At 71.7% G+C, this 55,839-nt stretch carries 50 protein-coding genes and 1 pseudogene (2 of these 51 running past the window's edge); 20 read left to right on the top strand and 31 right to left on the bottom strand.

The annotated features are described in order from the left end of the window. Window positions 1-1,628, bottom strand: partial view of a malto-oligosyltrehalose trehalohydrolase gene (gene treZ, locus ACIRD8_RS12525; protein ID WP_403989490.1) — the 5' portion only. It extends 133 nt beyond the left edge of the window; the window shows 1,628 of its 1,761 coding nt (coding positions 1-1,628); it begins with the start codon at window positions 1,626-1,628; its stop codon lies beyond the left edge, outside the window. Between the two features lie 191 nt (window positions 1,629-1,819). Here treZ and ACIRD8_RS12520 point away from each other — a divergent pair, with 191 nt between their 5' ends. Continuing rightward, window positions 1,820-3,199, top strand: coding sequence for a GH1 family beta-glucosidase (locus ACIRD8_RS12520; RefSeq protein ID WP_403989488.1), 1,380 nt, complete (start codon window positions 1,820-1,822; stop codon window positions 3,197-3,199). On the opposite strand, the gene ACIRD8_RS12515 is transcribed toward ACIRD8_RS12520, so the two are convergent. Then, entirely contained in the window at window positions 3,187-4,095 is a 909-nt protein-coding gene (locus tag ACIRD8_RS12515) for a GNAT family N-acetyltransferase (RefSeq protein ID WP_403989487.1), read from the bottom strand. The genes ACIRD8_RS12520 and ACIRD8_RS12515 overlap by 13 nt on opposite strands. Before the next feature lie 202 nt (window positions 4,096-4,297). Further along, the gene (locus ACIRD8_RS12510; RefSeq protein ID WP_403989486.1) at window positions 4,298-5,257 is read right to left on the bottom strand and encodes a GNAT family N-acetyltransferase; all 960 of its coding nucleotides are present in this window, start codon (window positions 5,255-5,257) and stop codon (window positions 4,298-4,300) included. A 164-nt stretch (window positions 5,258-5,421) separates the two neighbouring features. Here ACIRD8_RS12510 and ACIRD8_RS12505 point away from each other — a divergent pair, with 164 nt between their 5' ends. After that, window positions 5,422-5,988 (top strand): FHA domain-containing protein, encoded by a 567-nt coding sequence (locus tag ACIRD8_RS12505; protein ID WP_403989484.1) that lies wholly within the window; start codon window positions 5,422-5,424, stop codon window positions 5,986-5,988. A gap of 133 nt (window positions 5,989-6,121) precedes the next feature. On the opposite strand, the gene treY is transcribed toward ACIRD8_RS12505, so the two are convergent. Together treY and glgX are read right to left on the bottom strand one after the other, a co-directional pair. After that, on the bottom strand, window positions 6,122-8,515 hold the full coding sequence (gene treY, locus ACIRD8_RS12500) for a malto-oligosyltrehalose synthase (RefSeq protein ID WP_403989482.1): 2,394 nt from the start codon (window positions 8,513-8,515) through the stop codon (window positions 6,122-6,124). 97 nt (window positions 8,516-8,612) lie between these two features. Then, on the bottom strand, window positions 8,613-10,769 hold the full coding sequence (glgX, locus tag ACIRD8_RS12495) for a glycogen debranching protein GlgX (protein WP_403989480.1): 2,157 nt from the start codon (window positions 10,767-10,769) through the stop codon (window positions 8,613-8,615). 379 nt (window positions 10,770-11,148) lie between these two features. Between glgX and ACIRD8_RS12490 the strand changes: the two genes are divergently transcribed. After that, on the top strand, window positions 11,149-12,381 hold the full coding sequence (locus ACIRD8_RS12490) for an SAV2148 family HEPN domain-containing protein (RefSeq protein WP_129266171.1): 1,233 nt from the start codon (window positions 11,149-11,151) through the stop codon (window positions 12,379-12,381). A gap of 78 nt (window positions 12,382-12,459) precedes the next feature. Next, window positions 12,460-13,173, top strand: a complete 714-nt coding sequence (locus ACIRD8_RS12485; protein WP_403989478.1) for an exonuclease domain-containing protein — start codon at window positions 12,460-12,462, stop codon at window positions 13,171-13,173. Window positions 13,174-13,254: 81 nt separating this feature from the next. Here ACIRD8_RS12485 and ACIRD8_RS12480 read toward each other — a convergent pair whose 3' ends face one another. Together ACIRD8_RS12480 and ACIRD8_RS12475 are read right to left on the bottom strand one after the other, a co-directional pair. Continuing rightward, complete coding sequence (locus ACIRD8_RS12480) at window positions 13,255-13,662, bottom strand: DUF4333 domain-containing protein (RefSeq protein WP_403989476.1); 408 nt, start codon at window positions 13,660-13,662, stop codon at window positions 13,255-13,257. A gap of 110 nt (window positions 13,663-13,772) precedes the next feature. After that, the gene (locus ACIRD8_RS12475; RefSeq protein ID WP_403989474.1) at window positions 13,773-14,639 is read right to left on the bottom strand and encodes a phosphotransferase; all 867 of its coding nucleotides are present in this window, start codon (window positions 14,637-14,639) and stop codon (window positions 13,773-13,775) included. Window positions 14,640-14,765: 126 nt separating this feature from the next. On the opposite strand from ACIRD8_RS12475, the gene ACIRD8_RS12470 reads away from it, so the two are divergent. The 10 genes and pseudogenes from ACIRD8_RS12470 (at window position 14,766) to ACIRD8_RS12425 (ending at window position 25,004) form a co-directional block, all read left to right on the top strand. Beyond that, entirely contained in the window at window positions 14,766-15,704 is a 939-nt protein-coding gene (locus ACIRD8_RS12470; protein ID WP_403989471.1) for a carbohydrate ABC transporter permease, read from the top strand. Next, window positions 15,701-16,539 (top strand): annotated as a pseudogene (locus tag ACIRD8_RS12465) (carbohydrate ABC transporter permease). The gene ACIRD8_RS12470 and the pseudogene ACIRD8_RS12465 overlap by 4 nt, the downstream one beginning before the upstream one ends. Continuing rightward, a complete protein-coding gene (locus ACIRD8_RS12460; protein ID WP_403989468.1) occupies window positions 16,539-17,831 on the top strand; it encodes an ABC transporter substrate-binding protein in 1,293 nt (430 codons plus the stop codon). The pseudogene ACIRD8_RS12465 and the gene ACIRD8_RS12460 overlap by 1 nt, the downstream one beginning before the upstream one ends. 65 nt (window positions 17,832-17,896) lie before the next feature. After that, the gene (gene mgt / locus ACIRD8_RS12455) at window positions 17,897-19,111 is read left to right on the top strand and encodes a macrolide-inactivating glycosyltransferase (protein WP_403989466.1); all 1,215 of its coding nucleotides are present in this window, start codon (window positions 17,897-17,899) and stop codon (window positions 19,109-19,111) included. A 300-nt stretch (window positions 19,112-19,411) separates the two neighbouring features. Beyond that, entirely contained in the window at window positions 19,412-20,614 is a 1,203-nt protein-coding gene (locus ACIRD8_RS12450) for a S8 family peptidase (RefSeq protein ID WP_403989464.1), read from the top strand. Between the two features lie 104 nt (window positions 20,615-20,718). After that, window positions 20,719-21,267 (top strand): DUF1697 domain-containing protein, encoded by a 549-nt coding sequence (locus ACIRD8_RS12445; protein WP_403989462.1) that lies wholly within the window; start codon window positions 20,719-20,721, stop codon window positions 21,265-21,267. Continuing rightward, window positions 21,260-21,643, top strand: a complete 384-nt coding sequence (locus ACIRD8_RS12440) for a DUF4440 domain-containing protein (RefSeq protein WP_403989460.1) — start codon at window positions 21,260-21,262, stop codon at window positions 21,641-21,643. Before ACIRD8_RS12445 ends, ACIRD8_RS12440 begins: the two co-directional genes overlap by 8 nt. A 550-nt stretch (window positions 21,644-22,193) precedes the next feature. Then, window positions 22,194-23,111, top strand: coding sequence for a S1 family peptidase (locus ACIRD8_RS12435; RefSeq protein ID WP_403989458.1), 918 nt, complete (start codon window positions 22,194-22,196; stop codon window positions 23,109-23,111). Window positions 23,112-23,241: 130 nt separating this feature from the next. Then, the gene (locus ACIRD8_RS12430) at window positions 23,242-24,243 is read left to right on the top strand and encodes a ketopantoate reductase family protein (protein WP_403989456.1); all 1,002 of its coding nucleotides are present in this window, start codon (window positions 23,242-23,244) and stop codon (window positions 24,241-24,243) included. A gap of 77 nt (window positions 24,244-24,320) precedes the next feature. Then, window positions 24,321-25,004: a DsbA family protein gene (locus ACIRD8_RS12425; RefSeq protein WP_403989454.1), complete on the top strand. Its 684-nt coding sequence runs from the start codon at window positions 24,321-24,323 to the stop codon at window positions 25,002-25,004. Here the strand turns inward: ACIRD8_RS12425 and ACIRD8_RS12420 are convergent. From ACIRD8_RS12420 to ACIRD8_RS12355, 14 genes are all read right to left on the bottom strand, one after another. Continuing rightward, window positions 24,959-25,711 (bottom strand): sirohydrochlorin chelatase, encoded by a 753-nt coding sequence (locus tag ACIRD8_RS12420; RefSeq protein WP_403989452.1) that lies wholly within the window; start codon window positions 25,709-25,711, stop codon window positions 24,959-24,961. The genes ACIRD8_RS12425 and ACIRD8_RS12420 overlap by 46 nt on opposite strands. Before the next feature lie 6 nt (window positions 25,712-25,717). Further along, window positions 25,718-26,596 (bottom strand): ABC transporter permease, encoded by an 879-nt coding sequence (locus ACIRD8_RS12415; protein ID WP_403989450.1) that lies wholly within the window; start codon window positions 26,594-26,596, stop codon window positions 25,718-25,720. Continuing rightward, window positions 26,583-27,374 carry an ABC transporter ATP-binding protein gene (locus ACIRD8_RS12410; RefSeq protein WP_403989448.1) on the bottom strand — a complete coding sequence of 264 codons (792 nt, stop codon included), beginning with the start codon at window positions 27,372-27,374 and terminating at the stop codon, window positions 26,583-26,585. The genes ACIRD8_RS12415 and ACIRD8_RS12410 overlap by 14 nt, the downstream gene beginning before the upstream one ends. Window positions 27,375-27,422: 48 nt before the next feature. Next, entirely contained in the window at window positions 27,423-28,538 is a 1,116-nt protein-coding gene (locus ACIRD8_RS12405) for an aliphatic sulfonate ABC transporter substrate-binding protein (protein ID WP_403989446.1), read from the bottom strand. 234 nt (window positions 28,539-28,772) lie between these two features. Further along, window positions 28,773-30,122 carry a sulfate adenylyltransferase subunit 1 gene (locus ACIRD8_RS12400; RefSeq protein ID WP_403989444.1) on the bottom strand — a complete coding sequence of 450 codons (1,350 nt, stop codon included), beginning with the start codon at window positions 30,120-30,122 and terminating at the stop codon, window positions 28,773-28,775. Window positions 30,123-30,286: 164 nt separating this feature from the next. Then, window positions 30,287-31,222: a sulfate adenylyltransferase subunit CysD gene (cysD, locus tag ACIRD8_RS12395; RefSeq protein WP_403989442.1), complete on the bottom strand. Its 936-nt coding sequence runs from the start codon at window positions 31,220-31,222 to the stop codon at window positions 30,287-30,289. Beyond that, a complete protein-coding gene (gene cysC, locus ACIRD8_RS12390) occupies window positions 31,219-31,788 on the bottom strand; it encodes an adenylyl-sulfate kinase (protein WP_099174957.1) in 570 nt (189 codons plus the stop codon). Before cysC ends, cysD begins: the two co-directional genes overlap by 4 nt. Next, window positions 31,788-32,504, bottom strand: coding sequence for a phosphoadenylyl-sulfate reductase (locus ACIRD8_RS12385; protein ID WP_403989440.1), 717 nt, complete (start codon window positions 32,502-32,504; stop codon window positions 31,788-31,790). Before ACIRD8_RS12385 ends, cysC begins: the two co-directional genes overlap by 1 nt. Beyond that, complete coding sequence (locus ACIRD8_RS12380) at window positions 32,501-32,680, bottom strand: hypothetical protein (protein ID WP_104784589.1); 180 nt, start codon at window positions 32,678-32,680, stop codon at window positions 32,501-32,503. Before ACIRD8_RS12380 ends, ACIRD8_RS12385 begins: the two co-directional genes overlap by 4 nt. After that, window positions 32,677-34,374 carry a nitrite/sulfite reductase gene (locus ACIRD8_RS12375; RefSeq protein WP_403989438.1) on the bottom strand — a complete coding sequence of 566 codons (1,698 nt, stop codon included), beginning with the start codon at window positions 34,372-34,374 and terminating at the stop codon, window positions 32,677-32,679. Before ACIRD8_RS12375 ends, ACIRD8_RS12380 begins: the two co-directional genes overlap by 4 nt. 113 nt (window positions 34,375-34,487) lie before the next feature. After that, window positions 34,488-34,571 (bottom strand): putative leader peptide, encoded by an 84-nt coding sequence (locus tag ACIRD8_RS12370; protein ID WP_349817346.1) that lies wholly within the window; start codon window positions 34,569-34,571, stop codon window positions 34,488-34,490. Between the two features lie 155 nt (window positions 34,572-34,726). Then, on the bottom strand, window positions 34,727-35,320 hold the full coding sequence (locus ACIRD8_RS12365) for a GNAT family N-acetyltransferase (protein ID WP_403989436.1): 594 nt from the start codon (window positions 35,318-35,320) through the stop codon (window positions 34,727-34,729). A gap of 51 nt (window positions 35,321-35,371) precedes the next feature. Next, window positions 35,372-36,670: a GAF domain-containing protein gene (locus tag ACIRD8_RS12360; RefSeq protein WP_403989434.1), complete on the bottom strand. Its 1,299-nt coding sequence runs from the start codon at window positions 36,668-36,670 to the stop codon at window positions 35,372-35,374. Between the two features lie 266 nt (window positions 36,671-36,936). Next, window positions 36,937-38,574 (bottom strand): acyl-CoA dehydrogenase family protein, encoded by a 1,638-nt coding sequence (locus ACIRD8_RS12355; protein ID WP_403989432.1) that lies wholly within the window; start codon window positions 38,572-38,574, stop codon window positions 36,937-36,939. A gap of 17 nt (window positions 38,575-38,591) precedes the next feature. On the opposite strand from ACIRD8_RS12355, the gene ACIRD8_RS12350 reads away from it, so the two are divergent. Beyond that, window positions 38,592-39,731, top strand: a complete 1,140-nt coding sequence (locus tag ACIRD8_RS12350) for a YihY/virulence factor BrkB family protein (protein WP_403989431.1) — start codon at window positions 38,592-38,594, stop codon at window positions 39,729-39,731. A gap of 81 nt (window positions 39,732-39,812) precedes the next feature. Here the strand turns inward: ACIRD8_RS12350 and ACIRD8_RS12345 are convergent, their stop codons facing one another. From ACIRD8_RS12345 to ACIRD8_RS12335, 3 genes are all read right to left on the bottom strand, one after another. Continuing rightward, the gene (locus tag ACIRD8_RS12345; RefSeq protein WP_403989430.1) at window positions 39,813-41,369 is read right to left on the bottom strand and encodes a 3-hydroxyacyl-CoA dehydrogenase; all 1,557 of its coding nucleotides are present in this window, start codon (window positions 41,367-41,369) and stop codon (window positions 39,813-39,815) included. Between the two features lie 61 nt (window positions 41,370-41,430). Then, entirely contained in the window at window positions 41,431-42,207 is a 777-nt protein-coding gene (locus ACIRD8_RS12340) for a CoA-transferase subunit beta (protein ID WP_403989428.1), read from the bottom strand. Between the two features lie 26 nt (window positions 42,208-42,233). After that, entirely contained in the window at window positions 42,234-43,151 is a 918-nt protein-coding gene (locus ACIRD8_RS12335; RefSeq protein ID WP_403989672.1) for a CoA transferase subunit A, read from the bottom strand. A gap of 153 nt (window positions 43,152-43,304) precedes the next feature. Between ACIRD8_RS12335 and ACIRD8_RS12330 the strand changes: the two genes are divergently transcribed. The 4 genes from ACIRD8_RS12330 to ACIRD8_RS12315 all read left to right on the top strand — a co-directional run bounded on the left by ACIRD8_RS12330 (window position 43,305) and on the right by ACIRD8_RS12315 (window position 47,511). Further along, complete coding sequence (locus ACIRD8_RS12330; RefSeq protein WP_403989427.1) at window positions 43,305-44,195, top strand: LysR family transcriptional regulator; 891 nt, start codon at window positions 43,305-43,307, stop codon at window positions 44,193-44,195. Window positions 44,196-44,321: 126 nt separating this feature from the next. Beyond that, on the top strand, window positions 44,322-45,548 hold the full coding sequence (locus ACIRD8_RS12325; protein WP_403989426.1) for an acetyl-CoA C-acetyltransferase: 1,227 nt from the start codon (window positions 44,322-44,324) through the stop codon (window positions 45,546-45,548). A 114-nt stretch (window positions 45,549-45,662) separates the two neighbouring features. Continuing rightward, the gene (locus tag ACIRD8_RS12320) at window positions 45,663-47,006 is read left to right on the top strand and encodes an MFS transporter (protein WP_403989424.1); all 1,344 of its coding nucleotides are present in this window, start codon (window positions 45,663-45,665) and stop codon (window positions 47,004-47,006) included. A gap of 46 nt (window positions 47,007-47,052) precedes the next feature. After that, entirely contained in the window at window positions 47,053-47,511 is a 459-nt protein-coding gene (locus ACIRD8_RS12315) for a MaoC family dehydratase (RefSeq protein WP_403989423.1), read from the top strand. Between the two features lie 65 nt (window positions 47,512-47,576). Here ACIRD8_RS12315 and ACIRD8_RS12310 read toward each other — a convergent pair whose 3' ends face one another. Genes ACIRD8_RS12310 through ACIRD8_RS12295 form a run of 4 tightly spaced genes read right to left on the bottom strand, consistent with a single transcriptional unit; the run spans window position 47,577 to window position 51,683 of the window. After that, window positions 47,577-49,052 (bottom strand): sialate:H+ symport family MFS transporter, encoded by a 1,476-nt coding sequence (locus ACIRD8_RS12310; RefSeq protein WP_403989421.1) that lies wholly within the window; start codon window positions 49,050-49,052, stop codon window positions 47,577-47,579. Between the two features lie 53 nt (window positions 49,053-49,105). Further along, window positions 49,106-49,786: an N-acetylmannosamine-6-phosphate 2-epimerase gene (locus ACIRD8_RS12305; protein ID WP_403989419.1), complete on the bottom strand. Its 681-nt coding sequence runs from the start codon at window positions 49,784-49,786 to the stop codon at window positions 49,106-49,108. After that, on the bottom strand, window positions 49,783-50,727 hold the full coding sequence (locus ACIRD8_RS12300) for an ROK family protein (protein WP_403989417.1): 945 nt from the start codon (window positions 50,725-50,727) through the stop codon (window positions 49,783-49,785). Before ACIRD8_RS12300 ends, ACIRD8_RS12305 begins: the two co-directional genes overlap by 4 nt. Continuing rightward, window positions 50,724-51,683, bottom strand: a complete 960-nt coding sequence (locus ACIRD8_RS12295) for a dihydrodipicolinate synthase family protein (RefSeq protein WP_403989416.1) — start codon at window positions 51,681-51,683, stop codon at window positions 50,724-50,726. Before ACIRD8_RS12295 ends, ACIRD8_RS12300 begins: the two co-directional genes overlap by 4 nt. Before the next feature lie 163 nt (window positions 51,684-51,846). On the opposite strand from ACIRD8_RS12295, the gene ACIRD8_RS12290 reads away from it, so the two are divergent. Beyond that, the gene (locus ACIRD8_RS12290) at window positions 51,847-52,575 is read left to right on the top strand and encodes a FadR/GntR family transcriptional regulator (protein WP_403989414.1); all 729 of its coding nucleotides are present in this window, start codon (window positions 51,847-51,849) and stop codon (window positions 52,573-52,575) included. On the opposite strand, the gene ACIRD8_RS12285 is transcribed toward ACIRD8_RS12290, so the two are convergent. From ACIRD8_RS12285 to ACIRD8_RS12275, 3 genes are all read right to left on the bottom strand, one after another. After that, entirely contained in the window at window positions 52,545-53,729 is a 1,185-nt protein-coding gene (locus ACIRD8_RS12285) for an FAD-dependent monooxygenase (protein WP_403989412.1), read from the bottom strand. The genes ACIRD8_RS12290 and ACIRD8_RS12285 overlap by 31 nt on opposite strands. 110 nt (window positions 53,730-53,839) lie before the next feature. Further along, a complete protein-coding gene (locus ACIRD8_RS12280) occupies window positions 53,840-55,288 on the bottom strand; it encodes an exo-alpha-sialidase (RefSeq protein WP_403989410.1) in 1,449 nt (482 codons plus the stop codon). A 71-nt stretch (window positions 55,289-55,359) separates the two neighbouring features. Beyond that, a protein-coding gene (locus ACIRD8_RS12275) for a GDSL-type esterase/lipase family protein (protein ID WP_403989408.1) crosses the window boundary here: on the bottom strand, window positions 55,360-55,839 show its 3' portion. 813 nt of this gene lie beyond the right edge of the window; the window shows 480 of its 1,293 coding nt (coding positions 814-1,293); its start codon lies off the right edge, out of view; it ends in the stop codon at window positions 55,360-55,362.

Below are 55,839 nucleotides of genomic sequence, written 5' to 3'. Positions count from 1 at the left end.
ATGGCGGCGGGCTTCCCGGAGAGGTTGACCGCGACCCGCAGATCGCCCCGCCGGTAGGCGATCCAGCGGGCCTCCTCGTCGTACGCCGTCCGCACCGACGCCAGGTCGGGGTCGGAGAGGTCCGGCAGGGCGTGGCGCAGGGCGATCAGCTCGCGGTACCAGGCGAGCAGCCGGGTGTGCGGCTCCCGCTCCGGTTCGCTCCAGTCGAGACAGGAGCGGGCCCGGGTGTCCGGGTCCTGCGGATCGGGGATGTCCTCCTCGGCCCAGCCGTGCGCCGCGAACTCCCGTCGTCTGCCGTTGCGCACGGCCTCCGCGAGACCGGGGTCGGTGTGGTCGGTGAAGAACTGCCAGGGCGTGCGGGCGCCCCACTCCTCGCCCATGAAGAGCATCGGGGTGAACGGCCCGGTGAGCACGAGCGCCGCGGCGCACGCCTGGAGCCCCGGGGAGAGCCCGGCGGCGAGCCGGTCGCCGAGGGCGCGGTTGCCGATCTGGTCGTGGGTCTGGGCGTAGCCGACGAAGCGGTGGGCGGGCGTCCGGGTGACGTCCACCGGGCGGCCGTGCGCGCGGTCGCGGAAGCTGGAGTACGTACCGTTGTGGAAGAAAGCCCTGGTCACGGTCTTGGCGAGGGCGGCCAGCGGGGCGGTCGCGAAGTCGGCGTAATACCCCTGGGACTCGCCGGTGAGCGCGGTGTGCAGGGCGTGGTGGAAGTCGTCGTTCCACTGGCCGTGCAGCCCGACGCCGCCCTCCGAGCGCGGGGTGGTCGTCCTCGGGTCGCAGAGATCGGACTCCGCGATCAGCCCGAGCGGTCTGCCGAGCTCCGAGGCCAGCGCGTCGACGGAGGTGGACAGCTCCTCCAGGAAGGTGAGCGCCCTGCCGTCGGCCAGCGCGTGGACGGCGTCCAGGCGCAGGCCGTCCAGGCGGTAGTCCCGCAGCCAGGCGAGCGCGCTGCCCAGGAGGTAGGCGCGCACCTCGTCCGATCCTGGGGCGTCGAGATTGACGGCCGAACCCCAGGGGGTGTGGTGCGTGTCCGTGAAGTACGGGCCGAACGCCGGGAGGTAGTTGCCCGAGGGGCCCAGATGGTTGTGGACCACGTCCAGGACGACCGCGAGACCCAGCCCGTGCGCCGTGTCGACGAAGTGCTTCAGTCCTTCCGGGCCGCCGTACGGCTCGTGCACCGCCCAGAGCGACACTCCCTCGTACCCCCAGCCGTGGGTTCCGGGGAACGGGCAGACGGGCATCAGCTCCACATGGGTGATGCCGAGGTCCACGAGATGCCCGAGCCGCTCCGCCGCGGCGCCGAAGGTCCCCTCCTCCGTGAACGTGCCGACGTGTAGCTCGTACAGGACGGCGCCCGGCAGCCCCCGCCCGGCCCAGACGGTGTGCCAGGTGTGGGCGTCATGGTCGACGACCGCGCTCTCACCGTCCGGTCCGTCCGGCTGGCGCCGGGAGCGCGGATCGGGCAGCACGGGGCCGTTGTCGAGCGAGAAGCCGTAGCGGTCACCGTCCGCCGCCTCGGCCTCCGCCGTCCACCAGCCCGCGCGCAGCGGGTCGCGCTCCATCGGCAGCCGGCCGCCCGCCGTGCACAGCGCGACCGACCCGGCCTCGGGGGCCCACACCTCGAACCGCATTCACCACTCCTCGTCCAGGACCTGATGCCTCGCCGGAGGCCCCATGATCGGCGGAATCCGCACGCACGGCCCCGGGACACCGGAGCGAGCCCCTAGGGTCTGGTCCTGATCATTGCCCTACCGGGTTCTGCTCATACGCGGCGAGCCCGGGCAGTAATTCAAGGTCCCTCTTACGGCTGCTGGAGGCCGAGATGACCGTGCCGACGTTCCCACCCAACTTCCTGTGGGGCGCATCCGCCTCCGCTTTCCAGACGGAGGGGGCCTTCGACACCGACGGCAAGGGGCCCTCCGGCTGGGACGCCTTCGCCGCACAGCCCGGCAGGATCAAGGACGGCACCGACACCACCCGCGGCACCGGCTTCCACGAGCACTACCGCGAGGACGTCGCCCTGCTCGCCGGACTCGGTGCGGACGCGTTCCGCTTCTCCATCAGCTGGCCCCGGGTCGTCCCCGGCGGCAGCGGCGCGCTCAACCCCGCCGGGCTGGACTTCTACGACCGGCTCGTCGACGAACTCTGTGCCCACGGCATCACCCCGGCCCCGACCCTCTACCACTGGGACACCCCGCTCCCGCTGGACGAGGCGGGCGGCTGGCTCAACCGGGACACCGCCTACCGCTTCGCCGAGTACGCGGGGATCGTCGCCGAGCGGCTCGCCGACCGCGTCCCCATGTGGATCACCATCAACGAGCCGGCCGAGGTCACGATGCTCGGCTACGCCCTGGGCGAGCACGCCCCCGGCCGCACCCTCCTCTTCGACGCCCTGCCGGCCGCCCACCACCAGCTGCTGGCGCACGGACTGGCGGTACGGGCGCTGCGCGCCGCCGGCGCGGGCAACATCGGCATCGCGCTCTCGCACACCCCCGTCTGGACGGCGGGGGACTCCGACGAGGACCGCGCGGGAGCGGAGATCTACGACACCCTGACCAACTGGCTGTTCGCCGACCCGGTCCTCACCGGCCGCTACCCCGACGAGGGCTTCGCCGCACTGATGCCGGGCCCGGTCGAGGACGACCTCAAGGTCACCTCCACACCCCTCGACTGGTACGGCGTCAACTACTACAACCCGACCCTCGTCGGCGCCCCCAGGGCCGAGGCGCTCGACTCCTTCTCCGGGTACGAGATGCCCGCCGGGCTCCCCTTCGGGATCCGGGAGATCGAGGGCTACGACACCACCGACTTCGGCTGGCCCGTCGTCCCCGAGGGCCTGGCCGAGACGCTCGGCCAGCTGCGGGACCGCTTCGGTGACCGGCTGCCGCCCGTCTACATCACGGAGAACGGCTGCGCCGTCGACGAGCCCGTCGCCGACGGCCGCCGCATCGCCTTCCTGGAGGGGCACCTGGAGGCGCTGCGTACGGCCATCGACGCCGGAGCCGACGTACGCGGCTACTTCACCTGGTCGCTCACCGACAACGTCGAGTGGACCGAGGGCGCCAGCAAGCGCTTCGGCCTGGTCCACATCGACTACGAGACCCTGCGCAGGACCCCCAAGGAGTCCTACGCGTGGTACCGCGACCTGATCCGCGCCCAGCGGACGGGCGGGTCAGGGGGCGTCGGCGCTCACACCAGGTGAACGCGCTCCTGGGTGATGCGGTGACCGGCCCGGGCGAACGCGCGGGCCATCGGCACGTTGCCCCGGTCGGTGGCCCCCGCGACGGAGGCCGCGCCGTGCTCCACCAGGAAGCGTGTGCACTCCACGAGCAGGTCGTAGCCGTAACCGTGCCCCCGGGCCTCGGGAACGACCCCGATGAAGCCGATGCACGGCCCGCCCGGGTTGTGGGCGGGCACATGGATCCCGGCGAGCGTGCCGTCCGGGGTGTACGCCAGCTGCCACCAGGAGCGGGGCGAGGGGCACCAGTTGAAGAAGTCCAGCTCCTCCCGGGCGGCCCGCTCCGGACCGCCCGCCTCGACGGCGCGCCGGGCGTGGGCGTCCAGCGTCTCGGAGTGCACCCGGCGCAGCACGTCCAGGACCACCGCGTCGTCGGGCTCCTCGCGGAACTCCAGCCGGCCGGGCCGCTCGGGCAGACCGTCGGCGGTGGTCCACTCGTAGCGGTACCGCTCGACCAGCGGTTTCATGCCGGCCGCCTCGGCGGCCGCGATCCGCGCGGAAGCGGCCGCCCGCACCTCGGGCGTCTCCCGCCAGGCGGGCGGCACGATCAGCTCGTACTCGACGGACCACGGGGCGCGGCGCAGCAGTTCGGTGCCCGCGGCGTCCTCGCCCTCGGCGAAGTCGAAGTAGTTGCACAGGACGGGCTCGGTGTCGTCGGGCCCGCCCCACCAGGCCGCCCTGGCGACGACGACGCCGTCGCGCAGGGCCACCCAGGTCCACTCGGGGCGGTACTCGCCGCCCTCGTGCACGGGGGCGTAGCGGTGGCCGAACGCGGCACGGCCGACCAGGGAAGGGCCCTGCAGGGAATGGAAAAGATGTACGTCGCTCGGGGTGAGCGGACGGATGACCGGAACGGTCATGGTGAGGTCCTCCGGGACTCGGCGCCCCCGGTCAGACCGAGTCCGGCACCGTCCTCGGGACGGGGCGGGAGCGCGTGAACGTGATGCTGCGGATGGTGCCGATGTCACGCACGTCTCTCGCCTCCTTCCTTGTCCGGGCGGGCGTCCGGGGCGGGTGTCCGGGCGCCGACACTACGGCTCCCGGCACACCGCGTCCACCGGTTTACGGCTGGTCCCACACCATGTCGAAGGAGCGCTCGAAGTTGACGTAGCCCAGGCGCTCGAAGGACTTCGCCATCGGGACGTTGCCGAGGTCGGTCGCCGCCCTGACGCGCTCCACGTCCTGCGCGGCGAGCACCCGGGTGCCCTCGGCGAGGATGTCGTCGATGTAGCCGTGCCCCCGGTGCGCCGGAAGCACCCCGATGTAGCCGATCATCGGGTGGTAGTTGTTGCGCGCCGGGATGACGAAGCCGACCGGCTCCCCGTCCGGCAACTCCGCGATCCGCCACCACTCCTGAGGCGTCCTGAGCCCGGCGAACTCCTCGTCGTACTGCTTCTCCGCCGCCTCGCGGGCACTCAGCCCGGATGCCAGGTCCTCCTGGCCGTGCGCGTCCAGGGTGCCTTCCATCACCGGGGTCATCAGCGCGACGAGGTCCTCGCGTCCGGTGACCTGGCGGAACACCAGCCGGCCCGAGTCCTCGGGCACCGGCGTGCCCGCCCGCCACTCCAGGCGCAGCCGCTCGACCAGCAGCCGGGCGCCGGTGGCCTCCATGACCCGTATCCGGGCTTCCACGACCTCGCGCGCGGCGGGGTCCTCGCGCCAGTCCGGGGGGATGTAACGGCCGTACTCCGGCCGGGCGGACCCGGCGGGAACGACGGCGGCGGTCGCCTTCTCCACCAGCTCAAGCCCGATCGCGCCGCGCTCCGGCTCCGGCAGGGCGTCGTCCAGGTCGAAGAAGTCCAGGAGCTGGGGATCGCCGCCGTCCTGGCCGGTCCACCACGCGAGCCGCCCCACGACGTGGTCGCCGCGCAGCGCCACCCACATCCACTCGGGGCGACGGCGTCCCGTCGCGAGGTCATCGGCGAGCTCGTGGTCGAGCACATAGGAAAGCCGCTGGAAGAGACCGAGTTCGTCCGCTCCGGTGAGCGGACGGATGGTCAGTTCCGGTGGTGCAGGGGTCACAGAGTCTCCTCGACGTGTACGCCGCCTCTTTCGGCGGCAGCGCGCGACGATAGCAACTTCCCGGTGGCCGGCGAGCGGTATTTATCCGCTGCCGCCCAGGTCAGGAAGGCCGGAAACGGGCATCGTCTGGACACCTCGGGCCTCTCGGACCGACAATCGGTGCTGTGACGTCCTCCTTCGAGTCCTCCACGTATCCCGCGCGGCTCTCGGACGCCGAGCGCGACCGTGTACTCGGTGTGCTCAGAGACGGCGCCGCACAGGGAAAGCTCTCCCACGACACCTTCCTGCGCCGGATGGAACTGGTCCTGACCGCACGGCGTCCGGAGGAGCTGAAGGCGCTCACCTCGGACCTGGAGCCGGGCGGGCGCTGGTCCCGCGGACTGTTCCGCGCGGTGGGCGGGGTCTCCGCCTTCCCCGCCAGGGTGCGCCGGGCGTGGCAGTCCGAGCGGCTCCCCAAACTCCTGCTGCCGCTGCCCGGTCCGCACCCGCTGCGCATCGGCCGCGACCCGGGCAACGGGCTCCGGCTCAGCCACGAGACGGTGTCGCGGCTGCACGCCGAACTGACCGCGCACGGCAGCCGGTGGATCCTGCGCGACCTGGGCTCGACGAACGGCACCTGCGTCAACGGCCAGCGGGTCGTCGGCGCGGTCGTGGTGCGCGACGGCGACCAGGTGAGCTTCGGCCGGATGTCCTTCCGGCTCATCGCGTCGCTGCCCGTGCCCCCGGCCTGAAGCCGGGGGCGGTGCCTCCACGCCCGCGACGGCACACCGGCCTGCTGCCGCTCGCCCTGCGTGGTGCCGGGCACCCCGGCCGAGGACCGCGACGGGCCTCGGCGCCGTTCCGTACCCGCTCGCGCGACGTACCTCAGCGCCTTTCCGTACCCGCCCGCACCAGCAGCGCCACCGGCCCGTCCGCGAACAGCTCCGCCACCGGCACGACCGGCCCCGTGAACTCCCGCCCGTCCGACAGGAGATCGGCCCACGGCCCCTCGTCGGGCAGCGCCAGCTCCGTATCGCGCCAGCCGCCCTCCTCCTCCAGCCTGAGCGACAGCCGGGTCACGGCCGTGATCACCTCGCCCGACCGGCAGAACGCCAGGCAGTGCGCGGCAGCCGGACCCCGCGCCGTCAGCGGGGCGTAGGTGCCCGACTCGCCGAAGAGCTCCGGGCGCTCCCGGCGCAGGCGCAGCGCCGCCGTGGTCAGCGCGGCCTTCTCGTCGGCGCCCCCGGAGGGCCTGCTGAACGGCCGCCGGTTGTCCGGGTCGACCAGCGCGATGTACTCCCGCTCCGTGCCCTGGTACAGATCGGGCACCCCGGGCATCGTGAGGTGCACCAGGGCGGCCCCCAGCACGTTGGCCCGCACGAAGGGGGCGAGCGTGTCCGCGAACCTGGCCAGCATCGTGCGCTCCTCGCCCGCGTCGCTGCCCGGACCGGCCGCCACGAAGTCGGTCACGGCCCGCTCGTACGCCGGATCCGGCTCGGTCCAGCTGGTGAACAGGCCCGCCTCGCGGCCGGACTTCAGCAGCGCGGGCTCCAGCCTGCCCGCCATCTCACCGGCGGGCAGGCCCACACAGCCGTACGCCGACTGCCAGGCCTGCCAGGCCAGCTGGGGGTCCGGGGCCGGCACGGACGCGGACCTGGACAGCTGCGCCACCAGCGAGGACCACCGCTCGGGGCACTCGGACAGCACCGCGATCCGGGCCCGCAGGTCCCCGCTGCGCTTGGTGTCATGGGTGGTCAGCACCGTGCCGGTGGCCGGCCAGTCCCGGGCGATCCGGGCGCAGAACGCGTGGAACTCCTCCGGGCTCACCGCCGGCCGGCCCGGGTCACCGCCCACCTCGGTCGCCGAGATCAGCGGGACGTAACGGTAGAACGCGGTGTCCTCCACCGACTTGGCGTGCAGCGCGGACGCCGTCTGCGCGAACCGGGCGCAGAACGCCGCGTGCGCCGGCCCGTCACCCAGCCGGCCCAGCGCCAGGTCCCGCACCACGTCGACGGCGTCCGCCTCCTGGGCGACCGAGAACACCGCCCTGGCGTCCCGCACCGCCTCGGCGGGAAGAGTCGACTCCGCGATCTCGGTGAGCGGGCCGCCCGCGGTCACGTACGGCCGGTAGACGGGAACCCGCACCAGCAGCTCGCGCACCGCAGTGTGGAGCGCCCACGGAGCGTGGTCGTGCAGTGCGGTGTCCCCTGCGCACACCTCGGCGGCGAGGCGGGTCAGCCACTCCGTCTCCGCGGCCAGCTCATGGGTGACCACGCGGTACGCCGCACGGCGGACGGTCGCGGTCCAGTAGCCGCCGCGGTCCCCCGGAGGGCCCGCGAAGTCCCGGTAGCGGCCGAGCAGATCCGCCGCCCCCATCGGGTCGGTGAACAGACCGTCGATCCGGTGCAGCGCGTCGTACCCGGTCGTCCCCGCGACCGCCCAGCCGGCCGGCAGGACCTCGTCACCGGTGAGGATCTTCTCCACCACCGTCCACCGCCCCCCGGTGGCGTCGCCGAGCCGCCCGAGATACGCCGCCGGGTCGGCCAGCCCGTCCGGGTGATCGATGCGCAGCCCGTCGACGACCCCGTCGCGGACCAGTTCGAGGATCTTGCCGTGGGTGGCGGCGAACACCTCGGGGTGCTCCACCCGGACACCGATCAGATCGGAGATGGTGAAGAACCGCCGGTAGTTCAGCTCCGTCCTGGCCAGCCGCCACCAGGCGAGCCGGTAGTGCTGGGCGGCCAGCAGCTCCGGCAGCGGGAGGTCCGCCGTGCCCTCGCGCAGGGGGAACTCCAGATCGCCGTGGCGGAGCACGGGAGTGCCGTCGTCCCGGGTGCCCGCCTCGAAGCCGGCGCTCTCCTCGCCGATGCGCCCCGCCAGCACGGGCAGCAGCACCTTCCCGCCGCCCGCCGCCCAGTCGATGTCGAACCAGCGGGCGTACGGCGACTCCGGGCCCTCGCGCAGCACCTCCCAGAGCGGCAGGTTGTGCCGGGGCGCGGCGGCCATGTGGTTCGGCACGATGTCCAGGATCAGCCCGAGGCCGTGGGCGCGTGCCGCACCGGCCAGCTCCCGCAGACCCTCCTCACCGCCGAACGCCGCCCGCACCGTGCTGTGGTCGACGACGTCGTAACCGTGCCCGGACCCCGGCACGGCCTCCAGGACGGGGGACAGGTGCAGATGGGAGACGCCGAGCTCGGCGAGGTACGGCACGGCGTCCGCGGCGGCGGCGAACGGGAAGTCCGGTTGGAGCTGCAGCCGGTACGTGGCGGTGGGCGTCATGGACTCGTACGTACCCAGCCGGACGCCCCTCTCCCACCTTCTGCGCCACCCGGACCGGCCGGACGCGCCCGCCCGGCCGGTCCATCACCCCAACGGCCTACGCCGGACGCTTGAGCACCGTCATGCTCCGCCCGACGAGCGTCACCCGCTCACCCGCCGACACCTTGGGCCCGGCCCCCGGCGGCACCCCGTCCGGGATCGCCGTGTCCACGACGACCTGCCACTGCTTGCCGTGGTTCATCGGAACGGCGAACTCCAGCGTCTCGGCGCCCGCGTTGAACATGAGCAGGAACGAGTCGTCCGAGATCCGCTCACCGCGCGGCCCCGGCTCCGAGATGGCGTGGCCGTTCAGGAAGACCGTCATGGCCTTCGCGTGCGCCGCCTGCCAGTCCCGCTGGGTCATCTCGTCGCCCCTGGGGGTGAACCACGCGATGTCCGACAGCTCGTCGTGCGTGCCCTCCACCGGACGGCCGTGGAAGAAGCGTCTGCGCCGGAAGACCGGGTGGTCGCGGCGCAGCCAGACCATGGCCCGGGTGAACTCCAGCAGGCTCGTGTCCGTACCGCCGCCGTCCTCGTCGCCGTCATCGGCGCGCGAGGCGGCCGCCGGATCGGGCCAGTGGACCCAGGAGAGCTCGTTGTCCTGGCAGTAGCCGTTGTTGTTGCCCCGCTGCGTCCGGGCGAACTCGTCGCCGTGGCTCAGCATGGGCACGCCCTGGGAGAGCATCAGCGTGGCGATGAAGTTGCGCATCTGACGGCTGCGCAGCTCCAGGACCTCCTTGTCGTCGGTGTCCCCCTCCGCCCCGCAGTTCCACGAGCGGTTGTGGCTCTCGCCGTCCCTGTTGCCCTCGCCGTTGGCGTCGTTGCGCTTGTCGTTGTACGAGACCAGGTCGTGCAGCGTGAAGCCGTCGTGGCAGGTGGTGAAGTTGATCGAGGCCAGCGGGCGCCTGCCGTCGTCCTGGTAGAGGTCGGAGGAGCCCGTGAGGCGCCCGGCGAACTCCGCGAGGGTCCGGGGCTCGCCCCGCCACAGGTCCCGCACCGTGTCCCGGTACTTGCCGTTCCACTCGGTCCACAGCGGCGGGAAGTTCCCCACCTGGTAACCGCCCTCGCCCACGTCCCAGGGCTCGGCGATCAGCTTCACCTGACTGACCACCGGGTCCTGCTGCACCAGGTCGAAGAACGAGGACAGCCGGTCCACCTCGTGGAACTGGCGTGCGAGGGTCGCAGCCAGGTCGAAGCGGAAACCGTCCACATGCATCTCGGTCACCCAGTACCGCAGGGAGTCCATGATCAGCTGGAGGACGTGCGGGGACCGCATCAGCAGGGAGTTCCCCGTGCCGGTGGTGTCCATGTAGTACTTCTGGTCGTCCGCCAGCCGGTAGTACGAAGCGTTGTCCAGGCCCCGGAAGGAGAGCGTCGGACCGAGGTGGTTGCCCTCGGCCGTGTGGTTGTAGACCACGTCGAGGATGACCTCGATGCCCGCCTGGTGCAGCGCCTTCACCGCCTGCTTGAACTCCAGCACCTGCTCACCGCGGTCGCCCCAGGAGGCGTACGCGTTGTGCGGGGCGAAGAAGCCGATGGTGTTGTAGCCCCAGTAGTTGGCCAGCCCGGCGTCGGCGAGCCGGTGGTCCTGGACGAACTGGTGCACCGGCATCAGCTCGATCGCGGTGACGCCCAGTTCGGTCAGATGCGCGATGATCTCGGGATGCGCCAGCCCCGCGTACGTGCCGCGCAGCTCCTCGGGCAGGCCCGGGTGGAGCATCGTCAGGCCCTTCACATGGGCCTCGTAGATCACCGTGCGGTGGTAGTCCGTACGGGGGCGGCGGTCGTCTCCCCAGTCGAAGTACGGATTGACCACGACCGAGCTCATCGTGTGCGGCGCCGAGTCGAGGTCGTTGCGCTCGTCCGGCTTGCCGAACGGGTAGCCGTACACCGCCTCGCCCCACTGGATCTGCCCCGAGATCGCACGTGCGTACGGATCGAGGAGCAGCTTCGCGGAATTGCAGCGCTGCCCGCGCTGCGGCTCGTACGGTCCGTGCACCCGGAAGCCGTAGCGCTGCCCCGGCATCACCCCGGGCAGATAGGCGTGACGGACGAAGGCGTCGGTCTCGCGGAGCTCCACCGCCGTTTCTGAACCGTCGTCGTGCAGGAGGCACAACTCGATCCGGTCGGCGGCCTCCGAGAAGACCGCGAAGTTGGTTCCGGCGCCGTCGTACGTGGCGCCGAGGGGATACGCGTGTCCCGGCCAGACCTGCATAGATAGGACTCTTCCACTTCTGATCCGGGTGCTGGGGGTTTTCGCCCCGATACTCCCCGAAAGACGGTCCTGTACCTAGTACGTCGACCGGTGCGGTCGGGTTCCGTCGTGCGATCCCGCCGGGCCGGTCAACCTGGGACACCTCGGTGTCGCCCGGACAGGGGGCCCGGACCGCCGGGCGTCTCCTCCGTCCGGTATGCGGCGTGCGAGGGGGTGCGCAATCACTATGAACCATCTCACTCCACCCGATCTCACCGCAAGGAACGAGCCTGCCGCATAGGGGAGTTGAGTAAGGAGCCTGTGCATCCTGCTGCACCGGCTCCCGCTGCCGGAGTACCCTTCCTTGATCGTTGGTGGGGGAGTGGAAGGCGGTACACGGGTGAGCTCGGGAGGGTTCGAGCTGCCCCCAGGTGACGCGGGTCACGAGGGGGAATCGACCGATGCCCCGCCAGGCGCTGTCTCCCTCGCACAGCCCATGGAGATCGGTGCCGATCTGAACTGGGGAGCGGACGCCTGGAACGAGGTCCGCACGCGGGCCCAGCGCGCCGGGCGGGCGTACATCTGGCTGAATCTGGTGGAACAGCGGCTGCGCGCCGTGGTCTCGGCCGTGATCCGGCCGATCTACGAGCCGGTGCACGGCGAGGACTGGGTGGTGGCCGCCGCGGGGCCCGCGGGGCAGGAGTGGGTGCAGCGCGCCGTCGCGGTCCGGGAGGTCTCGCGCCGCAAGGGCTATCTGCTGGACCCGGCCGACGACAACGTCCTGAGCTTCCTGACGCTGCCGCAGCTGCGTGAGCTGATGGTCCAGCACTGGCCCTGCTTCGAGCCGTACTTCGACGACCGCCGTGAGGTGGAGCTCGCCCTGGACGAGCTGGAGGTCGCGCGCAACGTCGTCTCCCGCAACCGGGCGCTGAACGAGGCCGTCCTGGCGCAGGCCGAACGGGCCTCCGCGCGGCTCCTGGAGATCCTCGGCAGCGGTGCCGCGGTCCCGTCCGCCGAGCGGCTGCCCGTCGACGCCGTCGAGGAGCTGGTCGGCGACCGCTACGCCGACGTGGTCTCCGTCCACCCCGACCGGGTGCGGCTCCAGCGGCAGCTGCCCGCCGAGGACCTGTTCGGCGGGGCCCGCCGGCTGGACGCGATCGGCATCGGGCTCAACCTCCTCACGCAGAACTTCTCGGGGCGCCGGCTCGTCCGCCTCGCCGAGTCGGGCTGCCGGGTCAGGCTGCTGTTCATCAACCCGGCGAGCAGCGCGGTCAAGCGCCGGGAGCGCGAACTGGGGCTCAAGAAGGGCGAGCTGAGCCGGTCCGTGGAGATGAACATCCTCCATATGCGCCGGGTCCGCTCCAAGCTCCGCGACCCGGGCGCCTTCCAGATCCACGTCTTCGACGAGACGCCGCGCTTCACGGCGTACCTGGTGGACGGCGACGGGCCCGACGCGGTGGGGGTCGTCCAGCCGTATCTGCGGCGCGCACGCGGCATGGAGGCGCCCGTGCTGGTGCTGCGCGGCGGGGGTCGTGCGGTGGTCAGGGCGGGGCAGGACAGCGAGCACGGCCTCTTCGAGACGTACCGCGAGGAGTTCGAGTCGGTCTGGACGGACTCCAGGCCCGTCTCCTGACGCCCCTTCCAGCGTTGTCAGTGGTGCGTGCGAGGGTGGTCATCACTTGGGGGAACGCACCACAGAAGGAGGTACGGGATGAGCTGGATCAGCGGGCCGCTGCTGGCGTTCGACCTGGAGACCACGGGTACGGACGTGGAGACCGACCGCGTCGTGACGGCGGCGGTCGTCCGACTCGAGGCGGACGGATCCGTGTCGGAGGAGCGGACCTGGCTGCTCGATCCGGGTGTGGCCATACCCGAACAGGCATCGGCGATCCACGGCATCTCGACGGAACGCGCCCGCGCGCACGGGGCGCCGGCCGCCGCCGCGATCGCGGAGATCGCCGGGGCGGTGGCCGAGGGCCTGCGCTCGGGGACCCCACTGGTGGTAATGAACGCGCGGTACGACCTGTCCCTGCTCGACCGCGAGTGCCGGCGGTACGGGGTGGAGTCGGTCAGCGAGCGCCTGGGTGACGCGCCTTCGCCCGTCATCGACCCCCTGGTGATCGACAAGCACGTCGACAAGTACCGGAAGGGGAAGCGGGCCCTCCACGCCCTGTGCGCCCACTACGGGGTGTCGCTGGAGGACGCGCACGACGCGAGGGCGGACGCCGTGGCCGCGGCCCGGGTGGTACGGCGCATGGGGGAGAAGCACCAGCCCGTCGGAGTGATGGCGCTGGAGGACCTGCACGGCCTCCAGGTGCGCGCGGCGGCGGAGCAGTCGCTCTCCCTGCAGGCCTATCTTCGGCGCACCGCGGACCCGGCGGCGGTCGTCGAACCTGCCTGGCCGCTCATCCCCCGGATGCGATGACCCTGCGGGCCGGCGCATTCCGGGGGAGGGCCGCCCGCCGGAGAGGGGCTCCGGCTCCGGAGCGGCCCGGAAGCCCGGCGGTCAGTTCGTGGCCGGGGTGGGCGTGTTGTCGGCCTTGATGTCGTAGTCGATCTTGTCACCGTTGACCGCGGTGACGGTGACCGTGACACCCAGGGTGCTGCCGTCGGCCGCTTTGAGCGTGCAGCGGGTGGTGGTGCCGACCTTGCCGACGAGGTCATCGGGGCAGGTGACGTCCGGCTTCGGCTGACCCGTGGTGGCGGCCAGCTTCTCGGCCACCGTGTCGCCCAGTTCGGTCGCGGAGACTCTCGGCGCGGAGGATCCGGCGGAGTCCTCGGATCCGGCCGCACCGTCGGACTTCTTCGGTTCGGCGTTCCCGATGGACACCGAGCCCGAGCAGCCGACGAGGAGCGCACCCGCCGCCACCGTCGCGAGACTCCATGCCACCAGGGGCAGTCGGGATATGGTCATGACAAATCTCCACCTTCGAATGGCCTGAACGATCGGAACGAGACAAACAGTCGGCAGCATACGTGTCGGGCCCGGCTCCCTCCCCGTGCTTTCGCGCGGCGCGGCCCCGTTCAGAACGGGTACCAGCGCACCTCGGGGTCGTCCTCGCGCAGGGACGCCACCCTGCGCCGGAACTCCACGAGCGCCTTGGGGTTCGCCGGGGCGTGCTGGGAGACCCATGCGCAGCTCGCCGTCTCGCGGGCGCCGCGCAGCACCGCGCACCCTTCCCAGCTGCGTACGTCCCAGCCGTACGCCTCGGTGAACGCGTCGTAGGCTCCGGCGGGCAGGCCGTAGCGGTCCCGGGACAGCGCCAGGACCACCAGATCGTGCTCGCGCAGGTCGGCGGAGAACGTCTCCAGGTCGACCAGGACCGGTCCGTCCGGGCCGACATGGACGTTGCGGGGGAGCGCGTCACCGTGGATGGGCCCCGGCGTGAGGTGCGGTGCGAGGGCCGCTGCCGCCTTCGCGAAACCGTCGCGCCGGCCGCGCAGATAGTCGGCGTCCGCCGGATCGATCGCGTCGCCCGCGAGCCGCAGCCAGCGCTCGACACCGCCGAGCAGCTCCCGGCGCGGCAGCGTGAAGCCCTCCGGGGCCGGCAGTGCGTGCACCTGGGTGAGCAGCGGGGCCAGGTCGCGCGGTTCGGACGGGCGCACCGCGTCGGGCAGCCGGTGCCACAGGGTCACCGGGTGGCCCTCCACCAGGCGGGCCTCCGCCTCCGCGGCCCGCACGGCGGGTACGCCCGCGTCGGCGAGCCACCGGGCGACGGCCACCTCGCGCTCGGCCCGCTCCCGCAGCTCCGGGTGGTGGGTGGTGTCCCGGCCGACCTTGGCCACCAGGCCGTCGACGGCGAACACCGCGTTCTCGCCCAGCGCGAGGAGCTCCGCACCGGCGGGCAGTCCGGCGGCGGTCAGTACCTCGCGTGCGCGCTTTTCGTCCATGGCCGGATTTTCTCATCTTCGCAGGCCACCTTGACGAACGGGCGGGCCGTCAGCACGATGACGGGGGTCGCCCGGGCGGCCATAGGGGGATGAAACCGATTCAAGGATGAAAAAGGGGTCGAATTCATGACATTGGCGAGCGCAATGGCGCGGTCCGGGCGTAAGGGCCCGCACGGCGGACGGGGTGAGGGGCGCCGACGGGACGGCGCCACCTGGTTCCTGGTGCTGCCCGCACTGATCCCGATCCTGATCCTGAGCGTCGGCCCGCTGCTCTACGGCATCCTGCTCGCCTTCACCGACGCGCAGTCCGGCCGCACCCGCTCCACCCAGTGGATCGGCGTCCTCAACTTCCAGGACCTGCTGCACGACACCCTGTTCTGGGACTCCTTCCGGATCGGCCTGCTGTGGGCGGTGGGGGTCACGGTCCCGCAGTTCGTGCTCGCGCTGGGCCTCGCCCTGCTGCTCAACGCGAACCTGCGGATGCGCTGGCTCGCCAGGGCGCTGGCGATCGTCCCCTGGGCCATGCCCGAGGTCGTCGTCGGCATCATGTGGCGCCTGGTCTACAACCCTGACGCGGGCATCCTCAACGAGACCATCCGGGATCTAGGGTTCGGCGACGGCAGGGACTGGCTGACCGGGCTCGCCACCGCGCTGCCCGCCGTGATCGTCGTCGGCATCTGGGCCGGGATGCCGCAGACCGCCGTGGCACTGCTGGCCGGGCTGCAGAACACCCCGCACGAACTGCACGAGGCGGCCGCCCTCGACGGCGCCGGGGCCTGGCGCCGCTTCCGTACCGTCACCTGGCCGGCGATCAGACCGGTGGCACTCGCGATCAGCGCGCTCAACTTCATCTGGAACTTCAACTCCTTCGCCCTGGTCTACGTCCTGACCAGCGGCGGGCCCGGCGGCCGCACCCGGCTGCCGATGCTCTTCGCCTACGAGGAGGCGTTCCGCTACGGACAGTTCGGCTACGCCGCCGCCATGGGATGCGTGATGGTCGCCGTCATCTCGGTGCTCCTCGCCTTCTATCTCGTCGGCCGGCTCAGGGGAGGCGAGGACGCATGAGCCTCCGTACGGGCAGAACCGCGCGCGCCGGGCAGTACGCCGCGCTCCTGTGCTACCTCGTCTTCCTGGCGTTCCCCTTCCTCTGGCTGATATCCACCGCCTTCAAGCCGGCCCGCGAGCTCGGATCGCTGCACCCCACGTGGATCCCCGAGGACCCGACGCTGGACAACTTCCGGCAGGCCTTCGACGAGCAGCCGCTGCTGCGGGCCGCGGCCAACTCGCTGACCGCCGCGCTCTGCGCCGCTCTGATCGCGGTCGTCATCGCCACCCCCATGGCCTATGTGATGGCCCGTCACCGGGGGCGGCTGTCCACGGCCGCCACCGGATGGTCGTGGTCAGCCAGGCGTTCCCCTTCGTCCTGGTGATCATTCCGCTCTTCCTGGTCCTCAAATACCTGCACCTGATCAACTCGCTGTGGGGGCTGATCCTGGTGTACGTCGTCTGGTCGCTCCCCTTCGCGCTCTGGATGCTCGCCGGATACGTACGGGCCGTGCCGCCCGAGCTGGAGGAGGCCGCAGCCGTCGACGGGGCGGGGAAGGCGCGGATCCTCATGTCGGTCACCGCGCCGCTGCTGGCCCCGGGGATCGTCGCCACCGCGCTCTTCGCGTTCATCACCGCATGGAACGAGTTCTTCTTCGCGCTCGTCCTGCTCAAGACCCCGGAGAAGCAGACGTTGCCGGTCGTCCTCACCCACTTCCTCGGCGCGGAGGGCGTGGCCGACCTCGGGCCGCTCGCCGCCGCCGCGTTCCTCGCCACGCTTCCCTCGCTCGTGCTCTTCGCGGTCATCCAGAAGCGCATCACGGGCGGCCTGACGGCCGGGGCGGTGAAGCACTGATGCGCCGCCGCCTGCCCGCGCTCGCCGCGGCGGCCACCGCGCTCGCCCTCCTGCTGACCGGCTGCTCGGGGGAGGACGGTACGGACGCGGACGGCACGATCCGGCTCAGCTTCCAGTCGCTGGCCTGGCAGAAGGAGTCCGTCGACGCCAACAAGCAGCTTGTACGCGAGTGGAACGCCGCCCATCCGGACGTCCAGGTGGACTACGTCCAGGGCAGCTGGGACAACGTCCACGACCAGCTGCTCACCTCCTTCGAGGGCGGTGAGGCGCCCGACATCATCCATGACGCCTCCGACGACCTCGCGGACTTCGCGTACGGCGGATACCTCGCCGATCTGCGGGACCTGCTGCCCGACCGGCTGACCCAGGACATCCCGCAGCAGTCCTGGGAGACCACCACCTTCGACGGCGGCGTCTACGGAGTCCCCTTCCTCCAGGAACCCAAGGTCCTCATCGCCAACACGAAGATCCTCGCGTCCTCGGGTGTCCGGATCCCGACCCCGGAGAAGCCCTGGAGCTGGCCGGAATTCCGCCAGGTCACCGGGAAGCTGACGAAGAAGGGGACGTACGGGGTCGCCTGGCCGCTCAAGGAGCCGGTGTCCGTCACCCTCAACCTGGGCCTCTCCGCCGGCGGGCAGCTCTTCCACCGCGGCGCGGACGGCAAGGTGACCATCCGGTCCGACGCGGGCGACCTGGTCATGCCCGGCACGGTCCGCGACCAGGTCAACTCCGACCACAGCGCCGCGCGTTCGGCGCTCGGCATGGGAGGGTCGGACACGCTCCCCGGCTTCTTCGGCGGCAAGTACGCCATGGTCCCGCTCGGCTTCTCCTACCGCCAGCAGGTCGTCGAGCAGGCCCCCGAGGGCTTCGAGTGGACGGTGCTCCCCACCCCGGCCGGCAGCGGAGGCCTCGCCCAGGGGGTCAGCCCGCAGACCCTCTCGGTGGCCGAGGACAGCCCGCACAAGGAGGAGGCCGCCCAGTTCATCGACTTCCTGCTGCGCCCCGCGAACATGGTGCGCCTCGCCAGGGGCGACTGGATGCTGCCCACCGGCACCGAGGCGCTGGCCGACCCCGCGCTGCACACCGAGGAGAACGGCTGGGCGACCGGCACCGCGCTGGCCCGGGCGCTGCGCCCCGCGCCCGCGCAGTCGGTCCGCGGCTATCCCGAGTGGAAGGACAAGGTCGCCACGCCCGCGCTCCAGGAGTTCTACAGCGGGGCCATCGGAACCGAGGAGCTGAGGAAACGCCTGGTCGACGACGGGAACCGGGTGCTGGCCCGCTACCAGCGCTGAGCCGGACCGGGCAGGGGCCCGGAAATCAGCTGGACGAGACGTATCGTCTCGCTTAAGGTCGCGGCATGACATCGATCCCGCGCGCCCATATCGCCATGTTCTCCATCGCCGCCCACGGGCATGTGAACCCCAGCCTCGAAGTGATCCGGGAGCTCGTCGCCCGTGGGCACCGCGTCAGTTACGCCATCCCGGCCTCCTTCGCCGAGAAGGTCGCCGCCACCGGGGCCGAGCCGGTGATTTACACCTCGGTGCTGCCCACCGCGGACAACCCGGAGGACTGGGGCACCGAACTCATCGACAATATCGAGCCGTTCCTCGCGGACGCCGTCCAGGCGCTTCCGCAGCTCGCCGACGCCTTCGAGGGGGACGAGCCCGACCTCGTCCTGCACGACATCACCTCCTACCCGGCCCGCGTCCTCGCCCACCGCTGGGGCGTGCCCGCCGTCCAGCTCTGGCCCAACCTGGTCCCCTGGGAGGGGTACGCGGAGGAGGTGGGGGACCCCGCGACCGCCGGGCTGAAGCAGACCGAGCGGGGCCGGGCGTACTACGCGCGCTTCGCTGCCTGGCTCGCGGAGAACGGCCTGGGCGACCTTTCCTCGGACGACTTCGTGGCCCGGCCGCGCCGTGGCCTGGTGCTGATCCCCGAGGCGCTCCAGCCGAACGCCGACCGGGTGGATCACGCCAGGTTCACCTTCGTCGGCGCCTGCCAGGGCGACCGGGCCGACCAGGGCGAGTGGAAGCGGCCCGCGGGCGCCGAGAAGGTCCTGCTGGTCTCCCTGGGGTCCTCGTTCACCGACGAGCCGGCGTTCTACCGCGCGTGCGTCGAGGCGTTCGGCGAACTGCCCGGCTGGCACGTGGTGCTGCAGATCGGCGCACACGTGGACCCGTCCGCACTCGGTGACGTACCGGACGGCGTCGAGGTGCACTCCTGGGTCCCGCAGCTGTCCGTGCTGAGGCAGGCGGACGCCTTCATCACCCATGCGGGAGCGGGCGGCAGCCAGGAGGGGCTCGCCACCGCCACCCCGATGGTCGCGGTGCCGCAGGCCGTCGACCAGTTCGGCAACGCGGACATGCTCCAGGCCCTCGGCGTCGCCCGGCACCTGCCGAAGGAGGAGGCCGACGCCGCCTCCCTGCGCGCCGCGGTGCTCGCTCTGGTGGACGACCCGGAGGTGGCCGCGAGGCTGGCGCGGATCCAGGAGCGGATGGCGGGGGAGGGTGGCACCGGTCGGGCGGCCGATCTCATCGAGGCCGAACTTCCCGCAAACGGTGCGCACAACTGAAACATGGCATTCCGTTCCCGCGTTCCCTAGCAATGACGTGGGCTTATCTGCTGTGAATCGCGCTGAGTTCATCCGTACGGGATCCAAGTGCGGCCCCATGTGCGAGACATGACCCAGCGGTTTGCCCGTCATGGAGGGAAGTGCGCAGGTTTTCTGTGACCAAAGTTTGCCGAGTGGGTGACGGCTGCATGAAGTTCTTGATCTGGGCGCGTCAATCGAGCAGTGTTTCGAGGCAGCCCCCGGAGATCTTCCGGCCGAGGGCCAATCCCCCCACAAAGAATGACGAGGAGACCCCTCTTCATGGCAATTCACAAGCGCGTGCGTTCGGTCAAGCTCACCGCCGCGATAACCGCCGTGGCAGCCGCCGCCGGCGTCACCCTGCTCACCACCCCGTTCGCCGGAGCCGCTCCGGCGCCCACGATGGGCACCGTCTACGGCGCGGACGCGGCGACCGCCGTCTCCGGCAGCTACATCGTGATGCTGGACCAGAAGGCCGACAAGGCCGGACTGGCCGAGGAGTACGGCGGGAAGCTCCAGCGGAACTACAAGTCGGCCATCAACGGCTTCTCCGCCAGCGGGCTTTCGGAGACCGAGGCCAAGCGGCTGGCCGCCGACCCGGCCGTCTCCAAGGTCGTCCAGAACAAGAAGTTCCACATCGACGCCACCCAGGACAACCCGCCGTCGTGGGGGCTGGACCGGATCGACCAGGCCGAGACCGCCGGTGACGACGCGTACACCTACCCGGACGCCGCGGGCGGTGACGTCACGGCGTACGTGATCGACACCGGTGTCCGCGTCACGCACAACGACTTCGAGGGCCGGGCCACCTCGGGCTTCGACGCCGTGGACAACGACGACGACGCCGACGACGGCAACGGACACGGCACCCATGTGGCCGGAACCATCGCGGGCGCGTCCCACGGTGTGGCCAAGAAGGCGAAGATCGTGGCCGTCCGCGTCCTGGACGACGCGGGCTCGGGCACCACCGAGCAGGTCGTCGCGGGCATCGACTGGGTCACCGCGAACCACGAGGGCCCCTCCGTCGCCAACATGAGCCTCGGCGGCTCCGCGGACCCGGCCCTCGACGCCGCGGTGCAGAAGGCGATCGCCTCCGGTGTCACCTTCGCGGTCGCCGCGGGCAACGAGTCGAGCGACGCGGGCGAGGGCTCCCCCTCGCGCGTCCCCGAGGCCATCACGGTCGCCTCGTCCACGGTGGACGACGAGCAGTCGTCGTTCTCCAACTTCGGTTCGGTCGTGGACATCTACGCGCCGGGCTCGGACATCACGTCGGCCTGGAACGACAGCGACGACGCCACGAACACCATCTCGGGTACGTCCATGGCGACCCCGCACGTCGTCGGCGCCGCGGCCGTCTACCTCGGCGGTCACCCGGACGCCACCCCTGAGGAGGTCGCCACGGCGCTCTCCGACGGCGCCACCCCGGACGCCATCTCCAACGCGACCGAGGGCACCGCGAACAAGCTCCTGAAGATCGTGGAGTAGTACCGGCGGGACACACGGCACGAGCAGGAGGCCGCCGCGCTCTCCCCCACGGGGCGCGGCGGCCTGTTCCATGGGAAAGCCACGACAGGCTCTAGGGTGGGGACATGAGCACGATGTACGCGGCGCTGCTGCGGGGGATCAACGTCAGCGGCCACCGGCGGGTCCCGATGGCCGAACTGTGTACGCTGCTCGGGGAGCTGGGGCACGAGGACGTCGCCACGTACCTGCAGAGCGGGAACGCCGTGTTCCGCGGCGCGTCGGACGACGAGGGCGAGCTCGCCGCCGGGCTGGAGCGGGCGATCGAGGAGCACTTCGGCTTTCCGGTCGACTGTCTCGTACGCTCGGCCGCCTACCTCGCGGCCGTGGCCGACGCCTGTCCGTTCTCCGCCGCCGAGCTCGAGGCCAAGCAGCTGCACGTCACGTACGTCGACCAGCCCCTCGACGCGGCACGGTTCGCCTCGCTCGACGCCGACGCCTTCCGCCCGGAGGAGTTCCGGCTGGGGGACCGCGCCTACTATCTGTACGCGCCCGACGGACTCGGCCGCTCCAAGCTCGCCGTCGCGCTCGGGCGCCCCGCCGTCACCCGTGGCCTCGTCGCCACCAGCCGTAACTGGAACACCGTGGTCAAGCTTGTGGAGATGACGCGTGGCTGAGCCCCCGCCCGCCGTGGCCGCGGCCATCGAGGGCGAACTCCGCCTCCTCGACCCCGTGGTGAGGGCATCCGCGGACGTCCTGGTCACCCTGCTGCACCCCGACTTCCGGGAGATCGGCACCAGCGGCCGACTCTGGGAGCGGGACACGATCATCGCCATGCTCACGGCCCCGGGCGCGCCGAGCCCGGAGCCGCTCACCGCGTCACGGATGCGAGGTGACCAGCTCACACCGGACCTGGTGCACCTCACCTTCGACACGGAGTCCAACGGCCTTCGGTCCCACCGCAGTTCGCTGTGGCGGCTGACCGGGAGCGGCTGGCTGCTCTACTTCCACCAGGCGACGCCCTTCATCGACGACCCGTTCGCCGAGGTCTGAGCCCGCGCGTCCGCAGGCTCCCGGGACATCCCCCGCAGCACACACCGGGGCGGTGTCGCAAGAGTGCCGCCCCGGACTGATCTGCGCCCGCAGCCCGTCCGGTTCTCGCCGGAGGGGCTGATTCCGGCCACCTGGAGCGCCCGGGCAAAACGCCGGTAAGCCATCCGAACAGGCCGTGCCCCGATGCGTCCGGTCCGGGCCGTGGACACCACCGGGGGCACGCCGCGCGGGCAGGGGTGGTGTGTGTGAACGCGATGCGCGTAGACAGCGGCCGACGTCCGCTCCCGGTTGCGGGCTTTGCTGCAATTCGCTGCCCACCTCCGTTCGGTGGGCGGACGCCGTTGTTCGGAGGTCACTCGCACGCATATCGGAGTTCAGGGTCCGTTCTCCGTCGCGGTCCGGAAGACGACCTTGTCACCGGTGCAAGCGGAGTCAAGGATTCGAGGCGTGCGGTTGGCAGGTCCACGACTAGAACCCCTGGTCGAGGAGAGCCGCACGCCCTCGGCCCGCCCACCCAGCGGACCGACACCCCCCAATGACGGAGGATCCTGTGACCTTCAAGCGCTTCGCCCCCCTCAGCTCGCTCTCCAGACGCGCCCGTCTCATCGCCGCGACCTCAGGTCTGGTCACCGCCGTCGCGCTTGCGGCACCCACCGCGGTCGCCCAGGCCGCTCCCGACGCCACCGTGACGAAGGCCGCGCTCGCCGACGCCAGCTCGGCCGTGCGCGGCGCCGACATCGCCGGCACCGCCTGGTACACGGACGCGAGCACCGGCAAGGTCGTCGTCACCGTCGACAGCTCGGTCACCGCCGCAGAGATCGCCACGATCAAGGAGTCGGTCACCGACTCGGGCGCGAAGGCCGACATCAAGCACACCGAAGGCACGTTCAACAAGCTCATCGCGGGCGGCCAGGCCATCTACGCCGGTGGCGGCCGCTGTTCCCTCGGCTTCAACGTCCGCAGCGGCAGCACGTACTACGCGCTGACCGCCGGGCACTGCACCGAGATAGGCAGCACCTGGTACACCAACTCAGGCCAGACCACGACCCTCGGCACCCGGGCCGGCTCCAGCTTCCCGGGCAACGACTACGGTCTGATCCGGCACAGCAGCTCCGCCGCGGCGGACGGCCGGGTCTACCTCTACAACGGCAGCTACCAGGACATCACCTCCGCCGCGACCCCCAGCGTCGGCCAGTCCGTCAAGCGCAGCGGCTCCACCACCGGCGTCCACAGCGGCACCGTCACCGGCCTCAACGCGACGGTGAACTACGGCGGCGGCGACATCGTCAGCGGTCTGATCCAGACCAACGTCTGCGCCGAGCCCGGCGACAGCGGCGGCTCGCTCTTCTCCGGCACCACGGCGCTGGGCCTCACCTCGGGCGGCAGCGGCAACTGCACCTCCGGCGGCACCACGTTCTTCCAGCCGGTCACCGAGGCGCTGAGCGCCTACGGGGTCAGCGTCTTCTAGACCGCACGCACCGCAACGCACCGCAGCACCGCACGCACCTCACCACCTGACGACGGGCCGCGCTCACCGAGCGCGGCCCGTTGCCATGACCGCTTTCCGTACCGGCGGGCGCTGTGCCAGGCTCACGGGCATGCGCTACATCATCATCGGAACGGGCGCCGTCGGCGGCGCCATAGGCGGACGGCTCGCGGAGGCGGGCCACGAGGTGGTGCTCGTCGCGCGCGGGGCGCAGTACGACGCCCTGCGCGAGGACGGGCTGCGCCTCACCACACCCGAGGGCACCCGCACCCACCGGCTCCCCGTCGCCGACGGCCTGCAGTCGGTAGACCTCGGCCCGGACGACGTCCTCGTCCTCGCCGTCAAGACGCAGGACAGCGTCGCCGCGCTCGACGCCTGGAGCGTGCGGCCGGTGGCCGGCGGCGGAACGGCGGGGGAGCGGCTCCCCCTGATCTGCGCGCAGAACGGCGTGGAGAGTGAACGCCTGGCACTGCGCCGGTTCCACCGCGTCTACGGCTGCTGCGTCTTCCTCCCCGCGACCTTCGTGGAGCCGGGCAGGGTGCTCGCCCCCGGAGCCCCGGTCACCGGAATCCTGCACCTCGGCCGGTACCCGTCCGGAACCGACGACACCGTGCGCGCCGTCGCCGCGGACTGGGAGAAGGCGACACTGGAGGCCCCCGTCGTCCCCGACGTGATGCGCTGGAAGTACGCCAAGCTGCTCTCCAACCTCGCCAACGCGATCGAGGCGGCCACCGGAGTGCTCAGCGGCCCCGACGGCTTCGCCCTCTTCGACCGGGCCCGGGCGGAGGCGCGGGCGGTGTTCGCGGCGGCCGGCATCGAGGCGACGGGGAGCGCGGAGCAGGAGGCGGCCCGCGGCGGAAGGATCCGCTTCGACCCGCTCGACGGCTCCGAGCGCGGCGGAGGGTCCTCCTGGCAGAGCCTCAGCCGCGGCACGGGCACCATCGAGGCCGACTACCTCAACGGGGAGATCGTCCTGCTCGGCCGGCTGCACGGCATCCCGACACCCGTCAACGACGTCCTGCGGCGCACCGCGAACACCTTTGCCCGGGAGCGGCGGGCCGCCGGCTCGATGACGGTGGCCGAGCTCACCGCCCTGGCCGACGCGGCGTCCTGAGGAGGCGGGAGGTGGCCCAGCGGAACGCCTGCGGATTGGCCCAGAGGCGCGGGCCACGGTCTCCCTAGGCTCCTCGCATGAGCACCCACGTGAACGACACGGCGGGCAGGACGGCGGTCGACTTCTACTTCGACCCCGCCTGCCCGTTCGCCTGGATCGCCTCCCGCTGGATGCTGGAGGTCGAGCGCGAGCGCGACATCGAGCTCCGCTTCCACGTCATGAGCCTCCACCTCCACAACACCGGCAACGAACTCCCCGACTGGTACCGCGAGCTGGTCGACAAGTCGATCGGCCCCGTCCGGGTGGCCGCCGCCGCGGCGGAGCACCACGGGCCCGGCATCCTCCGGGACCTCTACACCGCCCTGGGCACCCGCATCCACCCGGGGAAGAACGAGGACTTCGACGCCGTCGTCGCCGAGTCCCTCGCCGAACTGGGCCTGCCCGCCGCACTCGCGGAGGCCGCGCACACCGACACGTACGACGAAGCCGTACGCCGCAGCCACGACCGGGGGAAGGACCCCGCCGCCGGCTCGTACGTCGGCACCCCCACGATCCATGTCGACGGCACCGTGTGGTTCGGCCCGGTGCTCAACTCCGTACCGAGGGGCGAGGAGGCGGCACGGCTCTTCGACAGCTTCCGGGTCCTGGCCGGCCACCCGGACTTCTTCGAGCTGAAGCGGGAGCGCACCGGCAGCCTGGACCTGGCGGACACGGGTCAGGCGCTCAGCGCCCCGGCCACCGGCACCCGCGCCTCGTCGTAGCGGGTCAGCAGCAGCCGGGCCAGGGCGGGGGACGGGCCCAGGACGCCGGCGAGCACATCCGCCCCGGCCTCCTCCCCGCCCGCGGCGATACGGTCCGGGAGGCGGCCGGGGGCGATGACGTACGGAGCCACCGCGACCCGGCGTACGCCGTCGGCCCGCAGGGCGCGTACGACGTCCGCGGTACGGGGAAGGGATGCGGAGGCGAACGCAGGCCGCACGGCGCACCAACCGGTGTGCCGCAGCTCCCGCGCGATTTCAGCGATCACTGCGATCGCCTCCGGGTCTGTGGAGCCCGCCGACGCCAGGACCAGCCCGGTCGAGCCCTTGTCGCCGGGGGCAGCCCCGGCCTCGTACAGCCGCTGTTCCAGGGCCGCGTTCAGGAGCGGGGACGGACCGAGGACGTCGGCCTGGCTGATCCGCAGCCGCGGCAGCCGCGCGCGGGCCTCGCGCAGCACCGAGGGGATGTCCGACTTCGCGTGGAAGGCCCGGGTCAGCAGCAGGGGGAGCGCGACGATCTCGTCCGCCCCCTCCGCGGCCAGGCGCTCCAGCACCCTGGGCACGGACGGGGCGTTGAACTCCAGGAAGCCCGTCTCCACCCGCAGCCCGGGCCGCAGCGCCCGTACCCGCGCGGTGAGCGCGTGCACGGTCGCCGCGTGCCGCGGGTCGCGGCTGCCGTGGGCGATGACGAGCAGGACGGGGGAGGCCATGAGAACTCAGCTCTTGACGAGGAGACCGCGGCTGCGCAGCACCCGCCGCTCCAGCGGACTGAAGATCAGCAGGTCGATCGCGATGCCGACGAACAGGATCAGGAGGATCGCCAGGAAGATCCCCGGCATGTCGAAGTTGTTCCGGCCGTTCTCCAGCAACTGGCCGAGGCCCAGGCCCAGGTCGGGCGAGGAGGCGATGATCTCGGCGGCCATGAGCGAGCGCCAGGAGAACGCCCAGCCCTGCTTGAGGCCCGCCAGATAACCGGGCAGCGCGGCCGGCAGGACGATGTGGATCGTCCCGCGCAGCCCCGTCGCGCCGATCGTGCGGCCCGCGCGCAGGAACAGCGGCGGCACCTGGTCGACGCCGGAGACCAGGCCGTTGGCGACGGACGGCACCGCGCCGAGCAGGATCACCGCGTACATCGTCTTGTCGTCGAGGCCGAGCCAGATGATGGCGGGCGCCACCCACGCCACGGACGGCAGGGACTGCAGCCCGGACAGGATCGGGCCGATCGCCGCCCTGACCACCTTCACCCGCGCGACCAGGAGACCCAGCGGGGTGCCGATCGCGACGGCCATCACGAAGCCGAGCAGACCGCGCGACACGCTGGTCCAGATGACCTCCAGCAGGGTGCCCTGCGCCCACATGTCGGTCAGGCTGTCCCAGACCGCCAGCGGCGGCGGCAGCTTGTAGTCGTCGGTGACCTTCGCCCAGACCAGCAGCTGCCAGACGAGGACCACCAGGACGACCGCGACGACCGGCGGCAGGACCTTGTTGAGCAGGATCTCGCGGGCCGGCGTCCTGCGCACCTGTACGGCGTCGAGCGCGTCCAGGCCCGCTTCGAGTCCCGCCAGGTCGTCGGCCTTCGTTTCAGTGCTGGCCATGTCGGCGGATCTCCCCACGCAGTTGTTCGGTGATCTCGACGGACAGCTCCGCCACGGCGGTGTCCTCGATGCGGCGAGGCTGCTCGATGTCGACCGTCCACTCCCGGGCGATCCGGCCGGGCCGCGAGGACAGCAGGATGACGCGCTGGGCGAGCCGTACCGCCTCGCGCACGTTGTGGGTGACGAAGAGGACGGAGGCGTTCGTCTCGCGCCAGATCCGGGTCAGTTCGTCGTGCAGCACATCGCGGGTGATGGCGTCGAGTGCGGCGAACGGCTCGTCCATCAGCAGCAGTTGGCTGTCCTGGGCGAGCGCCCTGGCCATCGCCACCCGCTGCCGCATGCCGCCGGAGAGCTCGTGCACCCGCTTCCCGTACGCCCCGCCGAGGCGCACGAGTTCGAGCAGCCGCTCCGCCTCGGGGCGGCGGTCCGACTTCGGTACCCCGCGCAGCCGCAGGGCCAGTTCGATGTTCTTGCCCGCGGTCAGCCACGGGAAGAGGGCGTGCTCCTGGAACATCAGGGCCGGCCGCCCGCCGGGGGTCTCGATGGACCCCGCGGTCGGGCGGTCGAGTCCTGCCACCAGGTTGAGCAGGGTCGACTTTCCGCACCCGGAGGCTCCCAGGAGGGTGACGAACTCGCCCGGAGCGACATCGAGCGAGATGTCGTCCAGGACGAGCTGCTGCCCCGTGGGTCCGGAGAAGGACTTGGACACGTTCGTGAGACGAGCGGCGTGCTCGACCGCTGCACGGTCCTCGGCCTTGGTGAGGGTGGTGGTCGCCATGGTCGTCACCTCCTGGGAGTCATCAGGGATCCTGGTGCGGTCGGTCGGTTACTTGACGCCGAGACCAGCGTCGGCGACCTCGGGCTGCCCCGCGGCCTTGAGAATCTTGTTCAGCGGCTTCAGGTCGTAGATGCCGTTGAGGTCGGGCTTCTCCAGCAGACCGGCACCGACCGCGTGGTCCGCCTGCGCCTGGAGCGTCGCGGCCAGCGGGTCGTCGGTGATCTGGATGGACTTCCACGCCGGGTCGAGGACCTCGGCGGGCAGCGCCTTGCCGCTCAGCTTCTCCAGCGCCGTGTTGGCCGAGGCCTTCGCCTCGTCCGGGTTGGCGTTGATCCACTTGTTGGTGTTCACCGTGCCGCGCAGCACCGCGTCCACGACGTCAGGGTGCTCGGAGAGGAACTTCTGCGACACGATGATGTTGGTGATGACGAACTTGTCGTCCGGCCACAGCGTCGACTCGTCGAGCAGGACCTTGCCGCCCTCGGCGACCAGCTTCGAAGCGGTCGGCTCCGGGACCCAGGCGCCGTCCAGGGAACCGGCCTTGAAGGCGTCCGGGGTCACCTTGTTGTCCGAGCGGACCACGGAGACGTCGCCCTTGCCGCTCTGCGCGTCGACCTTCCAGCCCTTCTCGGCAATCCAGTTGAGGAACGCCACGTCCTGGGTGTTGCCGAGCTGCGGGGTGGCGATCTTCTTGCCCTTGAGGTCGTCCAGGGTCTTGATCTTCTTCGGGTTCACGACGAGCTTCACGCCGCCGGAGGCCGAACCGCCGATGATCCGCAGGCTCTGGCCCTTGGACTTGCTGTAGCCGTTGATCGAGGGGGAGGGGCCGATGAAGCCGATGTCGATCGAACCCGCGTTGAGCGCCTCGATCTCGGAGGGCCCGGCGTTGAAGGTCGAGGGCTTGACCGTGGTGCCGCCCAGCTCCTTGGCGATGAGGCCTTCCTGGATACCGACCAGGGCGGTGGCGTGCGTGAGGTTCGGGAAGTACCCGATCTTCACGGTGTCGGCCGAGAGCTTCTTCCCGTCGGCGGAGACGCTCGACTTCTCGGAGTCGTCGTCCTTCGCCTCGGAGCCGTAGCCGCAAGCGGTGAGTGCCACGGCGAGCAGCGGCAGAGCGGCGGCAGCGGCGAGGCTGCGGCGGACAGTGGTACGGGTGGCAGGCACGGGAGGCTTTCCTCTCGTTGGCCCGGTGCTCACGTCCCCCTGGAGTCGGGTGGCGCGGCCGGGCGGTCGGCAGGTCTTCGTCTGAACTGGCGGTGCGGGTCGTGCAGGCGGGCGCGCAGGCAGTGCGCGTACGTCATCACGCACATCGCCCGACCCCGCCCTGGCCGCTGCCGAGGGCGCCGCTGCCGACCCGGCCGCCCTCCTTCGCGAAGGTCGAGAAGAAATCGGTGATCATCAGAAGTCCCACTCCGCGTCCTCGGCGGTGGTGTCCGCGTCCGTGGCCCCGTCGGTGACGGCGGCGAACGAGGCGCCCGCCATGCCGGCCGTCAGCGTCGTACCGTCGGCGGGGTCGATCAGCAGGAACGAGCCGGTGCGCCGCGAGTCCGCGTAGGCGTCGAGCGCGAGGGGCTCGGCGGTACGGACCACGACCCGGCCGATGTCGTTGGCCACCAGCTGCCCGGGGGCCGGGTGCTGGGAGAGGTCGTCCAGCGTCAGCCGCGACGGGATGTCCTTGACGATCGCCTTGACCGTGCGGGTGGTGTGCTTGAGCAGCACCCGCTGGCCCACGGTGAGCGGCCGGTCGGCCACGTGGCAGACGGTCGCCTCGACGTCCTGCGTGACGGCGGGGGCGTCGTCGGCCGGTGCGATCAGGTCGCCGCGCGAGATGTCGATGTCGTCGGCGAGCCGGATCGTCACCGACTGCGGGGCCCAGGCGATGTCGACGCTCTCACCGAGCGCGTCGATGCCCTCGATCGTCGTGGTGCGTCCGGACGGCAGTACGGAGACGCTCTCGCCGACCCGGAACACCCCGGCGGCGATCTGACCGGCGTACCCCCGGTAGTCGGGGTGTTCGGCGGTCTGCGGGCGGATCACGTACTGCACCGGGAAGCGCGCGTGGCACTCGGTGAGGTCGTGGCTGACCGGCACCGTCTCCAGGTGCTCCAGGACCGTCGGGCCGCCGTACCAGTCCATGTGGGCGGAGGGCTCCACGACGTTGTCGCCGGCCAGCGCCGAGATCGGGATCGCGGTGATCTCCGGGACGCCGAGGGAGGCGGCGTACGCGGTGAACTCCTCGGCGATCGCGGCGAACACCGGCTCCGCGTAGTCCACCAGGTCCATCTTGTTCACGGCGAGCACGACGTGCGGGACGCGCAGGAGGGCCGCGACGGCGGCGTGCCGGCGGGTCTGCTCGACCACGCCGTTGCGGGCGTCGACGAGGACGACGGCCAGCTCGGCCGTCGAGGCGCCGGTCACCATGTTGCGGGTGTACTGCACATGGCCCGGGGTGTCCGCGAGGATGAAGCGGCGGCGCGGCGTGGCGAAGTAGCGGTACGCCACGTCGATGGTGATGCCCTGCTCGCGCTCGGCGCGCAGCCCGTCGGTCAGCAGCGCCAGGTCGGGCGCCTCCTGGCCGCGGTTGGTGGAGGCCAGCGCGACGGCTTCCAGCTGGTCGGTGAGGACCGACTTCGAGTCGTGCAGCAGTCGTCCGACGAGGGTCGACTTGCCGTCGTCGACGGACCCGGCGGTGGCGAACCGCAGCAGGGTGGTGGCCGAGAGCTGCTCGGTGGTGGTGGTCGTGGTCATGGTGGGCCTCTCGTGTGGATCAGGCCGGGTCAGGGAGCGGGGTCTGGTGCCGTGCATCGCAAGGCGGAGGAGGGAGGCGACGCGGAGCGTCGTCGACTGACGACAACGCCGCGAGGTGCGGTGCCAGGGCCCGCGAGCCCCGGCATGATCCACACGAGAGGCCCTCAGAAGTACCCCTCGCGCTTGCGGTCTTCCATCGCGGCCTCGGACATCTTGTCGTCGGCGCGGGTGGCACCCCGCTCGGTGAGCCGGGAGGCGGCGATCTCGGTGATCACGGCGTCCAGGGTGGTGGCGTCGGAGTCGACGGCGCCGGTGCAGGACATGTCGCCGACGGTGCGGTAGCGCACCTGCCGGGTCTCCACCTTCTCGTGGTCCTTGGGGCCGCCCCAGTCGCCGGCGGTCAGCCACATGCCGGAGCGGCTGAAGACCTCGCGCTCATGGGCGAAGTAGATCTCCGGGAGCTCGATGCCCTCGCGCTCGATGTACTGCCAGACGTCCAGCTCGGTCCAGTTGGAGATCGGGAAGACCCGGACGTGCTCGCCTGCGGCGTGGCGGCCGTTGTAGAGCTGCCACAGCTCGGGGCGCTGGCGGCGCGGGTCCCACTGGGAGAACTCGTCGCGCAGGGAGAAGACGCGCTCCTTGGCCCGGGCCTTCTCCTCGTCGCGCCGTCCGCCGCCGAACACGGCGTCGAAGCGGTGCTGCTGGATGGCCTCGGTGAGCGGCACCGTCTGCAGCGGGTTGCGGGTGCCGTCGGGGCGCTCGCGGAGCTTGCCCGCGTCGATGTACTCCTGGACGGAGGCGACGTGCAGGCGCAGCCCGTGCCTCTCGACGGTGCGGTCGCGGTATTCGAGGACCTCGGGGAAGTTGTGCCCGGTGTCCACGTGGAGCAGCGTGAAGGGGACCGGCGCGGGGGCGAACGCCTTCAGCGCGAGGTGCAGCATCAGGATCGAGTCCTTGCCGCCGGAGAAGAGGATCACCGGCCGCTCGAACTCACCCGCCACCTCACGGAAGATGTGCACCGCCTCCGACTCCAGGGAGTCCAGGTGGCTCAGCGCGTACGGGTTGACGGTGCCTTCCGGCACGGTGGCGACGGTGCTCACGCCAGGCCCCTCTCGGTGAGCAGCGCACGGAGCGCCGCTGCGGACTCCTGCACGGTCTGCTGGTGCGACTCGATCCGCAGATCCGGCGACTCGGGTGCCTCGTAGGGGTCGTCGACCCCGGTGAGGCCACTGATCTCGCCGGCTGCCTGCTTGGCGTACAGCCCCTTCACATCGCGCTCGGAGCACACCTCGACCGGGGTCGCGACGTGCACCTCCAGATACGCGGTGCCCTCCTGCTGGTGGCGCTTGCGCACCGCGTCCCGGCTGTCGGCGTACGGCGCGATGACGGGGACGAGGGCCTTGACGCCGTTGGCCGCCAGCAGTTCGGCGACGAAGCCGATCCGCTGGACGTTCGTGTGCCGGTCCTCGCGGGAGAAGCCGAGGCCCGCGGAGAGGAACTCCCGGATCTCGTCACCGTCGAGCACCTCGACCCGGTGGCCGTCGGCGCGCAGCCGGCCGGCCAGCTCGTAGGCGATGGTGGTCTTGCCCGCGCTCGGCAGACCGGTGAGCCAGACGGTGGCTCCCGTCTCCGTCACGCTCATCGATATCTCCTGATCAGTCGTCATCAGCCGTGCAGCCCGCATTCGGTCTTGCCCCGCCCGGCCCAGCGGCCGGCCCGTGCGTCCTCGCCCTCCAGCACCCGGCGGGTGCAGGGCGCGCAGCCGACGGAGGCGTAGCCGTCCATCAGCAGCGGGTTGGTCAGTACGCCGTGTTCGGCGACGTACGCGTCCACGTCGTCCTGCGTCCAGCGGGCGATCGGTGAGACCTTGACCTTGCGGCGCTTCTCGTCCCAGCCGACGACCGGGGTGTTCGCCCGGGTCGGGGACTCGTCGCGGCGCAGCCCGGTCGCCCAGGCGGCGTACGCCGTCAGCCCCTCCTCCAGCGGCTTGACCTTGCGCAGCGCGCAGCACAGGTCGGGGTCGCGGTCGTGCAGCTTCGGCCCGTACTCGGCGTCCTGTTCGGCCACCGACTGACGCGGGGTCAGCGTGATGAGGTTGACGTCCATCACGGCGTCCACCGCGTCCCGGGTGCCGATGGTCTCCTCGAAGTGGTAGCCGGTGTCGAGGAAGACCACGTCCACGCCGGGGAAGACCCGGGAGGCGAGGTGGGCGACGACCGCGTCCTCCATGGAGGAGGTGACGCAGAAGCGCTTGCCGAAGGTGTCGGCCGCCCAGGTCAGGATGTCGCTCGCGGAGGCGTCCTCCAGCTCGCGCCCGGCCCGCTCGGCCAGGTCCCTCAGTGCCTCGTCGGTGAGCTCGGCGGCGTGCAGCGTGTCCGTCATGTCCCGTCCCCTTCCACGTCGTTGCGCTGGAGCCCCTGGGCCAGCAGGCCCAGGAACTTCAGCTGGAACGCGCGATTGCAGGAAGCACATTCCCAGGCGCCGTGCCCGGTCTCGTGCGGGCGCAGGTCCTCGTCGCCGCAGTACGGGCAGTAGAACGGCGCGGCTCGTTCGCTCATGACAGCGACTCCGCACTGGCCCTGGCGGCCCAGGTCGCGAAGCGCTCGCCGTCCTCGCGCTCCTCCTGGAACTTCCCGAGCACCCGCTCGACGTAGTCCGGGAGTTCGGCCGAGGTGACCTTCAGGCCGCGGACCTTGCGGCCGAAGCCGGCCTCCAGGCCGAGCGCGCCGCCGAGGTGCACCTGGTAGCCCTCGACCTGGTTGCCCTCGCCGTCCAGCATGAGCTGGCCCTTGAGACCGATGTCCGCGGTCTGGATGCGGGCGCAGGCGTTGGGGCAGCCGTTGATGTTGATGGAGAGCGGCTCCTCGAAGTCCGGCATGCGGCGCTCCAGTTCGTCGATGAGCGCGGCGCCGCGCGCCTTCGTCTCGACGATCGCCAGCTTGCAGAACTCGATGCCGGTGCAGGCCATCGTGCCGCGCCGGAAGGGGGTGGCGTGCACCTGGAAGTCCAGTGCCTCCAGGCCGGCGGTCAGGGACTCGATCCGGTCCTGCTCGACGTCGAGGATGAGCATCTTCTGCTCGACGGTGGTGCGGACCCGGCCCGAGCCGTGCGCCTCGGCCAGGTCGGCGATCTTGGCCAGGGTGGAGCCGTCCACCCGGCCGACGCGCGGGGCGAAGCCCACGTAGAAGCGGCCGTCCTGCTGGGCGTGCACACCGATGTGGTCGCGCCAGCGGGAGGAGGGCTGCGCGGGCGGCGGACCGTCCAGCATCGGGCGCTTGAGGTACTCGTCCTGGAGGATCTGGCGGAACTTCTCCGGGCCCCAGTCGGCCATCAGGAACTTCAGGCGGGCGCGGGTGCGCAGCCGGCGGTAGCCGTAGTCGCGGAAGATCCCGACGACACCGGCCCAGACGTCGGGGACCTCGTCCAGCGGCACCCAGGCGCCGAGGCGCTCGGCGAACCGCGGGTTGGTGGAGAGCCCGCCGCCGACCCACAGGTCGAAGCCGGGGCCGTGCTCGGGGTGGTCGACGCCCACGAACGCGATGTCGTTGATCTCGTGCACCACGTCCTGGACCGGCGAGCCCGAGATCGCGGTCTTGAACTTGCGGGGCAGGTTGGAGAACTCCTTGCTGCCGATGTACCGCTCGTGGATCTCCTCGACCGCGGGGGTGCCGTCGATGATCTCGTCGGCGGCGATGCCCGCCACCGGCGAACCGATGATCACGCGGGGGCAGTCACCGCAGGCCTCGGTGGTCGACAGCCCGACCGCTTCGAGCTTCTCCCAGATCGCCGGGACATCCTCGATGCGGATCCAGTGCAGCTGGACGTTCTGCCGGTCGGTGATGTCGGCGGTGCCGCGCGCGTACTCCTGCGAGATCTCGCCGATGACACGCAGCTGCGCGGTCGTCAGCTTCCCGCCGTCGATGCGCACGCGCAGCATGAAGTAGCGGTCGTCCAGCTCCTCCGGCTCCAGCACGGCGGTCTTGCCGCCGTCGATGCCGGGGCGGCGCTGGGTGTACAGCCCCCACCAGCGCATACGACCGCGGAGGTCGTTCGGGTCGATGGAGTCGAATCCACGCTTCGAGTAGATCGTCTCAATGCGCGTCCGCACGTTGAGACTGTCGTCGTCCTTCTTGAACTGCTCGTTCCCGTTGAGCGGGGTGAAGTGACCCATGGCCCACTGACCTTCACCACGGTGACGTCCGGCCTTGCGGCGGGGCGTGGCGGTAGCAGGCTTCTCGGGGATGGCGGCCATGGCGATACGTCCTTCGGGACTGCAGGAGGGCGGCTCTGAACTGCACACTCGCGTGAGGCGCGGCGGTGCGCAGGGGTGGAGCGGACTTCAGGAGATCTCGGTGCTGGTGACTCTCAGCGGACCGGACAGATGGCGCTGGACATGCGGCCGAGGTCGACGTGCCGCCGACTCACCAAGGCAATTCCAGTTCCAGACATGACGGAAGCGTGTCACGCGGATCTCGGGCCAGTCCACCACGATCCAATATGTGGACGAGATGGTCCCGAAATGTGAGACGATGTGGCGCTGATCACGTCGCCCTGTCGATAAAGCGATACGAACGCCGTGTGAAGGCGGCGCGAAGACCCCGTGATCAGGCGTGCGCGCCGGGCCAGGGGCCGGGGTTCACGACGTCGGGCTCCTGCTCGACCTTCGTGTCGTACAGCCGGAAACCCCGGCGCAGGTAGTTGTCCATCGCGTGCGGGCCGTCATTGGAGCACGTGTGCAGCCACACCCTCTTGGTGGGGGTCCGCTCCGGATGGCGCTCGGTGAGGTCCCAGGCGCGCGCCACGCCGTACGACAGGAGGTGACCGCCGATCCGGCGGCCCCGGAAGGCCGGGATCAGGCCGAAGTAGGCGATCTCGACCGCCCCGTCCTCCTGGGCGTCCAGCTCGATGAACCCGGCCGGCGTCCCGTTCTCGTACGCCACCCAGGTCTCGGCCGCCGGCCGCTCGACGATCTCCTGCCACTGCGCGTAGCTGAGGCCCAGCCGGTCGGTCCACCGGACGTCGCCGCCCACCGCCGTGTAGAGGAACCGGCTGAACTCCGGCAGCGGTGTCCCCGCGCGGGCCACCGTCACTCCGTCCGCGGGCGCGGCGGCCGGGCTCAGATCGGCGGGCGACGTCTGCTCCAGATACCAGACGGTCACGTCGGAGACGGCGGGGGCGGAATGCGTGGAGTGGCTCATGGCGGCCAGAAAACCACGGCCACGGCCCCCGCTCCAACCCGGCCCCCCAGGTCAGACCGTTCCCGCGGGCATCCGCGCCCTGAGCACCACCGGAGCCGTCGAGCGGGGCAGCAGATCGGCCGGCACCTCCGGGTGGACCACCTCCACCTCGACGCCCTCACGGAAACGGTACGGGCGGTGGGCCAGCACCTCCGCGAGATGGCGGCGCATCCGCGATATCTCGGCCCGCACCGTCACCGTCCTGGACGCGTCCCCGAAGACGTCCCCGGCCAGCTCCGCAGCGGTGCGCCCCTCCCGGTGCAGGGCCAGCGCGTAGAGCAGCTCCGCGTGGCGCGGCGAGAGCCGGCGCGTCCAGCTCCCCACGGGCCCCGCCACATGCACCGCGAGCCCCTGCTCCCGGCTCAGGTCGAGCACCACCCGGCGCGGCGCGCGTTCGTGCGCGCCCTCCGCGACCTGCACCAGCCAGCCCCCGGGCAGCGGCTCCACCCGGCACATCCCGAGCGAGGCCAGCCACACCGTGCCCGGCTCCAGCGACTTCGGCAGCGGCAGCCGGTCCACCGGCGGCATCCCGCTGACGGCGGCCAGCCAGCCGTGGGTGTCCACCACCAGCGCGCGGCCGCCCAGCCGGCACAGCAGCGGGGCGGCCACCGAGCGCAGCCGCTCGATCGCCACCAGGTGCCGGGTGCGCAGCTCGCTCTCCGCCAGCGCGGCCACCGAACCGACCAGCGCCAGTGTCGCCGGGTGGAAGGTGGAGGCGGGCCCGCTGATGTCCACGATGCCCATCAGCCGGCCGTCCCGGGGGTCGCGCACCGGGGCCGCCGCGCAGGTCCAGCTGTGCAGGGCGCGGATGAAGTGCTCGGCGGAGTGGACCTGGATGGGGGTGCGCGCGGCGAGCGCCGTACCGATGGCGTTCGTCCCCGTCGCCGACTCCGCCCAGGCGGCCCCCTCCTCCAGGCAGATGTCCTTGGCCCGGCGCATCACGGCCTGGTGGCCCTGGCGCCACAGGACCCGGCCCTCGGTGTCGGTGACGACCATGATCTGCTGCGCCGCGTCCGCGATCGTGGCCAGCCCCTCCCGCAGCAGGGGCATGACCTCGCCGAGCGCCGTGCTCCTGCGCCGGTGCTCGATCTCGTCCGTCTCCAGGAGCCTGCTCTCCGGGGACTGCTCGGGATCGATCCCGCTGCGCAGCACCCGGTCCCAGGACGCGTCGATCTCCGCGCGCGGGGCCGCCGCCGTGCGCTCGCCCGCCAGCCGGGCCTCCCGCGCACGGTGGATCAGACGCTCGGTCACCGCCGGGTACGAGGTGTTCTCCGGCCGCGGCCGCGGCCGCGCGGCACGGTGAGATTCCATGACGAGTCCCCCCAACAAGGCGTGGGCCCGGTCGGGAAGAGAGCGACCCGGCCCCGAGGACACATCCTGCCCTGCACGGTGCCCGTTGGCTCGCACTCCACGCAATGGTTGCAACCGTTTGCAACTCTGGTGACCGGGCCGTGGACCGTAGAAGAGTGGTGGAACACCGTGCGGAGAGTCCTCGACCCGCCGTGCGGTGCTGCACAAGCGTGGAGGGTGGTGCCGTGTCGGCGCAGCACCACCCTCCGTCGTTTGTCCCGTCGGCCCTACCCCTCCTGGGCCCGCGCCCGCTCCACCACCGTGGCCAGGTCCAGGCTGTGCGGCAGCGTCCCGAACGCCGAGCCCCAGTCCCCGCCGAGCCGTGAGGCGCAGAACGCGTCCGCGGTCTCCGGAGGCGCCCAGCGCAGCAGCAGCGAACCCTGCAGCACCAGGGCCATCCGCTCCACCAGCCGCCTGGCCCGCGCCTCGACGGCGTCCAGGTCCGCCAGCTCCGTCAGCAGGTCCTTGATCGCCGCGTCCAGCCGGTGGTCCGCCCCGCGCGCCTTCCCGACCTCCTGGAGGAAGGCGTTGAGCGCCTGCGGCTCACGCTGCAGCGCCCGCAGCACATCCAGGGCCTGTACGTTGCCCGAGCCCTCCCAGATCGAGTTGAGCGGGGCCTCGCGCAACAGCCGGGGCATCCCGGACTCCTCGACGTAACCGTTGCCGCCGAGGCACTCCAGGGCCTCCCCGACCACCGCCGTGCACCGCTTCGTCACCCAGTACTTGGCCGTCGGCACCGCGATCCGCAGGAAGGCCCGCTCCTCCTCCGTGTCCGCGTCGTACGCGGCGGCCAGCCGCATCGCGAGCGTCGTCGCCGCCTCCGACTCCAGGGCCAGGTCCGCCAGTACGTTGCGCATCAGCGGCTTCTCGATCAGCAGTCCGCCGAACGCGCTGCGGTACGCGCTGTGGTGGATCGCCTGTGCCACTGCCTGGCGCATCAGCGCCGCCGAACCGACCACGCAGTCCAGCCGGGTCGCCGCCACCATCTCGATGATGGTGCGCACCCCCCGTCCCTCCTCGCCGACCCGGCGGGCCCACGTCCCGTCGAACTCGACCTCGGAGGAGGCGTTGGACCTGTTGCCCAGCTTGTCCTTGAGGCGCTGGATCGCGAAGGCGTTGCGGGCTCCGTCCGGCAGGACCCGCGGCACGAGGAAGCAGCTCAGCCCGCCCGGCGCCTGCGCCAGCACCAGGAAGCCGTCGGACATGGGCGCCGAACAGAACCACTTGTGGCCGGTGAGCAGATACTCCCCGTCACCGGACAGCGGCTCGGCCCGGGTGGTGTTGGACCGTACGTCGGTGCCGCCCTGCTTCTCCGTCATGCCCATCCCGAAGAGCACACCGGCCTTCTGCGACGCGGGGCGCAGACCCTCCTCGTACACGTGCGAGGTCAGCAGCGGCTCCCACTCCGCCGCCAGCGCCGGATCGGTCCGCAGCGCCGGGACCGCCGCGTGCGTCATCGACAGCGGACAGCCGTGGCCCGCCTCGGCCTGCGTCCAGACCAGGAACCCGGCCGCACGCCGGACATGGCCGCCCGGCCTGCCCCAGGCGTCCGTCAGTCCGGCCGTGACCGCGTGCCCCAGCAGCCGGTGCCAGGCCGGGTGGAAGTCCACCTCGTCGATGCGGTGCCCGTAACGGTCGTGCGTACGCAGCTTCGGGGGATTCTCGTTCGCCTGCGCACCCCACTCCTGGGCCTGGAAGGAGCCTGCGGACCGGCCCAGCGAGCCGAGTTCCTCCCGGGCCTCGTCGAGGATCCCGGGTGCGAGGTGCCGCTCGACGGCCTCGGTCAGGGCCCGGTCGCCGGCGAAGACGTCATAGCCGACCAGCGGCGGAACCTGGTTGGTCACTGTGTGGGTGCTAGGTGCCATGCCGATACGGTAAGGAGGTGCAGGCAGCAAATGAAACACCCGAGCGGCCACCGGGCCGGCTCCACCGGGCCCGTGTTCTCTACCGCAACGTCTCGAAGCGGCAGATGGCGTGGCAATTGCTCAAGGACACGGTCAATTCGTGCGTCGAGTACCGCATCCTGGGCCTCGCGGCCGAGGCGGCGTTCTTCACCCTGCTGTCCCTGCCGCCGCTGCTGCTCGGCCTGATCGGGCTCCTCGGTTACGTCGACGACTGGACGGCCACCACCACGGTCGCCTCCATCGAGCGCAACATCCTGGGCGCCGTGCAGACGGTGCTGTCCGAGCGCGGTGTCAACGAGATCGCCAAGCCCCTGATAGCCGACGTGACCACGGGCGCGCGCCCCGACGTCATCTCCCTCGGCTTCGCCATCGCGCTCTGGTCCGGATCACGCGCCGTGAACGTCTTCATCGACACCATCACCGTGATGTACGGCCTCGACGGCCACCGCGGCATCGTCAAGACCCGTCTGCTCGCCTTCCTGCTGTACGTGGTCGCGCTGCTGCTCGGCGCGGTGGTGCTGCCGCTGCTGGTGGTCGGCCCCGACCGGGTGGTGGAGTTCGTCCCGTGGGGCACCGAGGTGCTCGCGGTCATGTACTGGCCGCTGGTGATACTGCTGTCCATCGCGTTCCTGACGACCCTCTACCACGTGTCCGTCCCCGTCCGCTCGCCGTGGATAGAGGACGTGCCGGGGGCGCTGGTCGCGCTCGGGATGTGGGTGGTGGGCAGCTTCCTGCTGCGGATCTATCTGACGAGCACGGTCGAAGGGCCCACCATCTACGGCTCGTTGGCGGCGCCCATCGCTGTCCTGCTCTGGATAGGTATCTCCGCTTTCGCCGTACTCGTGGGTGCCGCGGTGAACGCGGCGATCGACCGCGTCTGGCCCTCCCTCGCCACGGCGGCGGCCCGCGCCGCCAGCGACCGGATCAAGGCCGCCCAGGCCGCGGAACTCGTGGCACGGGCGGCGAACTGGGACGCGTACGCCGATGACGACGAGGAGGAGGACGTGTCCATGCCGTCCGAGTTCCCCGAGCGCTGGTCACGCTTCCTGCCCCCGGACGACGTGAAGTCCCGTCTGCACGGGAACCGCGACGGGAACCGCGACAAGGACGCCCCCTGAGGAGGGCGGCCCCGCCGGCACGAGCTGCCGGACCGGCGGGTCGCCCTCGACGCCCTCGGGGGAACGGCCCCGGCGCCCGGTTCAGGCGCAGTCGGCCGGCGAGGTGCCCGGCGCCGTGAGCGGCAGGCCCAGCTGAGCGCGTTCGGTGAGCCACCGGGTCGGCCGGTACCGGTCGTCGCCCGTCGTGGCGTGCAGGGACCGCTGGAGCTCCAGCATCCGCGCGGCGCCGACCCGGTCACCCCAGGCCAGCGGCCCTGCCGGGTACCCGAGGCCGGTCGTGACGGCGAGGTCGATGTCCGCCGGGGTGGCCAGTGAGCGCTCCGCGATCGAGGCGGCGACCGAGACCACCGAGGCGAGCAGCCGCTGCGCCACCGAACCGGCGGTGTCCCGCACCACCGACACGGACCAGGCCTCCTCGCCGTCCGCCGCACGGGCCAGGACCGCACGGGCGTCCCGCGCGGCGGCCGGGTCGGCCGCGGGCGTCACCGCGAGCACCCGGCGACGGCCCGCCGGGGCCAGCGGGTCGACGCCGAAGGTGCGGTCGGCGGGCAGCCCCAGCGAGGCCACCGCGGCCGCCACGGTGGTGCCCCACACGGGGACCAGGACCAGGGCGCCGCCGGTGGGGGCGGAACCGGACTCGACCGTGGCCCCGGCGGCGGCCAGCGTGACCCGCAGCGCCGCCGTGTGCCGCGCGTGCGTACCGTCCGCGCCATCCGCGCCGTCCGCGACGAACACGGGGCGGTCGGCGTCCCCCGTCACCGGCGGTTCCGGCGCCACGGCGGGCGCCTCGGGGCCGTATGCGAACCAGCCCTGTCCGGTCTTACGGCCGTGCAGGCCCGCGGTCACCCGGTTCGGGGTCAGATACGACGGGCGGAGCCGGTCCTCGTGGCGGAAGCCCTGCCAGATCGAGTCGATCACGGCGGCGGTGACATCGAGCCCGGTCAGGTCCATGAGCTCGAAGGGGCCCATGCGCAGCCCCAGGACGTCCCGGGCGATCCGGTCGATCCCCGCCGGGTCGGCGACGGACTCCTCCAGCAGCGCCAGGGCCTCGGTCACCAGCCCCCGGCCGGCGTGGTTGACCAGGAAGCCGGGGGTGTCGGCGACGGTGACCGCCCGGTGGCCGCAGCTCTCGACCAGCTCCGTGAGGGCCTGCGGGATCCCGGGGCGGGTGGCGGCGCCCGGCACGACCTCGACGATCCTCATCAGCGGTACGGGGTTGAAGAAGTGCAGCCCCGCGAGCCGCCCCGGGTCCCGCAGCGAGGCGCCGATCCGGGTCACCGACAGGGACGAGGTGTTGGTCGCGAAGACCGCGGAGTCCGGCAGGGCCTCCTCCAGCTTGCCGAAGACCTCGGCCTTGGTGTCCAGGTCCTCCCGTACGGCCTCGATCACCAGCTCGACCTCGGGGCCGGGCGCCCACGGGTCGTCCAGCGGGACCAGTCGCTCCAGGGCCGCGTCCCGGTCCCCGGCGGACATCCGCCCCTTCTCCACGGCGCGCCCCAGCATGGACCGCACGAAGTCCACGGCCGCGGTCACCGCTTCGGTCCGGACGTCGCACAGCTCGACGGTGTGTCCGCCGGCCGCCGCCCACTGGGCGATACCGCGGCCCATGGCTCCGGCGCCGACGATCCTGATACGCATGGCAGTTACGGTCCTCTCGGTGGGGATCGGGGGAGTGCTCCCCGGGATCGGGGGAGTGTCCTCAGCGAAGATAGACGCGGCCGGGGTCGACGTCCTCCCGCAGGAGCCGCAGCTCCGCCGCGGTCGGCGGCGGCACGGTCCCGACCTCGTCGGACACCTTCAGCTCCCAGCCGGTCGCCTCCCGCACCTGATCCACCGTCACCCCCGGGTGCAAGGCGATCAGTTCGAGCTCCGAGCCGACGCCCTCGCGCGCCAGGATGCCCAGTTCGGTGATGACCCGGGTGACACCCGCGCCCAGCGGCCGGATGCCCTCGGCGAGCGCGCGGTCGGGCCCCGGGGTGGTGCAGAAGTCCAGGGTCCCGGTGAAGGAGCGCGGGTTGTGGCGGCGCATCACCACGAACACCTCGTGGGAGTTGGCCATCACCTCGACGGCGCCGCCCGAGCCGGGCAGCCGGACCGCGGGGCTCTCCCAGTCGCCGATGACGGAGGTGTTGAGGTTGCCCCACCGGTCGATCTGCGCGGCGCCGAGGAAGCCCACGTCGATGTGACCGCCCTGCAGGACGCAGCCGAACAGCGCCGGCATCGACAGCACGGCCTCCGCGCCCGAGATGAGCACGGCGTCGGCGATGGTCTCCGGCAGATGCGAGGGATGCGCGCCGCAGACCCCGGACTCGTACACCACCTCGATGTCCGGAGCGACCGTCAGATGGGCGAGCTCGGTGGCCAGTGTCGGCAGCCCGATACCGGCGAACACCGTACGCCGCGAAGCCAGTTCGCGGGAGGCGACGACGGAGAGCAGCTCGGACGAGGTGACGCTCTCCGGTGCGGTGGTGGTCATCTGGTGTTCCTTCCCCTGCGGCGCGCTCACAGCCGCCGCCCGTAGTTCACCGGTTCGCTGAGCGCCTCGCCCACCGCGAGCCCCGCCCAGAAGTCCTCACCCAGCTTGTCGACGTACTCGGCGTGGTCCGCCGTTCCGTACACCCACTCGGCCAGCCAGGCCCGCAGCCGCTCCGGGTCCTTGCTGATGTGCGACCAGGCCCGGTAGAAGGCGTTGTCGCGGTCGTAGTAGCCCTGCGCGAAGGACGGGTGCGCGCCGCGCGGGCAGACGACGACGGCGTCCACGGCGTGGGAGGGGACGACCGTGCGGTTGGGGTCCGAGCGGACCACCTCGTCCTCGACGATCTCCTCGACGACGACGATCGCCTTGTCCGCTGCGTACACCGCCTCGGCCTGGATGCCGGTGAGTCCCCAGATCTGGGTGTTGCCCCGGCGGTCGGCCCGCTGGGCGTGGATGATCGTCACGTCCGGGTTCACCGGCGGTACGACGTAGATCTGCTCCTGTTCCCCGTCGGGCCCGGGATACGGCGAGGTCACCTTGCGCAGATCGCTGTTGACGGAGGGCAGGTCACTGCCGCCGTAGCTGCGCAGCGGGTAGAACGGCAGCCGCTGGGACCCCGCGAGGTAGCGGCAGACCATCCCGTAGTGGCTGTACTCCTCGAAGGCCAGCGGGGCCGGGTCGGCGCGCTCGATCCTGCGCCGCAGCTCACCGAGCGAACCGGCGGAGGAGTTGCCCACGAAGGAGGAGACCAGCCGCGAGACACATCCCGCGGCGAGCATCTGGTCCACCACGATGTCCGCCGTCATCCGTACGACGGTGAGGTCCTTGCGGCCCTGGCGGATGATCTCGTGCCCGGCGGCGGTGGGGACGAGATGGGTGAACCCTTCGAGGCTGACGGTGGCTCCGTCGTGCACGAAGGCGGCCACGGCCTCCTTCATCGACATGACTTTGCCGGCCCCGTAGGCCGTATCCGTCCGCTTCACGGTGCTCCTCGGCGAGTGCGTCCTGGTCGCCCTTACCGTGTCAGCGGTCATTGATTGCTGTCCAATACCGAATTAAGGTCGGATCAAGACTCACCGTTAATGAATGGACCTTCGATGGAACTGCGTCATCTCACCGCGTTCACCGCTGTCGCCGAGGAGCTGCACTTCGGCCGCGCGGCCAAGCGGCTCCAGATGGCGCAGCCCCCGCTCAGCCAGCAGATCCGGCAGCTGGAGAAGGAGCTCGGCGTCCAGCTCTTCGAGCGCAACACCCGCTCGGTGCGGCTCACCAGTGCGGGGGAGTCCTTCCTCGAACCCGTACGGACCGTGCTCGACGACCTCGACATCGCCGTACGGGCCGCCAAGGCCGCCGGGCGCGGGGAGTACGGCCGGGTCACCATCGGCTTCGCCGGGGCGTCCAGCCACGAGACGCTGCCCCTGCTGACCAGGGCCGTGCGGGCCGCCCACCCCGGGATCGAGCTGGCCATGAAGGGCCAGACGTACGCCAACGTCGCCCTCTCCCGGGTCGCCGACGGCTCCCTCGACCTGGGGTTCGTCCGGCTGCCGGTCACCCAGCCCGGGGTCGCCTACCGGGTGATCGACGAGGAGGAGCTGCTCTGCGCGCTGCCCTCCGACCACCCGCTCGCCCGACTGGAGAGCATCCCGATCGGGATCCTCGCCGACGAACCCTTCGTCTCCTTCCCCGCGAACGCCGGCTCCACGGTGCGCGACGCGATGGTCCAGGTGTGCGAGGCCGCCGGCTTCAACCCGCGCGTGGTGCAGGAGGCCCCCGACTCGTACACGATCCTGGCCCTCGTCGCCGCGGGCGTCGGCGTCACGCTCACGGTCTCCTCCGTCCGCCACATCCAGCAGAACGGGCTGGTCTACCGGCCCCTCGACGGCCCGCCCGTCCGGCGCCAGGCCGCGCTCGCCTGGCGCACGGACAACCCCTCGGCCGCGCTCCGCGCGGTGCTCGCGGTCGCCGTGGAAGCCCTGCCCACCCCGTAGGGCCGTCCTCGCACCCCGATTGAGACGCACAGCGTCTTGAAAGGCGGGCAACTCGATATTGGACCGACTCAGTGGTCGGGTGCGAAGGTCACCCCACACACCCGAGCCGCCGAAAGGTGTTCCGCCGTGCCCGACCAGACCGATGTCGTCATCTGCGAACCGCTGCGCACCCCCATCGGGCGGTTCGGCGGAGCCTTCGCCCAGCAGACGCCCGCCGCGCTCGCCGCACGCGTCATCGCCGAGGTCGTCGCCCGTACGGGAATCGACCCGGACCGGGTGGACGAGGTGATCCTCGGACACGCCTACCCCACGTCCGAGGCCCCCGCCATCGGCCGGGTCGCCGCCCTGGACGCCGGACTCCCCGACACCGTCACCGGCATCCAGACCGACCGCCGCTGCGGCTCAGGCCTGCAGGCCGTCCTCGACGCGGCGATGCAGATCCGGGCCGGGTTCAGCGACGTCGTCGTCGCGGGCGGCGTCGACGTCATGAGCGCCGCCCCCTACTACACCCACGACGGCCGCTGGGGCATCAAGGGCCCCGGCCTCCAGCTCCACGACTCCCTGGCCCGGGGCCGGGCCACCGCGGGCGGGATTCACCACCCCGTACCCGGCGGCATGATCGAGACCGCCGAGAACCTGCGCCGGGAGTACGGGATCAGCCGCGCCGACCAGGACGCCCTCGCCCTGCGCTCCCAGGCCCGCACGGCCCGCGCCGTGCGGGAGGGGCGCTACGACGCGGAGACCGTACCCGTGACCGTACGCACCAGGAAGGGCGAGACGGTCGTCACCGCCGACGAGCACCCCCGCCCGGACACCACCGCCGAGCAGCTCGCCGCGCTGCGCCCCGTCATGGCGAAGACCGACCCCGAGGCCACCGTCACCGCGGGCAACGCGAGCGGGCAGAACGACGCGGCGGCCGCCTGCCTCGTCACCAGCGCCGCCACCGCCGAACGCCTCGGGCTCACCCCCCTCGTCCGGCTCGTCTCCTTCGCCCGCGCGGGCGTCCCCGCCGCGACGATGGGCATCGGCCCCGTCCCCGCCACCCACGCGGCCCTCGGCCGGGCCGGACTCACCCTCGCCGACCTCGACCTGATCGAGATCAACGAGGCGTTCGCCGCCCAAGTCCTGGCCTGCACCCGGGAGCTCGGTCTCGGCGAGAAGGACCACGAGGAGCGCATCAACGTCAACGGGTCCGGTGTCTCGCTCGGCCACCCGGTCGGCGCCACCGGCGCCCGCATCCTCGCCACGCTCAGCCGGGAGATGCACCGCAGCGAGGCGCGCTACGGCCTGGAGACCATGTGCATCGGCGGTGGCCAGGGCCTTGCCGCGGTCTTCGAACGCATCCCCGCCTGACAACCCCCGTCCCCTCTTTCCGTCCCCTCTCCACCACGCGACCCAGGCGTCTCGGGCGACGCCGGGCCCGTCGTGCCCCCATCCGCTCGTTCCACCATGTTCACGGGAGCCACCATGAGTGCGACCACCGCAACCGCACGCGAGAAAACGAAAGCCGCCAACCGCGCGGGGTTCGGAGCCTTCATCGGCTCCACCATCGAGTGGTTCGACTTCTACATCTACGGAACCGCGGCAGCGCTCGTCTTCGACAAGGTGTTCTTCCCCGAACTCGAAGGCCCCATAGGCACCCTGGTCGCCTTCGCCACCTTCTGGGTCGGCTTCCTCGCCCGCCCCCTCGGCGGCATCATCTTCGGCCACTACGGCGACAAGCTCGGCCGTAAGAAGACCCTCGTCATCACCCTGCTGATGATGGGCATCTCGACCACCGCGATCGGTCTGCTGCCCGGCTACGCCTCCATCGGCATCGCGGCCCCGATCCTGCTGGTCTGCATCCGCATGATCCAGGGCATCGGCCTCGGCGGTGAGTGGGGCGGATCCGTCCTGATCGCCTCCGAGCACGCCCCCAAGGGCAAGTCGGTGCTGTACGGGGCGTTCGCCCAGCAGGGCTCGCCCGTCGGCAACACCCTCTCCACCGTGAGCTTCCTCGCCATCAGCCAGCTGCCCGACGAGGCGTTCGTCTCCTGGGGCTGGCGGGTGCCGTTCCTCGCCTCCGCCGCACTCGTCATGGTCGGTCTGCTGGTCCGCCTGAAGGTCACGGAGTCCCCGGCCATGGCCAAGCTCATCGAGAAGAAGGAAGTCGCCAAGCTCCCGCTGAGCGAGGTCCTGCGCAGCCACCCCATGCTGATCGTCCTCGGCATCGGCGCCTGCACCATCGGCCTGTCGGCCACCTACTTCAAGTCGACGTTCGCCCTGTCCTGGGCCACCACGTCACTGGGCTTCGACCGCAGTTCGTTCCTGACGATCATCCTCGTCGCCAACATCACCCAGATCATCGTCCAGCCGTTCGGCGCCCTCATCGCCACCCGGATGAAGAGCTGGTCCCGCGCGGTGATCGTGATGCTGGTCCCCGAGCTGATCCTGATGCCCGTGATGTTCGTCCTCATCAGCACCGAGAACTACGGCCTCGCCATGCTGGGTGTCGCCGTCGCCACCATCCCGCACTGCCTCTACTACGCGGCGCTCGCCGGCATGCTCGCCAGCCGCTTCCCGGCCCATCTCCGCTACACCGGCATCTCGCTCTGCTACCAGCTCTGCGGCACCCTGCTCGGCGGGACCACCCCGATCATCGGCCAGTTCCTGCTCAACCGGACCGGCTCGATCACCGCCGTCATCGCGTACGCCGTCTTCCAGGTCGCGCTGACCCTGGGCTGCATGCTCCTCCTGCTCAAGCGCCCCAACCACGACGAGCAGGCCGCCGAGCCGGTCGCCGCGCCCCGCACCGCGCCCGTCACCGCCTGACAGCCCGGCCTCCTCACCCGCCTCACCCGCAGAACGGAGTACGTCCATGCCGCTGACCGCCCACGGCATCCCGGAGATCCTCGCCCTCGGCGGGCGCGACCTCGGGCGCTCGGAGTGGAAGGAGGTCACCCAGGAGCTGATCGACGCCTACGCCTACGTCTCGGGGGACCACCAGTGGATCCACACCGACGTCGAGCGGGCCGCCTCCGGTCCGTACGGACGCACCATCGCCCACGGCTACATGGTGCTGAGCTGGGGCATCCCCATGTTCGGCGAACTGCTCCAGGTCACCGGTGTGGGACGCGCGCTCAACTACGGGGTGAACCGGGTCCGCTACCCGGCGCCCGTCCCCGTCGACAGCCGGGTCCGGCTGCACGCGTCCGTCACCGAGGTGAAGGAGGTCGCGCGGGGCGGCGTACAGATGACGCGGGGCTTCACCTTCGAACTGGAGGGGTCGGAGAAGCCGGCCTGCGTCGCCGAGTCGCTGACGCACTTCTACCCGTAGGGCCGGAAGCACGCACGGAGGCGCCCGCCCGGGATCCCGGGCGGGCGCCTCCTCGTCGCGGAGCGCTACCCGACGCGGTCCGCCCCGCGCGGCTCACCGGCCCGGTCGTCAGGCACGGCCAGGTGGTCCGTCCGCGCGTCCGGGTCCGTCAGCCGGTTCAGCCGGGCCGGTACGTCGAAGCCGACCAGCAGCACCACGATCACCGTGCCCGCGAAGGTCAGTACCGCCAGGGCCTGACCCAGGTCCATCCCGGAGGCCAGATGGGCCCCGAGCACCGGGGCCACCGCCCCGCCGAGCGCGCCCACGTTGTACGTGAAGCCCAGTGCGGCCCCACGGCTCGCGGTCGGGAAGTGGCCGCCGATGTAGCGCGGCAGCAGCCCGGAGATGCCGAAGCTGGTGGCCTGCAGCAGGAACAGCAGACAGCCGAGCAGCAGCAGGTTGTCCTTCACCGCGAAGACCGGGTAGACGAAGGCCAGCGAGGCCAGCAGTGTCAGCGCGTACGCCTTCTTCGCACCGATCCGGTCACCCAGGAAGCCCGCCCCCCAGCAGCCCACCATGGTGCCGAAGCCCGCGAAGTACAGGACGTCCGTCACCTGGCCGGTCGTGTAGCCCAGGTCGGTCTTCAGATAGGTGGGCAGCAGCGCCTGGATGGGCCAGGAGTACAGGAACGCGAAGAACAGCGTCACGATCATCGAGACGTACAGCAGCCAGCCGCGCTTCCCGCCCAGCTGTACCGCGAGCGCCACAAGGGCGAGGCCCGCGACCACCGAGAGCACCGGCACCAGGCCCTCGCCGCCCGGCGTGAAGACCAGGAAGAGGGCGAGCGTGGCGGCCACGATCAGGACGGTGTTCGTCACGGCCAGCCGCGAGGTCCGGAACAGCGGCCGGAAGGGATTGGGCTTGGCGCCCTGGTCCGCGACGTCCGCCGTCCACTCCTCGGCCTCCGGCAGGGCCCTGCGCATCCACAGCGCCACCGCGATCGGGATCAGGCCGAGGTAGAACATCCAGCGCCAGCCGAGCGAGGGCACCACCCAGTCGTAGACCTGTGCTGCGAGGACCGAGCCGACGGAGAAGCCGGAGATCAGGAAGCCGCTGGCCCGGCTGCGCAGCCGGGCGGGCCAGCTCTCCATGACGTACGTGGCGCTGGCGCCGTACTCACCGGCCATGCCCATGCCGATGGCGAGCCGGGCCGCGAAGAGGCTGTGGTAGTTCCAGGCGAACCCGCACGCGAAGGTGCCCAGCGAGTAGAGCAGGATGCTCAGCACCATGGAGAGCTTGCGGCCGTACCGGTCGCCGATGGCGCCCAGGATCGCGCCGCCCAGCCACCGGGTGATGAAGGCACCGGAGACCAGGCTGGCCGCCTGCACCGTGCTCAGCCCGAAGTCGTCACTGATCTCGGTGAGGACGAGCGTGATCAGGACGAAGTCGAACCCGTCGAGGACGTATCCGATCCAGGCGGCGAAGAAGGACTTCCACTGCGTACCGCTCACCTCGCGGTACCAGGGGAGCGTGGGGGATGTTTTCTGCACGGTGCGCTCCATGGTGCGGGACGGCGTCTCGTGGACGGGCTGCCGTCCCGCGTGGTGAGGGCTGCTCAGGGCCGGGCGAGGCCGGCGACGAAGCGGGAGGTCAGGGCGGTGGGTGCGGTGATGGCCGTACCGACCACGACGCTGTGGGCGCCGCGGGCGAGAGCCTCGGCAGCCTCCTCGGGGGTATTGATACGGCCTTCGGCGACCACCGGTACAGATACGGCGGCCGAGAGAGATGTCACAAGGTCCAGGTCGGGGCCGGTCTGCTTCGGGGTCCCCGGCACATATCCGGACAGGGTCGTGGAGACGAAGTCCGCTCCCTGACCGGCGGCGGCGATCCCCTCGGCGAGCGTGGAGACGTCCGCCATGACGAGGGCGCCGGCCGCGTGCACGGCGGTGACCAGCTCGGCGAAGGTGGAGCCGTCGGGTCGGGGCCGGTCGGTGGCGTCGGCGGCGACGACGGCCGCGCCGGCCTCGACGATCGCCAGGGCGTGCCGGACGGTCGGGGTGATGTAGACCCCGGTGTCGCCGTCCTTCCACAGGCCGATGACCGGGAGGTCCACGGCCGCGGTGATCGCGGCGACGACCTCCGGCTCGTTGGCGCGGATCGCGGAGCCGCCGCCGGCCACGGCCGAGAGCGCGAGGCGTACGAGGGTGGCGGTCTCCCGCATCGGGTCGCCGGGAGGCGCCTGGCAGGAGACGATCAGCTGGCCCTTCAAGGTGTCGGCCAGGTCCTGTGCGGTCATCGGAGAGCTCCCGGGTGGTGGAGGGGAAGGGTGGTGGTCAGGGCCGCGGCGCCCAGCACGGCGGCGTCGTGGCCGAAGAGCGGGGGCTCGGGGAGGAGCCCGCGCAGCGGTGGCATCAGCTCGGCGGTGAAGGCGGCGGCCAGGGCGTCGCCGTACAGCGTGCCGATCCGCGGGACCCCGCCGCCGACGACGACCCGGTCGGGGCCGAGCGCGTTGGCGAGTCCGCCGAGTACCCGCCCGGCCGCCGTCGCCCCGGTGGTGATGGCGTGTACGGCGGCCTCCTCGCCCTCGGCGGCGCGGGCGGCCACCGTTTCGAGCCGGTCCACCGGTGTGCCGGTGAGCCGCCCGTAGTGGGCGGTGATGCCGGGCCCGGAGGCGATGACCTCCAGATGCCCGGTGGCCCCGCAGGTGCAGGGCAGTCCGGCGGCCTCCGCGCTGGGCAGGTGGCCCAGGTGGCCCGCGATACCGGACGCGCCGTGCAGCATCCGGCCGTCGACGGCGAGCGCGCCGCCCACGCCCGTGCCGACCGCCGCGAACAGCAGCGAACCCTGGCGGTCCGGCAGCGCGGCGAGCTCCGGTCCCGCGGTGGCGCGTACGTCGTTGTCGCAGGCCACCGGCAGACCCGTACGGTCCGCGAGTCCGGCGCCGAGCGCGGTGCCCGCCCATCCGCTGATGGAGTCGGTGGCGCTGGTGACCATGCCGCTGCGGGGGTCGACGACCCCGGCGGCCGCGATGCCGAGCGCCGTGGCCAGGTCGCCCGGGTCCACCTCGGCCGCCGCCGCGGCGAGCGCGTCGAGCACCGCCCCGGCGCCCTCCCGGGCGGGGGTGGGCCGGGTGTGCCGTGCCAGCACCGTGCCGTCGGCGGCGAAGAGCGCGGCCGCGATCTTCGTACCGCCGAGGTCGAGGCCGATCACCACGGCCCCGGTCGCCTGCGCGCTCATCGGACCGGCGGCAGACCGGCGGCGCGCAGCCGCTCCCCGATCAGCGCGACGGACTCGTCGGAGAGCTGGATCTGCGGGAAGACGGTGGCGCCGTTGTCGATGACACCGAGCAGCCGCAGCGCGTGCTTGAAGGAGCCGAGCGCCGAGGAGCTGCGGCCCATGTCCTGCTCCGGGCCGACGTCGACCATGGCGAAGAGCTCGATGAGCCGCTCCTGCTCCCGGGCGGCGAGGTCCCAGTCACCGGCGCGCGCGGCGTCGTACAGCCGGACGTAACCGGCCGGGTCCACGTTGCCGATGCCGGGCACGACACCGTCGGCCCCGGCCAGCAGCGCCGCGTCCACGGTGAGCTCGGAACCGGTCAGCACGCTGAAGTGCGGCACCGGTCCCTGCGCCCGGCCCCCGCGCCCGCCGAGTTCCACGATCAGCCTGCGCAGCCCGCCCTCGTCACCGCTGCTGTCCTTGAGGCCGGCGAGGGTGCCGTCCTCGGCGAGCTCGCGCACCAGGGCGCCGGAGAGCTTGGAGTGCACGGCGACCGGGATGTCGTAGGCGAAGAGCGGCAGGTCGACGGCGGCGCGCAGCGCGCGGAAGTGCGCGGCGATCTCCTTCGGGTGCGTACGGGTGTAGAAGGGTGCGGTCGCCACGAGGGCGTCCGCGCCGAGCTCCGCGGCGGTCCGGGCGTGCTCGATGACCCGGGCGGTCGTCGTGTCGATGACCCCGGCGAGTACCGGGACCCGGCCGGCTGCGGCGGTGACGACGGTCCTGAGCGCGGTGGCGCGCTGGTCGTCGGTCAGATAGGCGACCTCGCTGGTGGAGCCGAGGGCGAAGAGCCCGTGCACGCCGCCGTCGACGAGGTGGCCGACGAGCCGGGTCAGGGAGGCCGTGTCGACCTCCCCGAGGTCGTCGAGCGGGGTGCAGACCGGCGGTACGACGCCGTGCAGCGGTGCGGTCAAGGACATGGTGTGGGGCTCCAGCTCGTTCGGAACGCGCCCGCCGCCCGGAAGGGGAGACGGGGCCGCGACATGAGACGTAAGATGTCCTATGTCTGGACTCACCTTAAACAGATGCACCGGCGGCCGGTCAAGAGGTACCGGGCGCCGGCGACACCTCAGGAGGACCGTTGTGGCCCGCCCCACCATGGCTCAGGACATCGAGCGAAGGATCAAGGAACTGATCCTTGAACGCAGACTCGGCCCGGGCGACCCGCTGCCCACGGAGGCCGAGCTGATGGAGCTGTTCTCGGCCGGACGCGTCTCGGTGCGTGAGGCCCTCAAGGCGCTCCAGGCCATGAACGTCGTCGAGATCCGGCGTGGCTTCGGGACCTTCGTCGGCTCCCTCTCCCTGTCGCCCTTCGCCGAGGGGCTGGCCTTCCGGGCCGCCGTCCGGCACGGCCGGGGGGAACCGGGCCTGCTGGAGCTGATGAAGGTGCGCGAGGCGCTGGAGACCGGACTGGTCGGCGCCGTCACCGCCGGTGTGCCCGCGGAGGACCTGGCCGTGCTGCGGGCCCTCGTCGCGACCATGGAGACCGAGGCCGCACAGGGCGGCCGGGTGGCCCGGGCCACCGACCGCGCCTTCCACCTCGCGCTCTACGCCTCCCTCGACAACCACCTGCTCAGCGAGGTGCTGGACGCGTTCTGGGCGGCCATGGACCGGGTGCGCGAGGACATCGACGACGGCCACCAGGACCCCGCGGTCACCTGCCGCCAGCACCACGAGATCGTCGAGGCGGTCGCGGCGGCCGACGGCGCCCGTGCGGTACGCGCGATGCGCACCCACTTCGACGGCATCCGCCACCGCCTGGAGTCCGGCCGTCCTGAGCCTCAGTCCGCGCCGGCCTCCGTGCCCGCGTAGAGATAGCTGCTCGCGCCCGCCAGGGTGGCGCGGCACCACGCGTCCACCGCGCCTTGGTCCATCGCGGTCCAGTCCGGGGTCCGCTCCACCTGGGCGCGGCCCAGCCGGCGGCCCAGGTCCACCAGCCGCGCCCCCTCCGGGGTGCGCTCGTGGGCGTAGCGCCGCAGGGCTTCGGCCGCCGAGGCCGACGCCCGCAGCGCCTCCTCCAGGCAGAGCGCGTCCTGGAGCGCCTTCACGGCCCCGCTCGCCGTATGTGGGCGGGTCACCCCCGCCGCGTCGCCCGCGAGCAGGAACGGCGGGTCCGCCGCGACGGGCGCGTGCAGGTCGGCGACGGGGTGGCAGGTCATCGCGGTGTGCTCGCCGCGGGCCACGATCTCGGCCCACTCCTGGGGGAAGTACTCCTCGGCCAGCTGACGTACGTACCCGGCCTCACCCCGCGAACGCCCGGGCGGGGTCGCGTAGATCGCGTAGGCGAGCAGCCGGTCGTCCGGCCCTCCGCCGCCCCGCGGGATCAGATAGAAGATGCCGTGCCCGCCGGGGAATCCGACCGTCACCCACGCCTCGCGCAGCAGCTCCAGGGGCCGGCGATGGTCCGCCGTCGCGCTCAGCGGGAGCGTGCCGCGCCACACCGCGTAACCGGCCGGGGAAGGGCGCAGGCCCGGTGCCAGGACGCGGCGGGTGAGCGACTCGTGCCCGTCGGCGCCCACGATGATGTCGTAGGTGGCCTCGCCCTGTGGCGCACGCACGAGAGCGCCGCCCGAGGCGGTCCGCACGACCGCGGTGACGGGGCGCCCGCGGTGATGGCGCGCTCCGGCCGAGGCGGTGCGCAACGCCTGCCACAGCAGACCCCAGTTGCAGGGGGTGACCGGGCTGGGCTGTCGCGCGAACTCGCGTGCCGATCCGTCCGGCGCCCGGGTCAGCCAGACGCGGGCCGCCACGGGGGCGGTCGGCATGGCGGCGTCCAGATAGCCCGTGGCGACCAGCCGTCCGTGCAGGGCGGGCGGGATGACGATCCCGAGCCCCCGGTCCTGGAGCGCGCCGGCGCTGCGCTCGTACACGGTGACGTCCGCCCCCGCCCTGAGGCCCGCGACCGCCATCGCGCATCCGGCGATGCTGCCGCCGACCACGCCCATCCGCAGGCCCGTTGCCGCCATGCCGCCGCCCTCCGTCCGCCGGCCCGGGGGTTCCCGGGGAGGTGTCGTCCACCATCGTCGCAGCCGACCGGGTGCGGACGGGTGAACAACACCACCGTCGGGACGGGGTGTTACGGGGTGACGGTCACCGTCCTGCTGCCCGAGGCCTGCTTGCCGTCGGCCTTGTACGTCACGGTGAGCTTGACGTCCCCGGAGGCGCCGGCCGGGATCGTGACCGGGACCTTGATGTTGGCGCCCTCACCCGGCCTCGTCGCCGGGAACGCCACCTGCTTCGTCGTCCAGCCGCCGGGCACCGTCAGGTCCAGCGTCCCCGCGCTCCGGGTCACGTCCATCCGGTTGACGACCCGGACCGTGACCTCGGTGGTGGTCCCCGCCTTCAGCGTGGCCGGCGGGGTGATGGTGATGTCCGCACAGGTGCCGCCGAGCCACTTCAGGTCGAAGGAGGAGTACGTGATGGCATCGACGCCCCCGCGCTCGTACAGCAGTCCCAGCCGGCCGTCGGGCAGCCGCGTCAGCGTCGAGTACGCGGCGCTCCCGGCGTTGACGGTCTTGCGGATCGGCCAGGTCTTCCCGTTGTCGCAGGACATCTTCACGGTGAGGTTGCTCCGCGATGACGTGCTCTCGGTGTTGCTGAACAGCAGCCACGAGGACTGCGGGTCGGAGGCGGCCGCGTCCGGGGCGTAGCGGATGACCGATCCGTTGTTCGCCGGGTCGGGCAGGTTGGTGTCCTGCGTGAACGGTGTGTAGTTGACGCCGCCGTCCGTGGAGTAGGCGATCGTGCGGTAGGGCGCGGAACGGTTGTTGAGCATGATGCGGCCGTCGTTCAGCTCGACCGTCTTGTTCTCGTCACCGCCCGGTCCGACCGGGTTGCCCATCTTCCAGGTCGCCCCGTGGTCGTCGCTGTAGGCGCTGACCGCGTAGTTGGCCCCGTTGTTGCGGATCGCGTACTGCTGGATCAGCCGCCCCTTGTACGTGCCGTTGCGCAGCTGGATGCCCTGGCCGGAGGCGGCGAACATCCCGGCCCAGGCGGGGTTCTTGATCTGGCTGGTGATCCGGCGGTGGGTCCAGGTCAGCCCGTCGTCGTCGGAGTAGCTGTAGTCGGCCTGGAGGACATTCGGGTCGCTCTCGTCGTTGCCGGTGGCCGAGCCGAAGAAGCCCTGGTTCACGGAGGCCGCGTAGAAGACGAAGATGCGGCCGGTGGTGGTGTCCGTGAGCAGGCTCGGGTCGCCGAAGCCCTTGGGGGCGGCCTCCTTGCGGACGATCTGCTGGGCCTGCCAGGTGGCGCCGCCGTCGGTGCTGCGGCGCAGCACGACGCCGAGGTTGCCGGGCAGGTCCCCGAGCGTGGGACGGGCGTCGTAGGCGGCGAGCAGGGTGCCCTTGACGGAGGTGGTCAGCGCGGGGATGCGGTAGTACGGGGATCCGACGCCCGCGGTCGCGATGTCCTGCGAGGTCAGTTCACCGGCGGCTGCCGCGACGGTGGGGGCGCCCTGGGCGGTGCCGGCCGCCGTGGCCACCATGACGGCGGCGGACAGCATGGCGAGGGTGACTCTGCGCTGCATGAGCGGTCTCTCTTCTCGTGAGGGGGAGAGCTGCGGAGATGGAGCGGAGCGCACGGCGTGAGGCCGGCGCGTCAGGGGACGGAAAGGGTGCACACCCGGCTGCCGGTGTCGAAGACCTGCAGATCCCTGATCATCTTCAGGGCGATCCGGTGGTGCCCCCGCTCGTTGGGGTGGAGCCCGTCGCTGAGCAGGGAGAGGGGGACCTGGCCGCCGTTGCCGGTCAGCCAGTCGTCGTAGTGGTCGACGAAGACCACGTTCTGCTGCGCGGCCACCTCGCCCATGACCCGGGCGTAGCCCGAGAGGGCGACGCGGCCGGGCCAGGTGGCCGGATCGACCGGGTTCGGTGACTGGAGGACCGGCACCGGCGACCCGGGCAGCGCGCGCACGGAGCCGACCAGCGAGACGAGGTTGGCCCGGTACGTCTCCAGGCCGAGACCCGAGGTCGCGATGTCGTTGGTCCCGATCATGATCGACACGACCTTCGGCGAGAAGGCGGTGACCCGCTCGGCGAAGGAGGCGGTGAGCTCGGCGCTCGTGGCGCCGCTCACCCC

Source organism: Streptomyces sp. NPDC102451 (genome assembly GCF_044765485.1).
Classification (GTDB): domain Bacteria; phylum Actinomycetota; class Actinomycetes; order Streptomycetales; family Streptomycetaceae; genus Streptomyces.
Note: the sequence above shows the minus strand (reverse complement) of the source record. Positions and strands in the feature narration are given on the sequence as shown.

Excerpts from the sequence above, each read along its gene's own strand:
- ACIRD8_RS12310 (WP_403989421.1), bottom strand. The coding sequence starts at position 49,052 with ATGGAGCGCACCGTGCAGAAAACATCCCCCACGCTCCCCTGGTACCGC.
- ACIRD8_RS12480 (WP_403989476.1), bottom strand. The coding sequence starts at position 13,662 with ATGACCATATCCCGACTGCCCCTGGTGGCATGGAGTCTCGCGACGGTG.
- ACIRD8_RS12370 (WP_349817346.1), bottom strand. The coding sequence starts at position 34,571 with ATGTCTGGAACTGGAATTGCCTTGGTGAGTCGGCGGCACGTCGACCTC.
- ACIRD8_RS12515 (WP_403989487.1), bottom strand. The coding sequence starts at position 4,095 with ATGACCGTTCCGGTCATCCGTCCGCTCACCCCGAGCGACGTACATCTT.
- ACIRD8_RS12300 (WP_403989417.1), bottom strand. The coding sequence starts at position 50,727 with ATGAGCGCGCAGGCGACCGGGGCCGTGGTGATCGGCCTCGACCTCGGC.
- ACIRD8_RS12415 (WP_403989450.1), bottom strand. The coding sequence starts at position 26,596 with ATGGCCAGCACTGAAACGAAGGCCGACGACCTGGCGGGACTCGAAGCG.
- ACIRD8_RS12315 (WP_403989423.1), top strand. The coding sequence starts at position 47,053 with ATGCCGCTGACCGCCCACGGCATCCCGGAGATCCTCGCCCTCGGCGGG.
- cysC (WP_099174957.1), bottom strand. The coding sequence starts at position 31,788 with ATGACGACTGATCAGGAGATATCGATGAGCGTGACGGAGACGGGAGCC.
- ACIRD8_RS12305 (WP_403989419.1), bottom strand. The coding sequence starts at position 49,786 with ATGACCGCACAGGACCTGGCCGACACCTTGAAGGGCCAGCTGATCGTC.
- ACIRD8_RS12340 (WP_403989428.1), bottom strand. The coding sequence starts at position 42,207 with ATGACCACCACCGCACCGGAGAGCGTCACCTCGTCCGAGCTGCTCTCC.
- mgt (WP_403989466.1), top strand. The coding sequence starts at position 17,897 with ATGACATCGATCCCGCGCGCCCATATCGCCATGTTCTCCATCGCCGCC.
- ACIRD8_RS12520 (WP_403989488.1), top strand. The coding sequence starts at position 1,820 with ATGACCGTGCCGACGTTCCCACCCAACTTCCTGTGGGGCGCATCCGCC.
- ACIRD8_RS12445 (WP_403989462.1), top strand. The coding sequence starts at position 20,719 with ATGAGCACGATGTACGCGGCGCTGCTGCGGGGGATCAACGTCAGCGGC.
- treY (WP_403989482.1), bottom strand. The coding sequence starts at position 8,515 with ATGACGCCCACCGCCACGTACCGGCTGCAGCTCCAACCGGACTTCCCG.
- ACIRD8_RS12470 (WP_403989471.1), top strand. The coding sequence starts at position 14,766 with ATGACATTGGCGAGCGCAATGGCGCGGTCCGGGCGTAAGGGCCCGCAC.
- ACIRD8_RS12475 (WP_403989474.1), bottom strand. The coding sequence starts at position 14,639 with ATGGACGAAAAGCGCGCACGCGAGGTACTGACCGCCGCCGGACTGCCC.
- ACIRD8_RS12425 (WP_403989454.1), top strand. The coding sequence starts at position 24,321 with ATGAGCACCCACGTGAACGACACGGCGGGCAGGACGGCGGTCGACTTC.
- ACIRD8_RS12345 (WP_403989430.1), bottom strand. The coding sequence starts at position 41,369 with ATGCGTATCAGGATCGTCGGCGCCGGAGCCATGGGCCGCGGTATCGCC.
- ACIRD8_RS12280 (WP_403989410.1), bottom strand. The coding sequence starts at position 55,288 with ATGCAGCGCAGAGTCACCCTCGCCATGCTGTCCGCCGCCGTCATGGTG.
- ACIRD8_RS12420 (WP_403989452.1), bottom strand. The coding sequence starts at position 25,711 with ATGGCCTCCCCCGTCCTGCTCGTCATCGCCCACGGCAGCCGCGACCCG.
- ACIRD8_RS12365 (WP_403989436.1), bottom strand. The coding sequence starts at position 35,320 with ATGAGCCACTCCACGCATTCCGCCCCCGCCGTCTCCGACGTGACCGTC.
- ACIRD8_RS12375 (WP_403989438.1), bottom strand. The coding sequence starts at position 34,374 with ATGGCCGCCATCCCCGAGAAGCCTGCTACCGCCACGCCCCGCCGCAAG.
- ACIRD8_RS12295 (WP_403989416.1), bottom strand. The coding sequence starts at position 51,683 with ATGTCCTTGACCGCACCGCTGCACGGCGTCGTACCGCCGGTCTGCACC.
- glgX (WP_403989480.1), bottom strand. The coding sequence starts at position 10,769 with ATGCAGGTCTGGCCGGGACACGCGTATCCCCTCGGCGCCACGTACGAC.
- ACIRD8_RS12450 (WP_403989464.1), top strand. The coding sequence starts at position 19,412 with ATGGCAATTCACAAGCGCGTGCGTTCGGTCAAGCTCACCGCCGCGATA.
- ACIRD8_RS12430 (WP_403989456.1), top strand. The coding sequence starts at position 23,242 with ATGCGCTACATCATCATCGGAACGGGCGCCGTCGGCGGCGCCATAGGC.
- ACIRD8_RS12400 (WP_403989444.1), bottom strand. The coding sequence starts at position 30,122 with ATGACCACGACCACCACCACCGAGCAGCTCTCGGCCACCACCCTGCTG.
- ACIRD8_RS12380 (WP_104784589.1), bottom strand. The coding sequence starts at position 32,680 with ATGAGCGAACGAGCCGCGCCGTTCTACTGCCCGTACTGCGGCGACGAG.
- ACIRD8_RS12410 (WP_403989448.1), bottom strand. The coding sequence starts at position 27,374 with ATGGCGACCACCACCCTCACCAAGGCCGAGGACCGTGCAGCGGTCGAG.
- ACIRD8_RS12460 (WP_403989468.1), top strand. The coding sequence starts at position 16,539 with ATGCGCCGCCGCCTGCCCGCGCTCGCCGCGGCGGCCACCGCGCTCGCC.
- ACIRD8_RS12385 (WP_403989440.1), bottom strand. The coding sequence starts at position 32,504 with ATGACGGACACGCTGCACGCCGCCGAGCTCACCGACGAGGCACTGAGG.
- ACIRD8_RS12355 (WP_403989432.1), bottom strand. The coding sequence starts at position 38,574 with ATGGCACCTAGCACCCACACAGTGACCAACCAGGTTCCGCCGCTGGTC.
- ACIRD8_RS12330 (WP_403989427.1), top strand. The coding sequence starts at position 43,305 with ATGGAACTGCGTCATCTCACCGCGTTCACCGCTGTCGCCGAGGAGCTG.
- ACIRD8_RS12360 (WP_403989434.1), bottom strand. The coding sequence starts at position 36,670 with ATGGAATCTCACCGTGCCGCGCGGCCGCGGCCGCGGCCGGAGAACACC.
- ACIRD8_RS12335 (WP_403989672.1), bottom strand. The coding sequence starts at position 43,151 with ATGTCGATGAAGGAGGCCGTGGCCGCCTTCGTGCACGACGGAGCCACC.
- ACIRD8_RS12285 (WP_403989412.1), bottom strand. The coding sequence starts at position 53,729 with ATGGCGGCAACGGGCCTGCGGATGGGCGTGGTCGGCGGCAGCATCGCC.
- ACIRD8_RS12485 (WP_403989478.1), top strand. The coding sequence starts at position 12,460 with ATGAGCTGGATCAGCGGGCCGCTGCTGGCGTTCGACCTGGAGACCACG.
- ACIRD8_RS12320 (WP_403989424.1), top strand. The coding sequence starts at position 45,663 with ATGAGTGCGACCACCGCAACCGCACGCGAGAAAACGAAAGCCGCCAAC.